41 protein-coding genes, 1 tRNA gene and 2 pseudogenes (1 of these 44 only partly in view) are annotated in these 45,879 nt (G+C 63.2%); 24 read left to right on the forward strand and 20 right to left on the reverse strand.

All coding sequences use genetic code 11. The features are described from left to right. Positions 1-814 carry the 5' portion of an Nramp family divalent metal transporter gene (locus tag ACFOHJ_RS18990; protein ID WP_378223419.1) on the reverse strand. Its footprint begins 557 nt before the window's first position, so the window shows 814 of its 1,371 coding nt (coding positions 1-814); its start codon is at positions 812-814; its stop codon lies beyond the left edge, outside the window. A gap of 227 nt (positions 815-1,041) precedes the next feature. Between ACFOHJ_RS18990 and mntR the strand changes: the two genes are divergently transcribed. From mntR to ACFOHJ_RS19015, 5 genes are all read left to right on the forward strand, one after another. After that, positions 1,042-1,497 carry a manganese-binding transcriptional regulator MntR gene (gene mntR / locus ACFOHJ_RS18995; protein ID WP_378223422.1) on the forward strand — a complete coding sequence of 152 codons (456 nt, stop codon included), beginning with the start codon at positions 1,042-1,044 and terminating at the stop codon, positions 1,495-1,497. Between the two features lie 88 nt (positions 1,498-1,585). After that, positions 1,586-1,777 (forward strand): hypothetical protein, encoded by a 192-nt coding sequence (locus ACFOHJ_RS19000; RefSeq protein ID WP_378223425.1) that lies wholly within the window; start codon positions 1,586-1,588, stop codon positions 1,775-1,777. A 253-nt stretch (positions 1,778-2,030) separates the two neighbouring features. Further along, a complete protein-coding gene (gene ypfJ, locus ACFOHJ_RS19005) occupies positions 2,031-2,963 on the forward strand; it encodes a KPN_02809 family neutral zinc metallopeptidase (protein ID WP_378223427.1) in 933 nt (310 codons plus the stop codon). Positions 2,964-3,068: 105 nt separating this feature from the next. Beyond that, positions 3,069-4,334, forward strand: coding sequence for a TCR/Tet family MFS transporter (locus tag ACFOHJ_RS19010; RefSeq protein WP_378223430.1), 1,266 nt, complete (start codon positions 3,069-3,071; stop codon positions 4,332-4,334). Between the two features lie 147 nt (positions 4,335-4,481). Next, positions 4,482-4,847 (forward strand): hypothetical protein, encoded by a 366-nt coding sequence (locus ACFOHJ_RS19015; protein ID WP_378223432.1) that lies wholly within the window; start codon positions 4,482-4,484, stop codon positions 4,845-4,847. Between the two features lie 52 nt (positions 4,848-4,899). On the opposite strand, the gene carA is transcribed toward ACFOHJ_RS19015, so the two are convergent. Then, on the reverse strand, positions 4,900-6,102 hold the full coding sequence (carA, locus tag ACFOHJ_RS19020) for a glutamine-hydrolyzing carbamoyl-phosphate synthase small subunit (RefSeq protein WP_378223434.1): 1,203 nt from the start codon (positions 6,100-6,102) through the stop codon (positions 4,900-4,902). Positions 6,103-6,311: 209 nt separating this feature from the next. Here carA and ACFOHJ_RS19025 point away from each other — a divergent pair, with 209 nt between their 5' ends. From ACFOHJ_RS19025 to ACFOHJ_RS19035, 3 genes are all read left to right on the forward strand, one after another. Continuing rightward, positions 6,312-6,761, forward strand: coding sequence for a GatB/YqeY domain-containing protein (locus ACFOHJ_RS19025; protein ID WP_378223437.1), 450 nt, complete (start codon positions 6,312-6,314; stop codon positions 6,759-6,761). 16 nt (positions 6,762-6,777) lie between these two features. After that, positions 6,778-7,173 (forward strand): DUF1801 domain-containing protein, encoded by a 396-nt coding sequence (locus tag ACFOHJ_RS19030; RefSeq protein WP_378223439.1) that lies wholly within the window; start codon positions 6,778-6,780, stop codon positions 7,171-7,173. A gap of 132 nt (positions 7,174-7,305) precedes the next feature. Beyond that, the gene (locus ACFOHJ_RS19035) at positions 7,306-8,070 is read left to right on the forward strand and encodes a sulfite exporter TauE/SafE family protein (protein WP_378223442.1); all 765 of its coding nucleotides are present in this window, start codon (positions 7,306-7,308) and stop codon (positions 8,068-8,070) included. A 36-nt stretch (positions 8,071-8,106) separates the two neighbouring features. Here ACFOHJ_RS19035 and ACFOHJ_RS19040 read toward each other — a convergent pair whose 3' ends face one another. After that, positions 8,107-9,771 carry a Na/Pi cotransporter family protein gene (locus ACFOHJ_RS19040; RefSeq protein ID WP_378223445.1) on the reverse strand — a complete coding sequence of 555 codons (1,665 nt, stop codon included), beginning with the start codon at positions 9,769-9,771 and terminating at the stop codon, positions 8,107-8,109. A gap of 509 nt (positions 9,772-10,280) precedes the next feature. Here ACFOHJ_RS19040 and ACFOHJ_RS19045 point away from each other — a divergent pair. The 5 genes from ACFOHJ_RS19045 (at position 10,281) to ACFOHJ_RS19065 (ending at position 15,987) form a co-directional block, all read left to right on the forward strand. After that, on the forward strand, positions 10,281-10,658 hold the full coding sequence (locus ACFOHJ_RS19045) for an RcnB family protein (protein WP_378223448.1): 378 nt from the start codon (positions 10,281-10,283) through the stop codon (positions 10,656-10,658). Positions 10,659-10,787: 129 nt separating this feature from the next. Then, complete coding sequence (gene dnaG, locus ACFOHJ_RS19050) at positions 10,788-12,734, forward strand: DNA primase (RefSeq protein ID WP_378223450.1); 1,947 nt, start codon at positions 10,788-10,790, stop codon at positions 12,732-12,734. A gap of 320 nt (positions 12,735-13,054) precedes the next feature. Then, positions 13,055-15,076 carry an RNA polymerase sigma factor RpoD gene (rpoD, locus tag ACFOHJ_RS19055; RefSeq protein WP_378223453.1) on the forward strand — a complete coding sequence of 674 codons (2,022 nt, stop codon included), beginning with the start codon at positions 13,055-13,057 and terminating at the stop codon, positions 15,074-15,076. Positions 15,077-15,271: 195 nt separating this feature from the next. Beyond that, positions 15,272-15,565 carry a GYD domain-containing protein gene (locus tag ACFOHJ_RS19060; protein ID WP_378223456.1) on the forward strand — a complete coding sequence of 98 codons (294 nt, stop codon included), beginning with the start codon at positions 15,272-15,274 and terminating at the stop codon, positions 15,563-15,565. A gap of 125 nt (positions 15,566-15,690) precedes the next feature. Further along, a complete protein-coding gene (locus ACFOHJ_RS19065) occupies positions 15,691-15,987 on the forward strand; it encodes an HlyU family transcriptional regulator (RefSeq protein ID WP_378223458.1) in 297 nt (98 codons plus the stop codon). Position 15,988: 1 nt separating this feature from the next. Here the strand turns inward: ACFOHJ_RS19065 and ACFOHJ_RS19070 are convergent, their stop codons facing one another. Further along, the gene (locus tag ACFOHJ_RS19070) at positions 15,989-16,591 is read right to left on the reverse strand and encodes a TetR/AcrR family transcriptional regulator (protein WP_378223461.1); all 603 of its coding nucleotides are present in this window, start codon (positions 16,589-16,591) and stop codon (positions 15,989-15,991) included. 69 nt (positions 16,592-16,660) lie between these two features. On the opposite strand from ACFOHJ_RS19070, the gene ACFOHJ_RS19075 reads away from it, so the two are divergent. After that, positions 16,661-17,089 (forward strand): VOC family protein, encoded by a 429-nt coding sequence (locus ACFOHJ_RS19075; RefSeq protein ID WP_378223464.1) that lies wholly within the window; start codon positions 16,661-16,663, stop codon positions 17,087-17,089. Between the two features lie 78 nt (positions 17,090-17,167). Further along, positions 17,168-18,034 carry an SDR family oxidoreductase gene (locus ACFOHJ_RS19080; RefSeq protein ID WP_378223466.1) on the forward strand — a complete coding sequence of 289 codons (867 nt, stop codon included), beginning with the start codon at positions 17,168-17,170 and terminating at the stop codon, positions 18,032-18,034. A 12-nt stretch (positions 18,035-18,046) separates the two neighbouring features. Here ACFOHJ_RS19080 and ACFOHJ_RS19085 read toward each other — a convergent pair whose 3' ends face one another. From ACFOHJ_RS19085 to ACFOHJ_RS19095, 3 genes are all read right to left on the reverse strand, one after another. Beyond that, positions 18,047-18,397: a type II toxin-antitoxin system PemK/MazF family toxin gene (locus ACFOHJ_RS19085; protein ID WP_378223469.1), complete on the reverse strand. Its 351-nt coding sequence runs from the start codon at positions 18,395-18,397 to the stop codon at positions 18,047-18,049. Further along, on the reverse strand, positions 18,384-18,641 hold the full coding sequence (locus ACFOHJ_RS19090; protein ID WP_378223471.1) for an AbrB/MazE/SpoVT family DNA-binding domain-containing protein: 258 nt from the start codon (positions 18,639-18,641) through the stop codon (positions 18,384-18,386). Before ACFOHJ_RS19090 ends, ACFOHJ_RS19085 begins: the two co-directional genes overlap by 14 nt. A 166-nt stretch (positions 18,642-18,807) precedes the next feature. After that, a complete protein-coding gene (locus ACFOHJ_RS19095) occupies positions 18,808-21,027 on the reverse strand; it encodes an OmpA family protein (protein ID WP_378223474.1) in 2,220 nt (739 codons plus the stop codon). A 299-nt stretch (positions 21,028-21,326) separates the two neighbouring features. On the opposite strand from ACFOHJ_RS19095, the gene ACFOHJ_RS19100 reads away from it, so the two are divergent. Further along, positions 21,327-21,773: a YcgN family cysteine cluster protein gene (locus ACFOHJ_RS19100; RefSeq protein ID WP_378223827.1), complete on the forward strand. Its 447-nt coding sequence runs from the start codon at positions 21,327-21,329 to the stop codon at positions 21,771-21,773. A 139-nt stretch (positions 21,774-21,912) separates the two neighbouring features. After that, the gene (locus tag ACFOHJ_RS19105; protein WP_378223477.1) at positions 21,913-22,305 is read left to right on the forward strand and encodes a hypothetical protein; all 393 of its coding nucleotides are present in this window, start codon (positions 21,913-21,915) and stop codon (positions 22,303-22,305) included. Between the two features lie 123 nt (positions 22,306-22,428). On the opposite strand, the gene ACFOHJ_RS19110 is transcribed toward ACFOHJ_RS19105, so the two are convergent. Beyond that, on the reverse strand, positions 22,429-23,136 hold the full coding sequence (locus ACFOHJ_RS19110) for an SIMPL domain-containing protein (protein WP_378223480.1): 708 nt from the start codon (positions 23,134-23,136) through the stop codon (positions 22,429-22,431). A 132-nt stretch (positions 23,137-23,268) separates the two neighbouring features. Between ACFOHJ_RS19110 and ACFOHJ_RS19115 the strand changes: the two genes are divergently transcribed. From ACFOHJ_RS19115 to ACFOHJ_RS19125, 3 genes are all read left to right on the forward strand, one after another. Further along, positions 23,269-23,344: transfer RNA gene (locus tag ACFOHJ_RS19115), tRNA-Ile, on the forward strand. A gap of 103 nt (positions 23,345-23,447) precedes the next feature. Further along, the gene (locus ACFOHJ_RS19120; RefSeq protein ID WP_378223483.1) at positions 23,448-25,136 is read left to right on the forward strand and encodes a DUF6538 domain-containing protein; all 1,689 of its coding nucleotides are present in this window, start codon (positions 23,448-23,450) and stop codon (positions 25,134-25,136) included. 545 nt (positions 25,137-25,681) lie between these two features. Further along, on the forward strand, positions 25,682-26,050 hold the full coding sequence (locus ACFOHJ_RS19125) for a hypothetical protein (protein WP_378223485.1): 369 nt from the start codon (positions 25,682-25,684) through the stop codon (positions 26,048-26,050). A gap of 680 nt (positions 26,051-26,730) precedes the next feature. Here the strand turns inward: ACFOHJ_RS19125 and ACFOHJ_RS19130 are convergent. The 4 genes from ACFOHJ_RS19130 to ACFOHJ_RS19145 form a co-directional block, all read right to left on the reverse strand. After that, entirely contained in the window at positions 26,731-29,031 is a 2,301-nt protein-coding gene (locus ACFOHJ_RS19130; RefSeq protein WP_378223488.1) for a DGQHR domain-containing protein, read from the reverse strand. Positions 29,032-29,108: 77 nt separating this feature from the next. Next, positions 29,109-29,900, reverse strand: coding sequence for a DNA adenine methylase (locus ACFOHJ_RS19135; protein ID WP_378223491.1), 792 nt, complete (start codon positions 29,898-29,900; stop codon positions 29,109-29,111). Between the two features lie 214 nt (positions 29,901-30,114). After that, positions 30,115-30,861, reverse strand: coding sequence for a hypothetical protein (locus ACFOHJ_RS19140; RefSeq protein ID WP_378223494.1), 747 nt, complete (start codon positions 30,859-30,861; stop codon positions 30,115-30,117). Next, the gene (locus tag ACFOHJ_RS19145; RefSeq protein ID WP_378223497.1) at positions 30,861-31,712 is read right to left on the reverse strand and encodes an HAD family hydrolase; all 852 of its coding nucleotides are present in this window, start codon (positions 31,710-31,712) and stop codon (positions 30,861-30,863) included. The genes ACFOHJ_RS19140 and ACFOHJ_RS19145 overlap by 1 nt, the downstream gene beginning before the upstream one ends. Positions 31,713-32,442: 730 nt before the next feature. On the opposite strand from ACFOHJ_RS19145, the gene ACFOHJ_RS19150 reads away from it, so the two are divergent. Together ACFOHJ_RS19150 and ACFOHJ_RS19155 are read left to right on the forward strand one after the other, a co-directional pair. After that, positions 32,443-33,015 (forward strand): recombinase family protein, encoded by a 573-nt coding sequence (locus tag ACFOHJ_RS19150; protein ID WP_378223500.1) that lies wholly within the window; start codon positions 32,443-32,445, stop codon positions 33,013-33,015. 61 nt (positions 33,016-33,076) lie between these two features. After that, a complete protein-coding gene (locus ACFOHJ_RS19155) occupies positions 33,077-33,628 on the forward strand; it encodes a hypothetical protein (protein ID WP_378223503.1) in 552 nt (183 codons plus the stop codon). 64 nt (positions 33,629-33,692) lie between these two features. Here ACFOHJ_RS19155 and ACFOHJ_RS19160 read toward each other — a convergent pair whose 3' ends face one another. Continuing rightward, positions 33,693-35,231: a hypothetical protein gene (locus tag ACFOHJ_RS19160; protein WP_378223505.1), complete on the reverse strand. Its 1,539-nt coding sequence runs from the start codon at positions 35,229-35,231 to the stop codon at positions 33,693-33,695. Between the two features lie 227 nt (positions 35,232-35,458). Here ACFOHJ_RS19160 and ACFOHJ_RS19165 point away from each other — a divergent pair, with 227 nt between their 5' ends. Further along, a complete protein-coding gene (locus ACFOHJ_RS19165) occupies positions 35,459-35,692 on the forward strand; it encodes a hypothetical protein (protein WP_378223508.1) in 234 nt (77 codons plus the stop codon). A gap of 252 nt (positions 35,693-35,944) precedes the next feature. Here ACFOHJ_RS19165 and ACFOHJ_RS19170 read toward each other — a convergent pair whose 3' ends face one another. The 3 genes from ACFOHJ_RS19170 to ACFOHJ_RS19180 all read right to left on the reverse strand — a co-directional run bounded on the left by ACFOHJ_RS19170 (position 35,945) and on the right by ACFOHJ_RS19180 (position 40,540). Next, complete coding sequence (locus tag ACFOHJ_RS19170) at positions 35,945-36,148, reverse strand: hypothetical protein (protein WP_378223510.1); 204 nt, start codon at positions 36,146-36,148, stop codon at positions 35,945-35,947. Positions 36,149-36,424: 276 nt separating this feature from the next. Beyond that, entirely contained in the window at positions 36,425-36,688 is a 264-nt protein-coding gene (locus ACFOHJ_RS19175) for a hypothetical protein (protein WP_378223513.1), read from the reverse strand. A 579-nt stretch (positions 36,689-37,267) separates the two neighbouring features. After that, the gene (locus ACFOHJ_RS19180) at positions 37,268-40,540 is read right to left on the reverse strand and encodes an autotransporter outer membrane beta-barrel domain-containing protein (protein ID WP_378223515.1); all 3,273 of its coding nucleotides are present in this window, start codon (positions 40,538-40,540) and stop codon (positions 37,268-37,270) included. 291 nt (positions 40,541-40,831) lie between these two features. Here ACFOHJ_RS19180 and ACFOHJ_RS19185 point away from each other — a divergent pair, with 291 nt between their 5' ends. Then, positions 40,832-42,061, forward strand: a complete 1,230-nt coding sequence (locus ACFOHJ_RS19185) for an aromatic ring-hydroxylating oxygenase subunit alpha (protein WP_378223518.1) — start codon at positions 40,832-40,834, stop codon at positions 42,059-42,061. Positions 42,062-42,069: 8 nt separating this feature from the next. Here ACFOHJ_RS19185 and ACFOHJ_RS19190 read toward each other — a convergent pair whose 3' ends face one another. The 4 genes and pseudogenes from ACFOHJ_RS19190 to ACFOHJ_RS19205 form a co-directional block, all read right to left on the reverse strand. Next, on the reverse strand, positions 42,070-42,960 hold the full coding sequence (locus tag ACFOHJ_RS19190) for an amidohydrolase family protein (RefSeq protein WP_378223521.1): 891 nt from the start codon (positions 42,958-42,960) through the stop codon (positions 42,070-42,072). Next, positions 42,957-44,093 carry a vWA domain-containing protein gene (locus tag ACFOHJ_RS19195; RefSeq protein WP_378223524.1) on the reverse strand — a complete coding sequence of 379 codons (1,137 nt, stop codon included), beginning with the start codon at positions 44,091-44,093 and terminating at the stop codon, positions 42,957-42,959. Before ACFOHJ_RS19195 ends, ACFOHJ_RS19190 begins: the two co-directional genes overlap by 4 nt. 583 nt (positions 44,094-44,676) lie before the next feature. Continuing rightward, positions 44,677-45,177: pseudogene (locus tag ACFOHJ_RS19200) on the reverse strand (AAA family ATPase); the annotation flags it as partial. A gap of 175 nt (positions 45,178-45,352) precedes the next feature. After that, positions 45,353-45,724: pseudogene (locus ACFOHJ_RS19205) on the reverse strand (IS1 family transposase); the annotation flags it as partial. Positions 45,725-45,879 lie beyond the last annotated feature (155 nt).

Here is a 45,879-nt window from a genome sequence, read left to right on the forward strand (position 1 = left end):
CCGTCGCCCATTTGATGGCGTCGCGCTTGCCGTGGTCGGTGCGCTCGTAGGCACGGGTCTGCACGATGGAGGAGTGCAGGTAGAGGTTATGTGGCATGACGGTGGCGCCGATGATGCCGATGGCGATGTAGAGCATCGCCGGATTGGTGGCGATTTCAGCGGACGGCACGAACATCGAGTGCAGGATGGTGCCGGCCGGCGGGGCGGCGACGAAAATCTGCACGGCAAAACAGCCGAAGATGATGATGAGCAGCGCCACCACGAAGGCTTCGAGGTAGCGGAAGCCCTTGTTCATCAGGAGGAGCACGAGGAAGGCGTCGAGCGCGGTGAGCAACGCGCCGCCGATCAGCGGGATGCCGAACAGCAGTTGCAGGGCGATTGCCGTGCCGATGACCTCGGCGAGGTCGCAGGCGATGATCGCCAGTTCGCAGATGACCCACAGCGCGTAGGCGACCGGCTTCGGGTAATAGGCGCGGCAGGCCTGGGCGAGGTCGCGGCCGGTGGCGATGCCGAGCCGGGCGGCCAGCGCCTGCAACAGGATCGCCATCAGGTTCGACAGCATGATGACGAACAGAAGCGTGTAGCCGAACTGCGCACCGCCGGCGAGGTCGGTCGCCCAGTTGCCGGGGTCCATGTAGCCGACCGAGACCATGTAGCCGGGGCCCATGAAGGCGAACAGCCGCTGCATCCAGCCGGCTCCTTGCGGCACGGCGATGGAGGCGTTGGCTTCGGGCAGGCTCGGCCGCTCGCCCGCTTGCGGCTGGAAGAAGCGCCGGTGGGAAGTGGACGTTGCGGCGATTTCGGCTTCAGGCATCCCGAATTCCGTGCTGTGCGTAGCTTCGATGCAGGCAATTTATGCATAGGCTCAACATTATGCAATAGGCTATATTTCATTGTTTCGGCTTTATCGACGTGCCGGCAACGTGGAGAGGCGGGGAGGGGAGAAAATGTCCCGAAGAATGAAAGCCCGTGCTATAAAGTTTAAAGGCGGGTTCAATTGCGGGCGTGAAGCGTCGCCGCCGCCATGAAAGGAGAGGCGCGTTGGCGCAGAAGAACCGGTCCGTTTCGCGCGATGAGCCGCTGCCTGACGCCGAAGTCCATTCGGAAGGCTTTCGCCAGACGCGCGAGGCGCAGCGCGGCGCGCTGGTCGAGGACTATGTCGAGCTGATCGCCGACCTGATCGAGGACGGCAACGAGGCGCGGCAGGTGGACATCGCGGCGCGCCTCGGCGTGTCGCAGCCGACGGTCGCCAAGATGCTGACCCGGCTTTGCGCCGAGGGGCTGGTGTCGCGAAAACCCTATCGGGGCGTGTTCCTGACCGAAGCCGGGCACAAGATGGCCGGCGAAAGCCGCGAGCGCCACCAGACGGTAGAGGCGTTCCTGCGCTCGCTCGGCGTCAGCGCCGAAACCGCGCGCATCGATGCCGAGGGCATCGAGCATCATGTCAGCGCCGAGACGCTGGAAGCCTTCCGCAGGGCGATGCAGAGGCGGCCCTGAGAAGTCGGGGCGACGGCCGCGGAACCCGCGGGCCGGCCACGCGTTGAATGGCGCGCCGGCAATTTCGCGGGCGAAGGGAGAAAAGCGCATGGGCGTCCAGCAGGCACCGACGGCGAAAGGCAAGGCTTCGGCCAAGGGACTTCAACAGGCGGCGGCAAAGAATGAACGCAAGACGGAAGCCGAAACCGGCAAGCCGTTGGCAAAAGGCGCAAAGCGCTTCGAGGAGCGCTCCAGGAGCTCGGACGGCAAGAGCGCCGGGACGAAGCAGAAGGCCAAATAGCCGGTCGAAGCAGACCCCTCATCCGGCCGCTTCGCGGCCACCTTCTCCCCGGCGGGGAGAAGGGCCATCCCCCATCGCAGCTTGCTCCTCCACAGGGGCAAGGTTGCCCTGCAGGGCAGAGTTGCAGGCACGGGGCCATGTTTCGCGTCCTTGCCCCGGCGAAAAAGGATCATGACTCGCCGGATCGGTTCGGATAATCGTTGAAGGGTTCGGCCGGGGGCATTCGGCTGAGATAGCATCGTGAGGGTTTGCCATGCTCTGGAAGGGTCGTCGGCAGAGTGACAATATCGAGGACCGCCGCAGCGATGGCGGCGGCGGGTTGCCGGGCGGTTTCGGCGGCGGGCCGGGCCAGTTCCGCATCCCGATCGGCGGCCGCGCCGGTGGTGGCGGCTTGTCCACCATCATCATCCTGGTCGTGCTGTTCTTCGCCCTGAAGGCGTGCGGCATCGACCCGATGCAGATACTCGAGCAAGGCGGCGTGCTTTCCGACAATGGCGGCGGCATCACCACGCAGGACAGCGCCGGCGGCAGCGGCTCGGCCGCCAACAACGACGAGATGAAGCAGTTCGTGGCGACGGTGCTGGCCGAAACCGAGGACGTGTGGACCGGCATCTTCCAGGCCAACGGCATGACCTACGAAGACCCGAAGCTGGTGATGTTTTCGGGCCAGATCCGCTCCGCCTGCGGCTTCGCCACCTCGGCGGCCGGGCCGTTCTATTGCCCCAGCGACCACAAGGTCTACCTCGACACGGCCTTCTTCCAGCAGTTGGCGCGCCAGTTCGGCGCTTCGGGCGATTTCGCCCAGGCCTATGTCGTGGCGCACGAGGTCGGCCATCATGTCCAGAACCTGACCGGCATCCTGCCCAAGTTCAACCAGATGCGCCAGCAGATGAGCGAGGTCGACGCCAACCAGATGTCGATGCGGGTGGAACTCCAGGCCGACTGCTTTGCCGGCGTGTGGGGCCACTTCACCGCGCAGAAGGGCATCCTGGAACAGGGCGACCTGGAGGAGGCGCTGAACGCTGCCCAGCAGATCGGCGACGATACGCTGCAAAAGAAGATGCAGGGTTACGTCGTGCCGGAAAGCTTCAACCACGGCACCTCGGCGCAGCGCCAGCGCTGGTTTGCGGCGGGCTTCAAGAGCGGCAAGCTTTCGGACTGCGACACGTTCAACAACCCGATCTGAGCGCAAGGGGCCGCCCCGGTTTTCGTCGATTGTAGGGCCGGCGCTCCTTGCCTATAAGGAGCGTCCGCCCGACTCAGCGGCGCCAACAGGAACAGGACGGTCCCCATGATAGACCCTGCCCGGGCGCGGCGCGGGCTCGCGCTGGTCTTCACGACGCTTTTGCTCGATGTCATCGGCTTCGGCATCATCATGCCGGTGCTGCCGGCCTATCTGCAGGAGCTTTCCGGCGTCTCCGTCAGCGAGGCGGCGATCGAGGGCGGCTGGCTGTTCTTCGTCTATGCGGCGATGCAGTTCTTCTTCGCCCCGCTGATCGGCAACCTTTCGGATCGATTCGGCCGCCGGCCGGTGCTGCTCGCCTCAGTATTCACCTTCGCCATCGACAACCTGATCTGCGCCGTCGCGTGGTCCTATTCGATGCTGTTCATCGGCCGGGTGCTGGCCGGCATCAGCGGCGCCAGCTATTCGACCGCCTCGGCGCTGATCGCCGACGTCAGCACGGACGAGAACCGGTCGAAGAATTTCGGCTTGCTGGGCATCGCCTTCGGCGTCGGCTTCATCATCGGCCCGGTGCTGGGCGGGCTGCTCGGCCAGTTCGGTCCGCGCGTGCCGTTCTATTTCGCCGCGGCGCTCGCCTTCGCCAATTTCGTCATCGGCTGGTTCCTGCTGCCGGAGACGCTGGACGAAAAGCACAGGCGGCGCTTCGAATGGCGGCGTGCCAACCCGCTCGGCGCCTTGCAGCAGATGCGCCACTATCCCGGCATCGGCTGGATCGGACTGGTGTTCTTCCTGATGACGCTCGGCCACATGGTGTATCCGGCCGTGTGGGCGTTCGTCGGCACCTATCGCTATGGCTGGAGCGAGCAGCAGATCGGCCTGTCGCTCGGCGCCTACGGGCTGTGCGGGGCCATCGTGATGGGGCTGGTGCTGCCGCGCGCGGTCCGCCGCTTCGGCGAATGGCGCACCGCCATGATCGGGCTTGCGTTCACCGCCTTCAGCGCCTTCGGCTATGCGTTCGCCGCGCAGGGCTGGGTAGTCTATGCGGTGATCGTCGCCGGCTGCCTCGAAGCGCTGGCCGACCCGCCGCTCAGGAGTCTCGCCGCCGCCAAGGTGCCGCCTTCGGCGCAGGGCGAATTGCAGGGAGCGATGACCTCGATCTTCTCGATCACCTCGATCATCACGCCGATCCTCTATACGGCGATCTTCTCCTGGTTCACCGGCCCGACCGCGCCGGTGGCGTTTTCCGGCGCATCCTATGTTCTCGCCGGCGTCTTCCTGGTGCTGTCGCTTCTGGTGTTCGCGGCCAAGGTCGCCAAGCCGTCGCCGCGCGAGGTCGAGCGCATGCATTCGGCCGAGGCAGCCGGCGGGCCGTGAGCCGGCCGGCGCCGGTGCCGCTGCCGGCCTGACGCCGGCACATTGCCGACGCCGATTGGTCACGAAATGACCCGGAGCACGGCAGTTTCTGGCCTCATTGTCCCTATGAGGTGCGCAGGCGCGGGGGCCAATCTGAAAGGGACACCCATGCGCAGAGCTTTACTCATCCCGGCGAGCATCGCCTTCATCGGCATCGCCGCGGCCAACGCACAGGAAACGACGACCCCGCAGGCACCGGCGCAGCCGCCCGCCGCCTCGCCGAACGCCACGCCGAAGGTCCAGCGCATCAACGTGGTCGATGTCAGCGAACTGCCCCAGGACACGCAGAAGCAGGTCGAGCAGGTGGTGGCGAAAGCCAGCGACGAGAATATGAAGCAGTTGCGGACCAGCATCGAGGCGACGCCCGAGGCGAAGGCGGCGCTGGACGCCAAGGGCGCGACCGCCGCGCAAGTGGTGGCGACCGCCATGGGGACGGACGGCACGCTCACGCTGATAACGAAGAAAAGCAGCTAGATTTGGCGCGGGGCCGCCGCCCGTGGTGATGGCCCCCTGCGCCCGACAACCGTCAGGCGCGCTCGGCCAGCGCCGGTTCCTTCCGGCGCTCGCGGATCAGGTTGACGAAGCGGCGGAACAGGTAGTGCGAATCCTGCGGCCCGGGCGAGGCTTCCGGGTGATGCTGGACGGAAAATACCGGCCGGCCGCTGAGCGCGATGCCGCAGTTCGAGCCGTCGAACAGCGAAACGTGAGTCACTTCAACGCCCTGCGGCAGCGACTTGGAGTCGACCGCGAAGCCGTGGTTCATGGACACGATCTCGACCTTGCCGGTGGTGTGATCCTTGACCGGATGGTTGGCGCCATGGTGGCCCTGGTGCATCTTCACGGTCTTGCCGCCGACGGCGATGGCCAGCATCTGGTGGCCGAGGCAGATACCGAAGATCGGAATGTCGGTCTTGAGCAGGTCCTTGATCACCGGCACGGCGTATTCGCCGGTGGCGGCCGGGTCGCCGGGGCCGTTGGACAGGAAGATGCCATCCGGCTTCATGGCAAGGATCTCGTCGGCGCCGGTCTTGGCCGGCACCACGGTGACCTTGGCGCCGAGCCCGGTCAGAAGGCGCAGGATGTTGCGCTTGATGCCGTAGTCGACGGCGACGATGTGCATGGTGGGCGCGTTCTGCTCGCCATAGCCCTTGTTCCAGACCCAGGGCGTTTCCTTCCACACCGACGACTGGCCGGAGGTGACTTCCTTGGCGAGGTCGAGGCCGACCAGGCCGGACCATCCGGCGGCCTGCCGCTTCAGGTCCTCGATGTCGAACTTGCCGTCCGGCGCGTGGGCGATGACGGCGTTGGCCAGGCCCTTCTCGCGGATCAGCGCGGTCAGCGCGCGCGTGTCGGTGCCGGAAAGGGCGACGATGCCGCGCTTCTTCAGCCACTGGTCGAGATGGTCCTTGGCGCGGTAGTTGGAGGGATCGGTGACGTCCGCCTTGAACACCGCCCCGACCGCGCCCGCGCGCGTCACCGGGTTCAGGTCCTCGACGTCCTCGTCATTGGTGCCGATGTTGCCGATATGCGGGAAGGTGAAGGTGACGATCTGGCCGGCATAGGACGGGTCGGTGAGGATTTCCTCGTAGCCGGTCATGGCGGTGTTGAAGCACACTTCCGCGACCGCCGAACCAACTGCGCCGAGGCCGCGCCCCTCGATCACCGTGCCGTCGGCAAGAACGAGCAGGGCGGTCGGAACTTCCGTGCTCCAGGGGGCGGTCGTGGCCATGGCGGCTCTCCATCAACGGCTGTAGGCTTTTACGCGCAGCAAAAAGCGTGGCGCGGCGATTTCCGCAGCCTCCACGCGTAACCAGTCTGGTTGCAAGGCCTTTCCATAGGGGACGCGGCGAAAGCGGTCAATGCACATGCATGCGGTGACTGGCGATTGCACGCGGTTTTCGGTGGTTATAGGGTGCGCCGCAATCGAAGGAGAAGAGAATGCGCGAAAAAATCGCCGAGGAAGTCAAGAACGCGATGAAGGCGAGGGACGCCGAAAGGCTGCCGACGCTCAGGCTGATCCAGGCGGCAATCAAGGATCGCGACATCGCCAACCGCGGCGCCGGCAAGGATGCGGCGAGCGACGACGACATCCTGCAAATCCTCGCCAAGATGGTGAAGCAGCGCGAGGAATCGGCCAAGGCGTTCGAGGATGGCGGGCGGCCCGAGCTTGCGGTGAAGGAGCGCGCCGAAATCGCCGTGCTGCGCGAATTCCAGCCGGCGCAGATGGACGACGCCGGCGTCGAGGCCGTGGCGCGCGCCGCGATCGCGGAGACGGGCGCTGCTTCCGCCAAGGACATGGGCAAGGTGATGGCCGTGCTGAAGGCGAAGTACACCGGCCAGATGGATTTTTCCAAGGCGAGCGCCGTGGTGAAGGGGCTGCTCGGCTGATCGAGGGGTAACGGCCATGACCGGCAAGACGACTGCCGCCGCCGACACGCCCTCGCGCCTGATCGACGCGCGGATTGCGGAACTCGGCGACTGGCGCGGCCGCATGCTCGCCCATGTCCGCGCGCTGATCCGGCAGGCGGACCCCGACGTGGTCGAGGAGTGGAAGTGGCGCGGCGTGCCCGTCTGGTCCGATAGCGGCATCATCTGCACCGGCGAGACCTACAAGAGCGTCGTCAAGCTGACCTTTGCCAAGGGGGCCTCGCTGGACGATCCGGCCGGCCTGTTCAATTCCAGCCTCGACGGCAAGGTGAGGCGGGCGATCGACCTGCGGGAAGGCGACGAGCCGGACGAGGACGCCTTCAAGGCGCTGGTGCGGGCGGCGGTAGCGCTGAACCGGTCGAAGGTCCGGTGATCCAGACGAGGTCGGTTATGCGCGGCTGCCCGGCCTCTGTCCGGCAATCCGAGCGTGCTGGCATATTTGCCCGCGCGCCATAGTGCGTAACCTGTTCTTTATCGATTCTCCTGCCGGAGCAGACCCTTCTCGATGACTGGCCTTTTTTCGGCGGACGTTTCGCCGGCGCAACTTCTGTTCCTGCTGGCCTCGTCGCTCGCGGCCGGGCTGGCGCGCGGCTTTTCGGGCTTCGGCTCGGCACTGGTTTTCGTTCCGCTGGCAAGTGCCGCGATCGGGCCCCAGGTCGCCGTGCCGCTGCTGGTGGTCGTCGACGGCTTCATGACGGCCGGCCTGATTCCGGCCGCCTTCCGGTTGGCGGACCGGCGCGGCGTCCTGATCATGACCCTCGGCGCCCTGATCGGCGTGCCGGTCGGCATCTACCTGCTCACCAATGTCGATCCGCTGGCCATCCGGTGGGCGATCGTCGTCCTCGTCGTCCTGTTGCTGGCGCTGCTGGTGTCCGGCTGGCGCCATCACGGACGGCCGAAACCGCCGATGACGGTTCTCGTCGGATCGATTTCGGGGTTGTTCGCGGGCGTGGCGCAGGTCGGCGGCCCGCCGGTGGTCGCCTATTGGGTGGGCGGCACGACGCCGGCCATTGTGGCGCGGGCGAACATGATCGTCTATTTCGCCTTCTCGACGGTGCTGACGGCGACCGGCTATCTCTGGAGCGGGCTGATCACCGCGCAGGTGCTGTCGCTGGCGGTGATGGTCGCGCCGACCTACGGTATCGGCGTCTGGTTCGGAAGCCGGATGTTCGGCGTTGCCGACGAGCGGACTTTCCGGCGCATCTGCTACCTGATGATCGCCTTTTCGGCTGCCGTGAGCATGCCGATCCTGGATGGGCTTCTTCCCTGAACAGGTGAAAACAGCGTCGCTTCGCGACCGACCGGCTCAGCTTGCCTTCAGCCGCGAACCGGAGAGCAGGCCCTGTTCCTCCAGCACCGGATAGGCGATCGATGCCAGCAGCGAATTGATCTGCTTGAGGTCGCGGATGGTGTCGAGGTGGATCGAGCTCGTCTCGATCGACTTCGGCGTGCCGTCGCGCAGGCGCAGGAAGTGCTTCTGGCTGGTTTCCTTCTCGAAGTCGCGCAGCCGATCCTTTTCCAGCACCAACTGGCGGGCGGTTTCGGCGTCGCGCGACACCAGAACGTTGAAGGCCAGCCGCGCGTTGGCAAGCACCGAGGCGTGGAAGGCCGACAGTTCGCGCCAGCCCTCTGGCGTGAACTCGAGGCCCTGGTCGAGCTTCTTCTGCACATGCACCAGCATGTTGCGCACGATGATGTCGCCGACCTGCTCGAGCTTGACGCATGCGCCGATCAGTTCCTGGCAGCGCAGCGCTTCATCCTCGGTCATCACGTTGCGGGTGACCTTGGCGAGGTAGATCTTGATGGCGGCATGCTTCCTGTCGACGCGGTCGTCGAGGGCGGCGAGCGCCTTGATCTTGCCCTCGTCGGCGCTTTCGTAGAGCTCGATGATGCGCTTCAGCATGATCTCGACCGTCTCGCACACCCGCACCACTTCGCGCGTGGCGTTGGCCAGCGCCTGGCTCGGCGTGTCGAGGGCCTGCTCGTTGAGCGCCGAAAGTTCGGTGACGGCGAACGGGTCGACCGGCTCCGGCTTGGTGCCCAGCTTCACGATCCATTCCGAGCCACGGTAGACGAGGCCGGCGAGCGGCAGCCCCGCCATCAGGATGATGACGTTGAACAGGATGTGGGCATTGACGATCTGGTCGGAGGCGGTGGCGCCGAGCAAGCCGAGCGGCGGGTTCACGATCATGAACAGGATCAGCATCACCACCGAGCCGACCCCGCGCATCAAAAGGTTGCCGACCGGCACCACGCGCACCGCCGCATCGGCGCCGCGCGTCAGCATCGGGGCGATGATCGAGGAGCCGAGGTTGACGCCGAGGACCAGCACGACGCCCAGTTCCGGCGGAATGAAGCCGCGCCCGGCCAGTGCCGCCATCAAAAGGATCGCCGCGATGCTCGACTGGAACAGCCAGGTGACGAAGGCGGCGAGCAGATAGGCGGTGATCGGGTCGCCGGCGAAGTAGGTGATGATGATCGGCAGCATCTCGCTGTCGCGCAGCGGCTCCGACGCCTGGCCGATCATCTCCAGCGACAGCACCAGCAGGCCGATGCCGACGAGGATGCGGCCGAGCTGGCGCCAGTCGCGGCGCTCGGTGGCCATGAACATCACCGTGCCGGTGACGAGACAGACCGGGACCAGCAGCGTCAGGTCGAAGGTGAGCAGCTTGGTCACCAGCGCCGAGCCGATTTCGGCGCCGCGCACGGCAAGCTGCCCGGCGGCGCCCGAAACGATGCCTGAGCCGGCGAAGGAGCCGACCAGGAGGGTGACGGCGGTGGAGCTTTGAAGCGCGATCGCCAGCCCGGTGCCGGCCAGCACCGCCATGAACGGATTGCGCATGGTGTTGCGCAGGCGGTGGCGCAGCACGTCGCCATAGGCGCGCTCGACGCCCGTCTTGACCATGCGGGTGGCAAACAGCATCAGCGCGACCGCGCCGGCGAGGTGGACGAGGACGACCGAACCGCTCATGGCGCCGCTCCGACCGGGGTTTCGGCCCTCCACGCGACACGGCAGGACGCCGGCGAAAACGCCGCGTCGCGTGAAGCATGGAGATGGATGGCGGGCACGGTGGTTCCTCGAATCGGCTACACTTTAGCCGGGTAATGTTTTTCGCGCTGAAAAATCCAGCGTAATCGTTGCAGATAGCGGTTTTCGCGGGGCGCCGCAAGTGCGCCCGTTCGAGCATAAACCAAGGTAATGATTACATAAATTTCCGCCCTTGCAATTTTTTCCGGCTTGGCGGCCAGGCGCTTGCGCGAAACAGGGCGGGCGATATCCGTTTGGTGAAAAACGGCCCTTTTGCGCGGGTGCCGGCGATGGCCGGCAAGTCTCCGGCGCGTCCGCTCCAATATCGGAAATTAGTAAAGTAACATCTATAAACCTATGATGTTATTACGAAAACGTAATGTTGGCGTTCAGTTTCGGTTCATCCGCCGGCCTGTACTTCTCGGGACATCGACAACCAAGGAGTATCCGTCATGAAACGTCTTGTTCTCAGCGCCGTCGCGTTTTCCTTCCTTGCCGCTCCCGTGATGCAGGCACAGGCGGCGCCGATGGTTGCGCCGGCCGCGCCGAGCGCCAACGTCGTCCAGGTCGACTGGAAGAAGCCCGTCCGCCATGACGATCGCCGGCATGTCGAGCGCCGGGTGGTGAAGAAGAAGGTCGTCGTGCACAAGCGCCACTGGAAGCGCGGCGAGCGCTATTCGAACTGGCGCCGCCACCAGGCGGTGCGCGACTACCATCGCCATGGCCTGAGGCGCCCCGGCCCCGGCCAGGAGTGGATCCGCGTCGGCAACGACTATCTGCTGGTCGGTATCGCTTCCGGCATCATCGGCGCGATGATCGCCGCCCGCTAAGCCGGTCGGCTTTCGGACGGAGGGGCGGCCGTGCACGGCCACCCCTTCGTTGTTTTTCGGCCTGTGGATACCGTGCATGGAAGGGATGGGGAGTCGTCTTCGGCGCGAGCGGCGTCTATATGATGCATCATGCGCTTTGCTCCCGCCTTTCTTGACGAGATTCGCGACCGGGTGCCGATCTCTTCCCTGATCGGTACGCGTGTTTCCTGGGATCGCAAGAAGACGAACGCCTCGCGCGGCGATTACTGGGCCTGCTGCCCGTTCCATGGCGAGAAGTCGCCGTCCTTCCACTGCGAGGACAAGAAGGGCCGCTACCACTGCTTCGGCTGTGGGGTTTCGGGCGATCACTTCAGGTTCCTGACCGAACTGGACGGCCTGAACTTTCCAGAGGCGGTCGAGCGCGTAGCCGAGATGGCCGGCGTGGCGATGCCGGCGCGCGACGAGCAGGCGGAAGAGCGCGAGAAGCAGCGTGCCAGCCTCACCGACGTGATGGAGATGGCCACGAGCTTCTTCGAGGAGCGGCTGCATTCGGCCGACGGGGCACGGGCGCGCGCTTACCTGCGCGAGAGGGGGCTTTCGCCGGCGACGCAGGCCGCGTTCCGGCTCGGCTATTCGCCCGACAGCCGCAATGCCCTCAAGGAGCATCTTGCCGCCAAGGGTGTCGGCAAGGCGGAGATCGAGGCCTGCGGGCTGGTGGTGTTCGGCGAGGATGTTCCCGTTTCCTACGATCGCTTCCGCGACCGCGTCATGTTCCCGATCCCGGATTCGCGGGGGCGCATCATCGCCTTCGGCGGACGGGCGCTGTCATCCGACGCGCCGGCGAAGTACCTCAACTCGCCGGAGACGGAACTCTTCCACAAGGGCAACGTGCTCTATAATTTCGTGCGGGCGCGTAAGGCGCTGGCCAAGGCCGGCCCCAATGGCGGCGGGGCGGTGATCGCTGTCGAGGGCTACATGGACGTGATCGCGCTGGCTCAGGCCGGCTTCGACAACGTCGTGGCGCCGCTCGGCACCGCGCTCACCGAAAACCAGATGGAACTTCTGTGGCGCATGTCGGGCGAACCGGTGCTGTGCTTCGACGGCGACCAGGCCGGGCTGAAGGCAGCATGGCGCGCCGCCGACCTGATGCTGCCGGCGATCCAGCCCGGGCGCAGCGCCCGCTTTGCGCTCCTACCCGACGGCAAGGACCCGGACGATCTGGTGAAGGGCGACGGGCCGGATGGATTCCGCGCCGTGCTCGACGAGGCGCGGCCGCTGGCGGATCTGTTGTGGATGCGCGAGACGGCGGGTGGGGTGTTCGATACGCCGGAGCGGCGGGCGGAACTGGAAAAGCGGCTGCGCGAGCTTGCCGGCCGTATCCAGGACGAGAGCGTACGCTTCCACTACAACCAGGACATGCGCGAGCGCGTCCACAGCTTCTTCGGCGCGACGCGCGGGGGCGGGCGCGACCGGGGTGCTCGGGGCGGCAAGGACGCCGGGCAGCGCGGACGGTTTTCGCGTGCCGGCCAGGCCGGCGGGCGCACGCCGATCACCGAGAGCCTCGGCCGCTCGGCGCTGGTCAAGCGGTCGGGCGAGGTGATGTCGGTGCGCGAGGCGACCATCATCGTGGCGCTGGTCAACCATCCCGCGCTGATCGACGAGAATTTCGCCCATGTGGAATTCCTCGATCTCGCCAACGCGGATTTGCGCAAGCTGCACGCGGTGCTGCTGGACGCCATGGCGCACGACATGGCCAACGACCGCAGCGCGGTCATCGCCACCGTCGAGCGGGCCGGTTGCAGCGACATCTGGGAACGCGCCGTCGGGCTCATCCGCAAGACACGCCAGTGGCCGGCGCTGGAGCAGGCCAGCCTCGACGACGCCCGCGAGGCGTTCGGCCAGGCGCTTCACTTGCACCGCAGCGCGCGCACCTTACATAAGGAGCTGAAACAGGCCGAGAGCGCGCTGGCCACCGACCCGACCGACGAAAATTACCGGCATCTCATCGAGATACAGGCGCAGTTTCGCGACGTTCAGGCAACCGAGGCTCTGGTCGAAGGCTTTGGCGTCACCTCGGGGCAAGCCGGGCGCGCTTGATGCCGTCGGGAAAAGGCGGCAATTGATTCGCTTTTTTAAGGCGAATCATGCGACAGCCGCTTGACCTTCCGATGGAATGACGGAATCAGAGCGATTCGAAACGTTAACCCGACCTAGCGTCGACGAAAATACGCAGATGCGAGGGTACGGAGCGCTGGACGGGTAACGAACCGGCGATAGATAGCAGGGTTAATCTGGACTTAAGAGAGATGCGGCAACTGGGACAGTAGGCGCGTTTTTTGCGGGCATCAGGCTCGCGGCACCCGGTTCGACGATAGCTTTGCCGGCTTTCCAGGAAAGCCGCTTGGAGAAAAAGAAGAATGGCGACAAAGGAAAAGGAAGAGGTCGAAACCGAGCGCGAGGGTACGACCGACGGTCCCTTGCTCGACCTTTCCGACGATGCTGTCAAGAAGATGATCAAGCTCGCGAAGAAGCGCGGCTATGTGACCATGGACGAGCTCAACGCGGTGCTGCCCTCGGAGGAGGTGACCTCCGAGCAGATCGAAGACACGATGGCGATGCTCTCCGACATGGGCATCAACGTCGTCGAGGATGACGAGCAGAACGACGACGGCGAAGCCTCGGATGGCGATTCCGACGAGGATGCCAACGAACTTGCCGAGCGCACCGGCACGGCCGTGGTCGCCACGACGACCAAGAAGGAGCCGACCGACCGTACCGACGATCCCGTGCGCATGTATCTGCGCGAGATGGGCTCGGTGGAGCTTCTGTCGCGCGAAGGCGAAATCGCCATCGCCAAGCGCATCGAGGCCGGCCGCGAAACGATGATCGCAGGCCTGTGCGAGAGCCCGCTGACCTTCCAGGCCATCATCATCTGGCGCGACGAACTCAACGAATCGAAGATCCTGCTGCGCGAGATCATCGACCTTGAAGCCACCTATGCGGGACCTGAGGCCAAGCAGGCGCCGGTGGTCGAGCGCGTCGAAGAGGACGCCAAGGCCAAGCCCGAGGAAAAGGCGCGCCGTTCGCGCGACGACGACGACATCACGAATGTCGGCGGCGACACCCGTGGCATCGGCGAAGATGACGAGGAAGACGAGGACGAGGCGAGCCTGTCGCTGGCGGCGATGGAAGCCGAGTTGCGGCCGCAGGTGATGGAGACGCTCGACGTCATCGCCGACACCTACAAGAAGCTGCGCAAGCTGCAGGACCAGCAGGTCGAGAACCGCCTGGCCGCCGCTGGCACGCTGTCGCCGAGCCAGGACCGCCGCCTGAAGGAGTTGAAGGACCAGCTCATCACGGCGGTGAAGTCGCTGTCGCTCAACAACGCCCGCATCGAGGCGCTGGTCGAGCAGCTTTACGACATCAACAAGCGGCTGGTGCAGAACGAGGGCAAGCTGCTTCGGCTGGCCGAAAGCTACGGCGTGCGCCGCGAGGAGTTCCTCAAGGAATACCAGGGCTCGGAACTCGATCCGAACTGGACCAAGAGTATCGCCAACCTGACGTCGCGCGGCTGGAAGGAATTCACCAAGAACGAGAAGGATACGATCCGTGACCTGCGCGCCGAAATCCAGAACCTCGCCACGGAGACGGCGATCTCGATCCTGGAATTCCGCAAGATCGTCAACCAAGTGCAGAAGGGCGAGCGCGAAGCGGCCATTGCCAAGAAGGAAATGGTGGAGGCGAACCTGCGCCTCGTCATCTCCATCGCCAAGAAATACACGAACCGCGGCCTGCAGTTCCTGGACCTCATCCAGGAAGGCAATATCGGCCTGATGAAGGCGGTCGACAAGTTCGAGTACCGGCGCGGCTACAAATTCTCCACCTATGCGACCTGGTGGATCCGGCAGGCGATCACCCGCTCGATCGCCGACCAGGCGCGCACCATCCGCATCCCGGTGCACATGATCGAGACGATCAACAAGATCGTCAGGACCTCGCGCCAGATGCTGCACGAGATCGGCCGCGAGCCGACGCCGGAGGAACTGGCCGAAAAGCTCGCTATGCCGCTGGAAAAGGTGCGCAAGGTGCTGAAGATCGCCAAGGAGCCGATCTCACTCGAAACGCCGGTCGGCGACGAGGAGGATTCGCATCTCGGCGACTTCATCGAGGACAAGATGGCGATCCTGCCGATCGACGCGGCGATCCAGGCCAATCTGCGCGAGACGACGACGCGCGTGCTGGCCTCGCTCACCCCGCGCGAGGAGCGCGTGCTGCGCATGCGCTTCGGCATCGGCATGAACACCGACCACACGCTGGAGGAAGTCGGCCAGCAGTTCTCGGTGACGCGAGAGCGCATCCGCCAGATCGAGGCCAAGGCGTTGCGCAAGCTCAAGCACCCGAGCAGGAGCCGCAAGCTCAGAAGCTTCCTCGACAGTTGATCGGCGCAGATGAAACGAATGAAAGCCCGGCGAAAGCCGGGCTTTTTTGCTTCCACCAAAGGGATGCTACGCCAACTGCCGCGGGTTCTGGCGCTCGGACCCACCAAGGTTCATAATGAAAACGGGGGGTGAGATAGCCCCGGGGCCGGACGTGCGCTGCCCGCACGGTGTCGCGGCGCCGGACGGAGGTGAAGCGTGACCACTTACATCCTGCTTCTCAACTGGACTGACCAAGGCATCAAGACGGTGCATGACTCGCCCAAGCGGCTTGATGCGGCCAGAAAGGCTCTCGCCGCCATGGGCGGCTCCTTCAAGGAATTCTACATGACCATGGGCGAGTACGACATGGTGGCGGTGTGCGAGGCGCCTGACGACGCCGTGGCGGCACACTTCGTGCTGCAGATCGGTTCCACCGGGAATATACGCTCGCGGACACTGAAGGCCTTCCCCGAAAATGCCTATCGCGAGGTCGTCAGTTCGCTCGGCTAAGGCAACGGGCGGCGCAACGGAGAGTCGCTGCGCCACCCTTCTTGCCAGATAATTGCGCCAGGAGAGGGCACTCGACCAATCGTGCAGAAACATTTAGGGTCCTCGCCAGCGAGCGGAGATTCCTTATGTCTTTCTTGAAACGTCTGTTTGGCGGCGGTCGGTCGGATGAGGCGGCGGCTTCGTCGCCTGCCGCGCCGGTCAAGCAGGTCGAGCACAAGGGGTTCAAGGTCAGCGCCACGCCGTTCAAGGCAGATGGCCAGTACCAGACCTCGGGAATCGTCTCGAAGGAGATCGACGGCGAACTGAAGGAGCATCGCTTCATCCGCGCCGACCGCTTTGCCGGCATCGATGATGCCGTCGACGTCTCGATCCGCAAGGGCATCCATCTGATCGACGAGCAGGGCGAGCACCTGTTCGGCTGATTCAGCCGCTCCGGTCGATAAAAAGCCCCTCGATAACGACCGCCAGCGCGGCCTCGATTTCCTGCCGGGTCGCGCCTGCCTCGATGGCCAGCGCCGCCCGGTCGAAGGCCGCCGATAGCAGGGCGGCCAGCGCATCGGGCGGGGCCTTCTTCATCGTCCCTTCCTCCATGGCCATGGAAAGGCCTTCCCTCAGCGTGCGGGCGCTGTGCTCGCCGTCGATCCTGTCCATGGCGGTGCGGCCGAGCACGGCCGGCCCGTCCAGCAGGAGCAGGCGGGTGCGGCCCGGCGCGGCCATGGCATCAAGGAAAGCTTCGCCGCCCTTCAGCAAGGCACCCTTCGCGGCCAGCGTGGCGGGCGTCGCCCGCTCGATCTCCTCGGCGACATGGGCCGCCTCCTGCTCGACCACGGCACGGAAAAGCGCCTGCTTGTCGTCGAAGTGGTGGTAGAGCGCGCCGCGCGTGACGCCGGCAGCCGTCGCGATGTCGGGCGTCGCGGTATCGGCGTAGGATTTCTCGACGAACAGCCGGCGAGCGGCTTCGATCAGCGCCTTGCGGGTGGCCTCGGCGCGCTCTGGGTTCGAGCGGCGTGCTTCTCTCTCTTGCATACATACAGCCTGTATGTTAATTCACATAAACATGCAGACTGTATGTTAATTGTCAGGAAGAGGAAAGCCATGAAAACCACGAGCTATTACCCGGTGATCATGACGCATGACGTGGCCGCCACGGTGGCGTTCTACAGAAACCATTTGCGCTTTGCCCCGCTGTTCGAGAGCGACTGGTACGTCCACCTGCAATCGTCGGAAGACGAAGCCGTCAATCTCGGCATTGTGCAGGCCGATCACGAGACGATCCCGGAAGCCGCGCGCGGCAAGGCTTCGCAAGGGTTGCTGATCAATTTCGAGGTCGAGGAGCCGGATGCCGTCTACGAGCGCATCGTCGGCGCCGGCCTGCCGATCCTGCGCAGCCTGAGGGACGAGGCCTTCGGCCAACGGCATTTCATCTTCGCCGATCCCAACGGCGTGCTGGTCGACGTCGTCAAGCCGATCCAGCCGAGCGCGGAATTTCTGGCGCATTATGCGCCCGAGACAGCCGGCCGCTGATTTCTGCGTCTGCCGTCGCGGCATCTTGCGTCGGTGCCGGCCGGCGGGCAACAATCGCGCAACACCAAGGAGGCCGTGATGTCGCTCAAGGGAAAGACGCTGTTCATCTCCGGCGGGTCGCGTGGCATCGGGCTGGCGATCGCGCTTCGGGCCGCGCGCGACGGCGCCAATGTGACGATCGCGGCCAAGACAGCCGAGCCGAACCCAAGGCTGCCCGGCACCCTCTATTCGGCGGCCAAGGAAATCGAGGAAGCTGGCGGCAAGGCGCTGCCGGTCGTTTGCGACATTCGCGACGAGGGGCAGGTGGCCGAGGCGGTCGCCAGGACCGCGCAGGCCTTTGGCGGCATCGATATCTGCGTCAACAACGCCAGCGCCATCCAGCTTGCGGGGACGCTGGAAACCGAGATGAAGCGCTTCGACCTGATGCACCAGATCAATACGCGCGGCACGTTCCTGGTGTCCAAAATGTGCATTCCGCACCTGAAGTTGGCGCAGAACCCTCACATTTTGAATCTGGCGCCGCCGCTCGATATGGAGGCGAAGTGGTTCGGGCCCCATGTCGCCTATACGATGGCCAAGTTCGGCATGTCGATGTGCACGCTGGGCATGAGCGCGGAGTTCGCCGGCGACGGCATTGCCGTGAACTCGCTGTGGCCGCTCACCGCCATCGACACGGCGGCGGTGCGCAATCTGCTGGGCGGCGCGTCGGTGGCGGCGCAAAGCCGTTCTCCCGCCATCGTCGCCGATGCCGCCTACGCCATCTTCAACCGGCCCTCACGCGAGGCGACCGGCAATTTCTATATCGATGAGGAAGTGTTGCGCGCCGACGGCGTAACCGATTTCTCGAAATACGCATCCGGCTCCGACGGGCCGCTGGTGGCCGATTTCTTCGTCCCCGACGACGTATTCGCGCGTTCGGCCACAAGGGTGAAAAAGATTTTCTAAAGGCCGACAGGCTCAGAGGCCGGTGAAGGTTTTCAGTGCATGAGCCAGGGCTTCCGCGTCGGACTCGGGGAGATGGCCTGCGACATGGACGATGCGGCTAACGTCGATGGTCGCGATCTTGGCTGGCCGGATGACCGAGGGGCTGGTCAACCCCGCAGCGGCAAGATCGGAGATGCCGATATCGGAGGCCCGTCCGGCATTGGCCGCGCTGGTTATCATCGCGACCCATACAATGCCATGTTCCTTTGCCATCTGCGGCAATGAAACCACGGCTGCGGGTCGCCGTTTTTCCGCAAGCCCATCCGCGTAAGGAAACGGCAACACGACGACATCCCATTGATGCGGGATTTCAGAGGTCGGCATACGCTTTTTCGTCGGCCTCCGTCGCCCATTCGACGAAGGTGGCGAACGGATCGTCCTGGATCACATGTGCTTTCTCGATCAGGATGCCCTGGTCCGTCTCGACATAACGCAGCTGGTCGCCCGGGCCAACCCCGAGTTTCTCCTGAACGCTGGGAGGGATGACCGTCCGGCTGTCCGACGTCAGTTTCGAGAAGACGGGTTTTTTCATGACGAATAGAATAACCTGCTTTTCCGCAGGGCTCAATTGAATGCCGTGTGACGCCTTTTCGGGGGCGGCTCATACTTGGCGAAACCCCGCCGGTGAGGGGGCCGGCGGGGTTTCTGTCCCGCTGGAGACGGGACGGGGCAGGGAAGCCCATCTATGAATCTGGGGCGGGGGGCTTGCAGTTCAAGCCCCCCGCCAATGGTCGTTACTTGGCGCTCGCAACAGGGGCGACGAGCGGCGTGATGCGGCGTACCGCTACGCGCCTGTTCTCGCGGCTGGCGCCCTCTGTGTTCACCTTCAGGTAGCGTTCGCCATAGCCCTGGGTGGTGAGGTTTTCCGCAGGGATGTCGAAGACGCTCGTCAGCGCCTCGGCCACCGACTGCGCGCGCTCGTCGGAGAGAACCAGGTTCGACTCGTCCGAGCCGACCGCATCGGTGTGGCCTTCGATCAGGAAGGTTTCGGCCGGGTTCTGCTTCAGGATGCGGTTGATCGCATCGCCGAGCGCCTCGAGGTGGTTCACCTGGTCCTCGCCGATCTCCGCCGAGCCGGTATCGAAGGTGATCGTGTCGAGGTCGATACGGCGCACCTTGTCGCGGATACGGGCGGAATGGACCACCTCGTCGACCGAGTAGATGCGTTCCACCGGCTCGACCGGCGGCGCGTCGAGATAGGTGTAGTAGTCGTCCGGCTCCGCATACTGGGCGTCGAGGATGTACTCGTCGGCCGGTATGTCGAGCCGCAGCGGCGGCAGGTCGGCGCCCGCGTCGTAATAGCCGCGCCGGATGTGGCTGTAGTCGGATTCCGGCACGTAGTAGAGGATGACCTCGCGGTTGTCCGGCAGGATGCGCGAACGCCGCACGATGTCGCCATACGAATTGCGGACGGTGACGATCCGCACGCCGTCGTCCTTGACGATGGTGTAGCGGGTGAAGTTGTCCGGCAGTTCCTCGACATAGGAATCGCGGGCGTTGCGTTCCAGCCGCACGTTGGAACCGCGGTTGTCGACATAGATGTTGTCGCCGTATTTGACGATGTAGCGGTTGTTGATCTCGTTGACCACCTGGCCGCCGTTGCTGTCGTTGTTTCCTTCACGCCACTTGCGCTGGTCCCTTATCCACTGTTCGCGGTCGAGCCGCTTGCCCTGGACCGCCTCTACCGACTCGATCTTGCCGATCTTGCCGATGTCGGTCTGGGCGGCGGAATCCGACTGCGGCACGGCTTCGGCCTTGCCTCCAGCCTGTGGCTGTTCGGCCTGCTGCTGTTCCGTCTGCGGCTGTTCCGTCTGCTGCTGGCCTGCCTGGTTCGCTTCCCCGGCGGGCTGGCCGTTCTTGGCGCTATCGGGCAGGGGAGCTTCGTTTTCTGGCCGCTTGCCCTTCCTGGCGCGGGGCTTCGGCATGGCTTGTTCCCTGGTGTCGGCCGGAAGCTGCGGCTCCGCGCCCTGGCCCGCTCCACCTTCGGCCTGCGTGCCGTTGCTCGGGGCTTCGCCTGCCTGCCCTGCCGGCTGCCCGTTCTTGGGTTGCTCGGCCTGCTGCCCGGTCGGCTGGCCTTCCTCTGCGGGCTTCTGCGCCTTGCCGGCCCCTTCCGTTTCGGCCGGTGCTGCCTCGCCGCCTTCCTTCTTCTTCAGATAGTCGCGCAGCTTTTCCTTCTTCGACTTGGGCTCGCCGGCCTGGTCGGACGGCTGCTCGTTCTGAGAAGGCGGCTGCGTTGCCTCGGCCGGCTTCTGCTCGGGTCTGGGCGCTTCCTCCCCGCTCGGCGCGGCTTGTTGTCCCTCGGCCGGAGCTTCCTTGCCCTGCTTCTTCTTCAGGTAGTTGCGCAGCTTTTCCTGCTTCGAACCCGACTCCGCCTTGCCGGCGGAAGGTTGTTCGGACTCAGCACCTGGGCTCGCCTGCTCGGCCGGAGCCGGCTCGGTCGCTTCCTTCTGCTTCTTGCGGCGCGGCTTCTGTTCCTGCTGGTCGGCAGGTGCCGCATTCTGCTCGGGCTGCGCCTCGGGCGAAGTCTGCTGTTCCGGAGCCGGCTCGGCGGCTTCCTTCTTCTTCTTGCGGCGCGGCTTCTGCTCCTCGGCCGGAGCCGCGTTCTGCTCAGGCTGCGCCTCGGGCGCCATCTGCTGTTCGGGCGCGGGCTCTGCCTGGCGCTGCTTCTTGCGGCGCGGTTTCTGCTCCTCCGCGGGGGCGGCGTTCTGCTCGGGCTGTGCCTCCGGCGCCATCTGCTGCTCGGGGGCGGGTTCCGCCTGGCGCTGCTTCTTGCGGCGCGGCCTCTGCTCTTCGGCGGGTGCGGCTTCCTCAGCCGGGGCTGCGTTCTGCTCCTGCTCGGCCGGAGCCGCCCTTTCGCGACGCTTTTTCTGCTTGGGGGTGCAATCCTCGCCGGCGTCAGGCTGGCAATCCGCCTGCGCCAGGATCAGCGGCAGCGTCGGCGTGCCTTTCGCCATGCCATAGTCCGCGCCGCCTTGTAGTGGAAAAGCGCCGAGCGGCGCGGATGCCATCAACAGCCCAAGGGCGGTACCTGCCAGAATCAATGGTTGGCGTTTCATACTGGATTCTCCATTTCCGGGTCCCACCGTCCCCGCAACCGGCGGAGACGCGATTGGTTCCAATCTTCGGGCAAGTAGTGCGCCGTCGCGGCGATTGGCCGGCAAATACAAGGCGGAATCATGGTTGCGGCATCAAGCTATGTATCAGGGCAGTGGATTTCCTTGACCTTGCCTCGTTGTGGGCGCACATCGCGGCGATGCAGGAACCTTTCTGGAAAACCAAGACATTGGAGGCGATGAGCCCGGCCGAGTGGGAATCGCTGTGCGACGGCTGCGGTAAGTGCTGCCTTTCCAAGCTCGAGGACGAAGACAGCGGCGAGATTTACTGGACCAGCGTCGGCTGCCGGCTGTTCGACGGCCAGAGCTGCCGCTGTTCCGACTACGCCAACCGGCTTTCGCGGGTCGCCGATTGTGTCGGGCTGACACCGGCCAATGTGCGGACCATTTCCTGGCTGCCGTCCACCTGCGCCTACCGGCTGGTGGCGGAGGGGCGCGACCTCTACTGGTGGCACCACCTTGTTTCCGGAAGTACGGAGACCGTGCACGAGGCCGGCATATCGATACGCGGCCGCGTGACCGCCAACGAGGCGGACCTTGCGGAGCCCGAGGATTTCTTCGGGCACATTTTGGACGAAGAGCCCTGATTCACTGCGCGGAAAGCCAGTCCGCCGATGAATGACGGATGAACGTCCGGTTGGCGGCCGGTTCAGGTGCGCGCGGATATGGTTCGGACATAGCGTCGGCAACCGGCCGGCGACCCGAGCAGGAAGCAGGAGACAGGAAATGCTGAATACGATCAGGACATTGGCGTTGTCGGCGCTGGTTGGTTTCGGCGCGCTGGCGGCAGTGCCGGCGGCGGCGCAGGCCGATGGCCTCTACCTCAATTTCGGTGGCCAGAACGACACGCGCTTCGGCGTCTATGCCGGCGACCGCTACCAGGGCGAGCGTTACGTGCACCGCGATCGCGACTGGAACCGGGATCGGAACTGGCGGCACCAGCGGCGCGACTTCTGCTCGCCCGGACGCGCGCTGGACAAGGCCGAGCGCATGGGCCTTCGCCGCGCCCGCATCGTGCGGGCCGACCGCCGCGCCGTCCGCGTCGCCGGCTTCAAGTACGGCACCCGGGTGGCCGTGACCTTCGCCAACGACCGCGGCTGCCCGATCCTCTATCGGTAAAGGCGAAGCCGCGGGGGCGCTCAGCCCCGCAATGGCTCAACGAAGAACCCCGGAGAGACGCCTCTCCGGGGTTCTTTATTGTCGGGTTGCCTGGTGCGACCGGCTACGCGGAGCGCGGGTGGCTCATTTGAGCTCGAACGTGACGTTGACCTGCACGTTGTAGGTGTTTTCCCCGTTCTCGATCGGCACGGCGCGGGCGGCGTCGAACGCCTTGGCGCTGACCGGCATGGGGCGAGGGGAGAACGTCTGGTCGGTGATTTCCAGGACGCGGCCGACGGAGGCGCCCGCGGCTTCGGCAAGGGTCTTGGCCTTGGCGATGGCATCGGCGACGGCCTTCTTGCGGGCTTCCGTCAGCGCGGCGGACGGGTTCTCGTTGGTGAAGGAGATGCCTCCACCCTGGTTGACGCCGAGCGTCACCGCCTTGTCGAGGATGTCGCCCGTCTTGTCGACGTCGCGCACCCGCACGGAAAGCGTGTTGGTGACCTGGTAGGCGACGAGTTCCGCTTCCTGGCTGCCGTCCGGCTTGTTGGTGTAGTTGTAGCGCGGGTTGATCTGGACGCCGGCGGTCTGGAGGTCGCGCTCGGCGATGCCGGCCGCCTTCATGGCGGCGATCACGGCGGCCATGGCGTCGTTGTTGGCGTCGAGCGCCGCGCGCGCCGTCTTGGCCTCTCGCATGACGGAGAGCGACAGGAGCGCGATATCGGGCTTGAGCGCCGATTCGCCTTCGCCCGACACGACGATGCGCGGCGTCTTTGCCGGGTCGGCCGCCGAAGCCATGGCCGGGAAAGCCAGCGACGCAGCGAGCGCCAGCGGCAGGGAGTAATTGTTCATGCAAATCTCTCCAGTTCAGCAGTCGTCCCGAGTCGCGGTTAGGTTTCGAATGTGGAGCGATTTGGGCGGCTGGGGAAGCTTTTGTCTTAAAGCCTTGTGCGGTGAAGGGAAAAACACTATCCAGCCGCCGTGGGGCCTGTAGCTCAATGGTTAGAGCCGGCGGCTCATAACCGCTTGGTTGGGGGTTCGAGTCCCTCCGGGCCCACCAGTCTCTTCCTAAGGGATTGATAAGTCTAAAAGATAAGTAAATTCAACTGCGTAAAAGATTGACTTGCTACACAGCGGCGCTACACAATAGCGGGGTGAAGCAGGTGGAAAAAGTTACGGGTTTGATCCGGCGCGGGAGCACGTACAGCCTTCGGCGGCGCGTGCCCGCTGATTTGGTCGAGTCGCTGGGCAGGCGTGAAGTATGGGTATCGCTTGGCACGGCAAATTATAAAGTGGCGGCGAAGGCGGCCCGATTCGCGTCCGTCCGTCTCGATCTTGAATGGGAACGCGTACGGGAGGCTCTGAAAGAGGGGAAGCCCGTACCAGTAAATGGCACAGTCACCGAGCCGGATATTCGCCGCGCTGTCGTCGGCAAATTCTGGACCGAAGTGCAAACTGCGCAACCCGTTGCACTGGATAGGGACGGCGCGCTTCGCGACGGTATAGCGGCAGAAATCGGTGATTACGGCAGTCGGGAGGACCCCTCCGCAGAAGCCTCTCTTCTCTCGCAGGCGCGGACGATAATCGAAGAGCGCAAGCTTCCTATCCCGCTTCCAGCCAAAACCGAAATCGGGAAACAAGCGATGCCTTTCTCTGCATCGCCAGTACTTTTGCGTCTGCTAGAATTGCTGCGTCGCGCCGACATTGAGCATTTGAAACGGGCGCTCGATCGGATGGACGGGCAGCATGGCGACATGGCCCATGATCCGCTTTTCTCAGGCGTCAATTCGGTATCGCCCCGCCCGGCCACGTCCGAAGGCATCACACTCGGGGATGCTATCACGCATATGGAAACGGACCCGACGCGGGCGCACCTTGGCGATACGGCGGACGCAAAATATGTGATGACATTCCGGGCCATGAAGGAAGTCCTCGGCCCCGATAGGGCGCTGGCATCGATCACCCGTGCTGATTGTGCGTCCGTGCAGGAATTGCTTGCTAGTATCCCTGCGAACGTTTCGAAGCTCAAAGCCTATGCGAAGTGTAAAACGCTGCGCGACATTGCGGCGTTGGCGGCCACGCGCAGCGACAGAAAAATGGCTGTCGGCACCGTGCGGGTCTACACGCATACGCTGTCCAGCTTTTTCAATTGGGCCATTAACAAGGGCCTGTTGGCAGTCAACCCTGCCGTGCGGATGGCCCCGGCGAAAGGTGCGGCCGAAGTGTCGCGGCGGCCCTTCACGGTCAAGGAAATGAACACGGTCGTGGCTGGGTTGGGCGAGTGGTCCGACAGCGGGGCGCTATCCGGCCGGTGGTGGGTGCCGCTCATAGCGATCTTCTCCGGCATGCGGTTGGGCGAAATTGTCAGCCTCACCGTTGATGATGTTGGGGTACGCGATGGCGTTGAATGCTTCATTCTTCGGAAGACAGGCGATAAGAGCCTAAAAACACAAGGCAGCGAGCGCTTTGTCCCTATCCACCCCGAACTTGTTCGGCTGGGGATTTTGCAACGGGTTGCAATGGTGCGGGAGAGAAGCGGGTCACGTCTCTTCCCCGACCTACCGGGCGACAATCAGGCGGAGCTATCCGACCTATTCCAGAAGCGGTTTGCCTATTGGCAAAAGAAAGTGCTGGGCATCGATCAGCCGGGCGTGTCGTTTCATAGCTTTCGGCACGGTTTCCGCGATGCTCTGCGCGAGGCCGGCGTGCCCATTGATGCCACTCGGGCTCTAGGTGGCTGGGCAAGGTCTGGCGGTGTTGAAGAGCGCTACGGACAGGGGACGCGGCCGGCAACGCTGGCACGATGGATGGCCGAAGTGAAATATGACGGGCTGGTGTTGCCGGAACAGTGAAACCGGTTGCACCGTTATTTCCATCCGCTTCTCGAACTCCTGATCAGATGCTTCGTGGCGTCATTAGGAGCGCCGACAGGTAAGGTTGGACGGAAGATGACAGGCTTGTCCGGCATTGGGCAAGTTCTAACAGTTCTAAATTTTATCCTTAATGTTTTTGGTCGTGGATAATTGCGCGGGCTGCAGAAAATGCTCACGGGCGCGCACTCGACCCGAGCGCCGGCCGAAATCGAAGCCGACAGCTTAACCGAGAGTATAATCGTTGACATCGACGTTGAGGTTGGCCAAACCTCGTCTTGATGTCGTACGCGCGGCATTGGGGCGTGGAAACCCCGAATGGTTCGGCCGGTATCGCCGCAAGATACCAACTCCTTGACCCTATGGTCGGGGAGCCTGCGGCGTATACAACAGGTTCTCCGAACTAAAGGTCGTAGGGACCGTAACCATTCGGTTTTCCAACTCCCCGATCACCAGAGAGCAAGGGCTATTTCGCGGGGGCGCACCGCGATAAATGCCCGGCAGCATCGTTATTTCTGGATTTCGAGATGGGTCGACGCCTCTTTTCCGTTCTTTCTGGTGCCTTGCTTCTGAGTGGATGCCAGTCAACGGCTCCGATTACATCCACGCTGTCACAGCACCCGGTCACGCCGGCCGAGGTCGATGCTGTGGTCTACGGCATCCAGACCAACTTCAGGGACCCCAATTCGGCACAGATTATGAAGACCTCACGTACCGGCCTGATTGAAGCCTATGGCCAACAGTACAAGGTGGTCTGCATCCTCGCCAACGCCAAGAACTCCATGGGCGGATATACCGGCCTTCACGTCACCGCCATCTACATGACCATGGACAGCAAGTTCCGTTCCATGGGCACCACGGAATACTCGACCACCGTTTGTCCGCTGCTGTTCTGAGACAGTTCCAACGAACCGCTTCAGTCTCTGACTCGGTTATTGGAGTTGCCGGAATGAGACGCAAAGAGAGTCGTCCAGCTAGAAGGTTGCTCCTCAATACCCGAATCAGTGCTTAACCCCCATCCGGGCGCGCAGTGTCGCCATGATATAATCTTCGCGCGGCTCAACGAAATCGATAGCGTCACTATTTTTCGAGTGAAGGCCGATTGTCATCCAATTCTCCCCGCCTACTAGGACGCGGGTGATCCAGCCTTCAGCCGCAGGCGATCGGCCTCCGGCAACGCAGTCACGTGCGTCCATGGTGATCATCGATGCCGACGTGGCTGCGCCCAGTCGCACCCCAGGCCGGCAATACCACGCCAAGGCGCAACGAAGTGTCCTGTCCGCATTCATCCCGGCACTTCCCTACGGCAGTCGCGCCATCGCCGGCATCAGCCGAAATCCGAAATCCCCATAGCCATCGCTCGTGGCCCGCGGATTCCTTCCTCGGGGACTTTCGTACGCCTGCCGGCGACTCTTCACGGTGCGGACTGGCTGCTTCTGGCCGTAAATGGACCAAAGCAGACTGTCGCCCGTCGTTACTGCCCACGGTCGACTGGCTCGGTTTCGCGGTTTATCATCTCGCCAGGTGCTTGCGGAGCCGACGACTCTCGCCGGTAACCAATGTGCCGACGCTTGCGCTACAAACCGAGCATGCTGTGAACTTTCGAAAGGAAATCGACATCACTCTTGTTGAGGCCCTTTTCCTTCGTCCCCTCATGAGCCCAGTTATTGCGCAGCGTATTGAAGAGCGAAATCCACTTTATCTTGTCGGTCTTGCTGCCGAACCCGTGGCCGACATCAATTGAAAAATGCTGCTCGAACGACTGGGCGTTCGATTTTCCTTCAGGCTTTTTCGCCCAGTACTTTTCGATGATCGCTTTGTAATCCTTGATGAAGAACTGGTCGGTCCAGGGTATTTCGTGCCGCCCCAGCCCCTCCTTATAGTTCTTTTCCATTTGCTCCTTCGCACGCGTTTCGCAGTCGCGCTGGATCGATCCGATCTCGATATCCCAGTTTTCACCGAACAGGGCCTTCAACTGATCGATGATGAAATGCTTCATGTGGCGCTCGATCTGCGTGCCCAGTTCCCGACCCTCGGTCTGCAGTGCCTTGTCCTGCCGCTCCCTCCAATCCTGCAGTTCGGGTGGATTGTAGTCGGCGAATTTGGCGTGGATATAGCCCTGAAAAATCCGCAGCCACGTGGTTTCCGCGCCGCTGCCGAGCTTGCCCGTCAACGCTTCGGCATCCTCCGGCGAGATCGTCTGCAACGCCTTGAACAGGACGAGCAGATATTTATCGAGCGCCGCAATACGCTCTTCGGTGGTCGATTTGATGGAGACAACACCATGGGTTGTCTCAAACGCATGCAGATCACCGATTAAAGAAACGAATGCGAAGCTGCCGCGGTTTGAGAGGATGTAGGTTTGGAATGCGTCCTGATCCGACTTCAAGACCTCCTCGCTCAGTTCGTAGCAGGCGTTGATGAGACCGACCGCGCGATCGCGCGCCTTCATCATCTCCGCATTATGGTCGACGTTGGCCGTTTCGTAGAGCGACGTTGCCGTGGTCCCGTCGACGAATTTATTGCCTCTCCCTTCCGGGAGCAATTTACACCGGAGCAGCGCGTCGGCGAACGGCTTGGCCTGGAGCGCAGCCTTGTCCTCGCCAAGCGATATCTTGTTGTAGAGCGGACCGGACGCATCGCCGCCCAATGCACGGATCACTGACGAGCGCAGCGCCTTCAATCGCGAGTCCAGACGACTGGCGTTCCAGTAGAGGTCCTCTTCAAGTGTGATCCGCAACGTCGGGCTCACCGCTTTCTGATTCTCGTTGATCTGCATGAAGAGTTCGAGCTGATCGCCCGGATCGAGGTTCTTGAAAGCGACAACCGGGATGGTGTTACTCGCCTTGAACTTCGAATTTGCGTAGCCGTAGATGCGGTGCTGGCCGTCGATGATATAGGCGATGGCAAACGCGTTCGGGATCTTCAGCACGCCCGTGCGCGACGCCGAATCCTTCGATCGCGCCTGCCCCTGAAACTCGAGCTTTGCTTCGCGTTCGTTGAAATTCAGGATCGCCGAATTGGGGAAATATCCGCCACCATCGATGAATTTGGTGATGCCCTTCAGTCGCGACGGTAAAAGCAACCGCTGATAGGTCGGCATCTCCGCTTCGTTCGCCCGGGTACGGTGCAGCACAAATCCGATCTTGAGCAGCGTCTGCGGCTCGAGCGAGAACATATAGTAGGTCTTGTCCCCCATCGTGCCTTCGATGGCGGGAACCTCAATCTTGTCTTTGTTGATCGACAACCCCTTCATGAGCAGCCCCATGAATTGATAATGGGCAGCGTCGCGGTACGCCTTCAGCAGGCTGTCGACGTATTCGAATGTGTTATCGTTGTAATAGAACCCTCCGGCCTCGTTCAGCCTGATCACATCGGCGGAATCGCGCGCCAGGCGCAGGTTGCGGGTCGCGAAGACATATTTGATCCGGCGGCCGGGGCCGAATGTCTGATCGATCGATTTGCGAAAGCCGTCCAGCCGCAGGCGCAGCGCGTCAAACTCCGTCTTGTAGGACGGCGCCTTCGCCGCCGCTTCGCTGGACTTGCATTCGACCAACAACACCGTGTCATTATCGATCGCGACGATGTCGATCTGCTTCTTCTCCGCCGCGCTCGGACCGAACGGCAAGCAGAACGTTTCGTCGACATTGAGCTGTCGGTAGCCAAGGCGGTAGAGCTGACACCAGATATCGTCCTCGAACTGCACGTTGTGGCTTTTCGCCTTGCGCAGCCGGGTCTTGGTCTTGAGCGGCGTGCCGAACTCTTCCCAGCCTTCCTCCAGCAGCCCTTCGACCAGACTATGGTCGACGTTGCGGGTGTGAAACTTGGCGGATTTCGCAGCAAAGATTTTGCCCAGCTGCGACTTGTCCGAGCTCATTTTGCTGCGAAGCGAAACAGCTTCAGCGGGATCAATAAACGGCACAGTCCCCCCAGATTTCTGTACGGCATCTGAAACTAGAAAACGAACAGCGCCTCGGTGGTGCCGCGCCGCGAATTGGCCGAGCCCGCGATGACCGACGGACGTGAGACGACCTGCGGCGAGCCGAGGTCAACGTAGAGCGCATGGATGCTGGCGTGGTCGGCATTGGTCAGCACGACCTTGGCTCCGCGCCGCTTTGCCCCCCTGACCGCATTCATTAGACGCTTCTGATCATCCCAAGTGAAGATCTTCTGGTTGTATTTGACGAAGCCATTGCAATTGTGCGCAGTGGTGTAGGGCGGATCGAGGAACAGCAGATCGCCTTCCCGGGCCTCGTCCACGATGGGCTCGAAGTCACTCGTGCGCAGGTCGGCGCGCGCCAGCAATTCGCTCGCCTTCTCAAAATCATCGTCGACCAGCGTCACCTGCGTCTTCGTACCCAGCGGCACATTGAACTGCCCCTTGAGGTTCTCGCGGTAGAGACCGTTGAAGCAGGTGCGGTTGAGGTAGAGAAACTGAGCCGCTTGACGATGGGGCTCGGCATACTGGCGCGCCCGCTCGTCGTAGTAGAAGTCTTTCGAGTGCTTCTGATCATATTCCGCCAGAAGCGCTTGTACTGGCTGCCATTCATCCCGGATCGAGCGGTAGGTGGCGATCAGGCGCTCGTTGACGTCAGAGAGGATCGCCTGCGCCGGTCCAAGGTGAAAGAACACTGCCCCGCCACCCAGAAATGGCTCGATGTAGCGCCCGGCGAAGCTAGGCAAACCGAAGCTCGGGTCGTTGAGCAGCCAGCGTTTGCCCCCGGCCCATTTTATGAAAGGCTTCAAATCGACCTACCCTCCGATCCGACCGCAAGCCACCTGATTAGCGGGACGACTGCGATCGCTGCAACTAGCTAAATGGAAAACAATGATCAAATAGGCGATTGCTTTCGTTATTAAGGTGCGCAGCCATTTGTAAAAAAGGCGTCTACGAAGCCGAAACGCCCGCCAAAACTGCCGAATCCGCCCACGACCCCTGATCATGGCGGCGCCGTCGATTTCACTTGCTAGCCTGAGAATTTCCGACGATCGGTTCGGCCGCGTCGGACGGCCCGGCCGCACCGGTCGGCTGGGGTGCTGGCAATGCGGGCGCCGACGTATTGGTGGGGAGCGCGGGTGATGCAGCGTCGGCCGGCAGAATAGCTGCCGGTGGCGCGACGATGGGCGGTAGCGTCTTGTCCACGACCGCCTGCGGCTGGATCCCGAACCCGAGAAAGCCAGCGACCAGCAACAGCGAGCCTGCCAAGATCGCGTAAAACAGGTCCATCTTGGTCGCTGACCGGATCATCTTCTTCTTAGTGAGCCACAGTTTGAACGGGCTGTGCTCCTTGATCTCGGAGCCGAGGTCGACCTTGTAGCCGAGATCCTTGAGTGCCGTTTCCGCCTCTATGCCAGCATAGACCGAGCCATCGAGCAGTCGGTGATACCAGAGCCGGTCCATGAAGTAGAAGGCGGCGAGCGGGAAGATCGCCGACACCACCACCAGCCCGGCGATCGACACCTCCAGCCCGAAGAGTTTGACGACGCCGCCATCCTTTATCGCGTAGCCGCCAAGGCCGAGGAACGCGCCTGTGACGATCAGCGCGAAATTGCGGACGCGCAGTTCAAGGTCGTTGAAGTGCTGCTGCACGTCGACGATCTTCTTCCAAATTTCGATCTGTCCCGCCCCGAGTGGCGGCGCTGAGGGCGGCGTCGGCAGCACCGCTAGCGCGGGCGGAGATGTCGGCGCGGAATCGGGGTCAGCCATCAGGACATCTCGAACAGCGGTAGGATCTGGGCGAAATTCTCGGTCAGCACATGGCTCGGTATGACGCTGCCGGGCTTGAGCGCGGTGCGCTCTCGCTCCACCATCTCGGGCGTCCAGTGCGTGACTTTACGCAACAGTTCATATTCGGGCTTGTGCTGGCTAGACCCGTAAGCGGCGTGGACGTCGGTGATGCCGGCCTGCTGCGCCATGAAGACGTCCTTCAGCGGATTGTCGCCGACATAGACCACCTCGTCGATCGAGGCGCCGAGATCCTTGACGATATCGAGCAGGATATCGGGATTCGGCTTCACCTCGCCCTCTGGCGTGTAGTGATGGACGGTGTGCTTGAAAGCGTAGCTGTCGGCATCATAGTGCCGCGTCGCCACCGTCTCCTCCGGAACGCTGTGATCCTCGGGCGAATACAGGACGTCAACCAGGCCATCGAGCCCGAGTTTGCGGAACCGATAGTTGGTGTAGAACGCCTTGGACTCGGTGAAGGCGGCGATCCGAACGCCCTTCTCCTTCAACGCGGCGAGCGTGTCGGCGACGGTCGGATAGAGTGCGAGCACGCGTCGGCGCGTCTCGCGAAAGGCATCAATCGCCGGCGTCATCACGGTCAGAATATCATCGCCGTAGCGCGCGCGGAGCGACGGCAGTTCTTCGAGCAGGTGCGAATATTCACTGGTGCCGTATTTCTGATGGATCACGCTGGCTTCGGCATAGAGCGTCTCGGGATCGACGCCGGAAATATCAAGCACTGTGTCCATCATCGCCGAAAAGGTCTGATACCAAATATCCTGCCAATCGAACAGGGTGTTGTCGACATCGGTAATAAGAACGCGCTTTTGCACCAACTTCGGTCTTTCCTGACTGGCAGGAAAGACGGGTCATCCGTGCTTGTGCTGCCGTCTCGGTCTTACGCGAGAGCGCCGGGTACGACAAACAGAATGTAGGTTGCGACGCCGATATGCTGCCCACCATCTCTCGCCTTCAACCGGGAACGCCGGATATCTCTGCCATCGCGTGTCGCGCAGCGACCATCAGCCGCTGGATCCGCAGCCGATAGGGATTCGAGGCGACCCGCCAGCGTCGTCGCGGCTGTATAGGGGCGCAATGCTGCCAGGTGCTCAAGACTGGACTCCGCTATTGGCGCCCCTGTGCCTTTGACCTGATGGCAAAAACCTTCAGCTGCGTTTCGCGCTTTTACTGAATGGCATGCGGATTAGCTGTCAAAGCCCCAGTGTAAGTCCAGCGTCCGGTAACGACGATCGCTAACTCATGTCCTGCGGCAAACGGCGGCTTTCAGGTAAGCTCGACAACCAGCTGAACGACCGACAACGGGGCGCACAACGGACTTTCGCAATGGAGAGAGTGAAAGACATCGACGGCCCATGTCGAATTTCATCCATCAACTCGCGATCACCATCAGCATAAGTCGAGCTTATCGGCTTTCCCATACGGCCTTGCTCCAATGGGGCAGAAATCGATTGGCTTATGCTGTCCCACACAAATAACTTTTGATTTTTGGAGCGCAGTGTCCCAATATGTCTTAGACATTGAGAGACATAAGGGGCGTCTTCTATGAGCATCACCGGCCAGCTTGTCGGCTACGGTCGTGTTTCGACAACAGACCAGAAGGCGGGGCTTGAGGCACAGTTACGCGACCTTAAGGCGGCGGGTTGCGTCAAGGTGTTCTACGAAGAATTGTCGGCTGTCGCGACGAAGCGGCCGGAACTCCACAGGGTGCTAGACTATGTGCGGGATGGCGACACGCTCATTGTCACCAAGCCGGACCGATTGGCCCGGTCCACTGCGGACCTTCTCGACATCGCGAAGCGCCTTGAAGCCAAGGGCGTGACGCTGCGCATTTTATCGATGAACGTGGACACGGGAACGCCCACCGGCAAGCTGCTGCTGACCATGCTGGGGGCTATCGCCACCTTCGAACGCGAGCTGATGCTGGAAAGGCAACGTGAGGGGATTTCTCGGGCCAAGGCCGAGGGGCGGTATCGTGGCCGAGCACCGACAGCTCAGGCGAAGAGCGAGCAGGTGTTTGATCTGCATCGCGCTGGCGTGGGGCCAGTCGAGATCGCCCGCCGGCTTCAGATTGGCCGTTCGTCGGTTTATCGTGTCCTCAAAGCTGTGAATGAATGACGAAACAGTGCAACCCGTTGCAATATGTTGCACCGACGGAATGACATTCTGGGCACAGTATATGCGTTCACTTACGGACAACTTCGACCGACTCTTTGACAGCCTCCCGAGGATCGTCCCCGCGTACGATACCAACGCATCTATGCCCAGAGCCTTCATCCCGATGCTGCAGTGGCCGTTGTCCCGCCCCTATCTCGGATTTACCCCAGTGGATCGGCGACGTGAGCACCAGATTCAGACGTGGCTGATGCGCGGCGGCTTGATGCCTCGCCCGGCCACATGCTCCATGTGCGGAACATCCAGTGATGTCGCCTATCACGCCGAAGACTACTGCGATGCTTGGCGGATGCTGCAGGTCTGCAAGGGTTGCCACCGCATCCTGCACTCCCGTCACAAGATGCAGTTTGCGTGGCTGGACCTGATCAACCGGCATTCCCGGACCGGCGAAGAGTGGTTCTGCTTCACCCCGCTTGATCCGTTGGCCGATTTCGCCGGCTATTTGAGGCGACGGTTCGGGCCGGATTACACGCTGATGCGACGGTCCATCGAATGCTTGCCGACATGGGTGATTCACCAACTCCCCAAGACGGGTTTGATGCCGCTTGAATTCTAAGTCTCTTGCGATGTGAGATCCTTGATCTGCTGCCTGTGTGTCTCTGGTAGTTCTGCTTCCGGGGTCATTGCCAGTCCTTCGCTGCGCGGTCAGCCGCGCCGACAAGATCGATTTCTTCGTTGGGATCAATCGGGCCAAGCGCCTCCATTACCTCGGCGTAACGCTGCTTCTTGGCGACTTCGGATTCGGGATGGACATAGCCCTTGGCCCGCTCGATGCGCTTGGCCTGTTCCCGAACCGCCTGTGCTTGGTGCAGTTCGGCAGCAGCGGCGGCCAGCGCCTTGGCGTTTTCCTCCCGCATTTCCTCCTTGGCCGCCTCGGTAGCCAGACGATGTGCAAGGGCCTCTTCCGGCACACCCTCGCGGAGAAGCTTGGCGCGAAGCCGGTCCATGGGTTCGGTGAGCCGGGCAGACCAGCTTTCGAACTCACGCCGCTGGAAGGCTGGCACGATCTTCACCCGATGGCGAACGATGAACGAAATCTCGGGGAACTCCGGGGCAGGGGGCCGCTGCATCCAGCCGAAGAGGGTTGACCGGATCATCGGCCATTCGTTCACCAGCCACTCAAAGAACGCATGGCATCCCTCGGCATCGCCGGCCGGCCAACGCTTGAGGATCGCCGAATTGACCATGGCGCGTTCCTTGTCGGTCCAGTCGAACCAACGGGCACCGGGCGTGTTGGCATAGCTGGCCTCGAAGGCATGTCGCATTGTGGTTTCGATTGCACCGGGGTGCACCGTAGTGCGGGGATCGACGCCGCCGCGCCCGCGTCCCTTCGCCGGAGCACGCTGCCGAATGTGATCGGAGAACAGGTCGGATTCGGTGACCGTGGCCGGCTTTCCGACCTCGGTAAGGGGGGGCGGCGCAACCGGGGGAATGGGCTCTTTTACCGGGCGCGTGGGGCGCTGACGCATCCGGATGGGAGCTGGAGAGGAAATCGTTTCGGGAAGCGTGTCGTCGCCAGCGCAAAGCGGTTGGCGACAACCTGCTTGTTCTCGTTTTTGATTTGCTTGTTCTCGTATACCTGCTTGTTCTCGTATGGGTGACATTGACGACACCCACGGGGTGACATGTATATCACCACTTCGAGGGCGTGGAATGATATGTATGTCACCACTTTGAGGGCCATCCTGACCGTTTTCAACCGGAGCAACCCAAAGCGTCGAGATGGGCACGGCCTTCGGCGTCGTCTTGTTCCGCCTCTTCGGCAGGGTTTGCGTGTTCACTCCCGGCCGCCAATCTAGATTTGGTGTGATCTCTACTCCCCTGGAATTGGGCCGCGTGGTGATAAATCCGCGATCTTCGAGGCCGGCGATAAGCCGTTTGATGTGCCGTTGGTCAAAATTCATGCCGGGTGTGAACTGGTCGCCTTCTGCCAGTCTCCGATATGAAAATCCCCAAGATTCGTGTTGGCTGCCTACGGTCTGATCAAGAATAAGCAGCACCAGCGAAACCTCTGTGTGTGAGAGGTATGGTCGCCAATCTCGTGACAATTTGGTGATGTAGATGAGTTGTACCAGCGGGTTGCGTAGGTCGCCCATATCAAGGCCGGAGGAACGACGCTTTGCGGCAATAGACGCGTGACGCTTTATTTCATGAGACATGAGTCAAATCCTTGACCTACTCGGGAGCGGCACAGCTCCGGTCAAGGAAAAAGCGGTGCCGCTCCCAAATCGTCGCCCTTTGCGAAGGGGCAACGTTCGCAATATCCTATTGCATTATCTAGTGGAGTATTCAAGATTGGTAGTAAGGAAATTCTCAGCAATATCAAGAAAACATCATTTCCTTTGTCAACAATATGCTTTCTTATGTTGAAAAGTTGGAGATTAGAATGCTGCGTATCTATGCGATCGCACTCATCTGGATTTGTGGCGGATTTATCTACGTCGGAAACATGGCCCGCTGGGCGCGCGAACGACCCGAAGTGCTGGACGCTGAATTGCGTGACTGTTTTGCCGGAATAGGGCGAGGCGATCCGGCCGCGATGGTCGCCGTGCTGCTTTTCGTGACGATCTGGCCGGCTATTTTTCTGGCGACGACGCTGAAAGCGCGCTGCCATCTGTGATCACGGGCATCACCCGTGACGGCTAGGGGGCGCGTGTCCCCTTTTTCGCATCTGGTTTCACCAAGTAGTCAGCAGAAGCCTTGACAATTCCTCACGGCTGCTACACAAATGCCCCACATTGCAAGTCAAAAAGCATTGTTTTTGCTTGTCTTTTTTGACTTTTCGGGGTTTCCCTCCGGGCCCACCATTTTCCGACAAGTCATGCCTTACGCTCGCAGACCGGCATGCAAGGACTGCGACCACCCCTTGCCTTTACTGGTTCGAGCCGACTACCGCGCCGACGGCTGCGCCGCCGAGGCCGCCGACGAGGGCGCCGCCGGTGCCGGCGATCGCGGCGCCGGCCAGGGCGCCCGAGCCCGCACCGATGGCCGCGCCGGTGGCGGTGCGCATGCTGCGCGTCGAGCCGCAGCCGGCCAGTGAAACTGCCACGAATGACACGATGAGAACGCGATACATGTCTGTCACTCCGAGTGTGTTCCGCTCGGAAAATGGGACTGCAAGGTTAACTTTTCCTTGACGCGGCGGATTCAATTTTGTGGATCGCGACCATCATGAAGACGCGGCATGAAGACGCGGCGAAGGGCACATTGGAATGCCTCGGGAGAAGGGGCGGGAACGCTGCCTTGGTATGGCAAGGGCGCGCGGATGCGTTCAGCGCATAGCGGTGAGGCAGGGGGCGTGGCCGGTCGGGCGAGGCGCGGCCATAACCAAGATACAGTCCGTCTCCTGCTGTTATGGGTTCTTTATCGGCTGGCCATTCGGATTTGGCGCCGGCGCTTCCCTTGTGTCCCTCGGTGAAGGGTCGATGTGATCCGGCTCCGGAGAATCTTCCTCGGGATGGCGCTTGTCATGCGCGCCTTGCTCGTCCCTCAGTCCGCCGCCCTTGCCAGGCGGTTTGTTCATCGCCGCGTCCGGGGAAAAGTCATCGTTGGGATCGGGGCCGGTGCGGACCGGATATTTGCGGGCGCCGGTTTCATAGTCGGATTTCTCGGGCATTGTCGCTGCTCCGCTGCGGTCGGTCTATAGCAATAACCGGAAGGATGCTTTGGTTCCCGAAGACGCCGACCGAGGATAGCGACCGGGCGGCAATGACCCATGCCTGACCAGGGCCGGCAGGGGAAATACTGTTTCGTCCGGTGGCATGGGCCGAAGGGCGGACCTACTCCGGGCGGCGGTAAACCGCCGTCACGATCAGGTACCCGACCAGCATCAGCGCAAGCAAAACATCAAGAGCCATCAATGAAAACGCGCGGGGGCGAAAAAGGTTTCATCCCGATCCGCCATCAGCCCCTGGGCCGTGCAGCGTCCGGGCTGCCATGCCGGTTGGTTTCGTGCCTAGTAGCCACGGCCGAAACGTCCGGCTATGGTCCGCACTGTTGTCTCTCGAACCGGAGGATGGTGTGAAGAAGACTTACGAAAAGCCCGTGCTGAACAAGCGCGAGAAACTCGGTGCCGTAACGGCAGCCCCTGCGGGGTCGGGGACGTCCCAACAGCAGCCTCCCGGTTAGTTTCCGCCGAGGTTCTAGCGTTCCTCAGCACGCCCGCTCCGGCCTGGCCGGGGCGGGTTTTTTCGTTTCAGAAGCGGATGCTGAAATCGGCCCTGGCGCTGTTGTCACGGGCGCCGGCGCCGAACTGCCCGCTGTAGGAGACGCCCAGCGTTGCGTTGTCGCTGACGGCGAAGTCGAGGCCGGCTTCGAGGACGGCGACGTTCCTGGCGATCGGTACGCCGGCGATGGTGAAGAGGCCGGAGCCGGCGAAGGCGTGGGTAGCGCTCGGCGCGATGTCGCCGAATGCGTGGCGCCAGCCGACCATGCCGCGCGCCGTCGCCCTTGTTGCGCCGAGGCTGAAGGCCGTCGAGGCCCGCACGCCGAGCGTGGTGAAGGTCGTGTCGGTGGTCTGCGACGGGCTGGCCAGTGCTGCCGCGCCGCCCTTTTCGGTGAAGGCGCCGGTGTGCAGGCTGACATGGGCGAGATTGGCGAACGGCTCGAACGAGGCCGTTGCCGTGTCGATGCGATAGCCGGCCTCGCCGAAGGCCTGGAAGGTGCCGGTGTCGTAATCGGCCTCCAGCCTTTCGCTGAAGCCGGGGAAGACGGCTGAGCGGCTGGTCGACAGCTTGTGCCATGTATAGGCAATTCCGCCGCGCAGGCCGAGCGCGCCCCGCTGCGTGCCGCCATAGAGGCCGAGATGGTAGTTGTCGCTCGATCCCGACGAGGCGCGCGCATCGACGTCGAAGCTATCATGGCTGTAGCCGGTGAGGATGCCGAGCCGCACGGCCTCGGTGACCATGCCGTCGATACCGGTAAGGAAGCCGCCAGTGGAGCGGGTGAGGCTGGCGGCATTGCCGTCGCCGTCCGTCTTGCCCCACGAGCCGAAGACCGAGCCCCAGGCGGAGAGGCGGCCGGAGGCGGCTGCGGCGCCCATCCGGCCGAACGCGGCCTCAACCCCGGCGTTATGGCCGCTTTCGCCATAGGCGAGCACCGGCACGGCCGCCGTGCCGACCCCGCCGAAGACGGCACGCAGGCGCTCGTTGACCGCATCGCGGACGAAGCGGCTGTCCTCGATCAGCGCGGTCTTGGCGGAGGCGTGAATCTCGCCCGACAGCCCGTCGAAGGCGGCCGCCGCCGCTGCCGGATCGGTCAGGTTGATGATGGCGGTGAACATCGGGCTCGGCGCGGAATCCTGCACGCCCTCGGCGGTGGCGCACTGGTTGGCCGTGAGGCCGCCGAGGCAGAACGACATGTCGGCGAGTTGGCTGGTCAGGTAGACATTGTGACTGTCGTAGCTGTCGACGAAATCGAGGAACAGGTAATCGTCGACGAGCGTGCCGAACCGGCCTTCGACGCCGGTCTCGGCGCCGCTGATCGACTGGAGGACGGTATAGGTGAGGCCGGGCACGTAGGACACGCCGGTGTCCGTGCCGTTCTCCGGCCTGACATGCAGCACGGCGCCGTTGTCGATGGTCACGACATCGCTGGCGATGGTCAGGTCGTTGTGGACGCCGGCGGTGTTGCCGCCGTTCTTGAGTTCGACTTCGTAGATACTGTCGGCCTCGAAGGCGAGGGAACCGGCATGGATCGTGCCGATCGAATTGCCCGAGGCCAGGATGCCGCCCGCCTTGACGGTCGTCGCGCCGACCGTGCCCGAACCGCCGAGCCTGCCGCCGGCCAGCACCTTCACCGTTCCGCCGATCGAACCGTCGACAGACAACGCCCCGCCGTAAATCGTCGTGACGCCGGAAAAGCCGGAACTGTCGCCCGTCAGATTCGTATTGCCGGCATAGTGGTTGACGAAGCCTGCGCCGCCCGAACTCGCCAGCTCGGCTGCGAAGGCGTAGGCGCTGTCGGTATGGTTGAAATTTAGACTGGTATTGGCCGCATAGAACTGGATTTCGGGGGCGACGAGCGTGCCCGCCGCAATGGCATCCGCCGCATTGGTCGAGGCCGCGCCGATATTGAGCTCGGCCGAGCCGGACGCGTTCGAGGCCCCCATCGAGAGCGGCGTTCCCACTTCCAGCACGCCGCCGTTCGACAGCGTGACTGTGCCCGAGGAGCCGTCGCCCCATGGGGCAATGAGAAGCTGGTCGCCGATCGTCACGCTGGATCCGGCCCCATCGACCAGAAGATGGCCGGTACCCTGCCGGTTGAAGTTACCGCCGCCGACATTCATGAACGTGACGGTGGAAAAACTTCCGCCATCGAGGACGGACAGGCTTCCTTCGCCGTCGAAACCGATCGTCATGTCTCCGACGCTCAGGCTCGACTCGTCGCCCGTAACGACGACCTTGCCCCGCGAGCCTTTCGAGTCGCCGATATGGACCTTGTTGGCGCTGGAGACGGTGCCGCCATTGGCGATGACAAGGGTGGCATCGTCGCCCTCCTTCTCGCCAATGAAGTTCTGGACGTATTCCTCATTCACTTGCGCGAGCGACCCGTCATTGACCAGAAGCGTGCCGTTGTGGACGTTGAACAATCCGACCACACTGTCGCCCGTCAGCGCCAGCGTATCCGCCCCTTCCTTGATCAACGGCCCGTCGCCCGAGATGGAGCCGCTTAACTCGAGGTATTTATCCGTTTTGAAGATTCCGCCGCCGGCACCCAACGTAACGGCGCGAGCCGAGGTGAAGTTCCCCGTGTTTTGCAGCGTGCCGCCATCGAAAAACAGCTTGCTGGAACCGTTGCCGAGATTGGCGTCGGACGCGACCGATATCACGCCGCCCAGAAGACGCGTGTCGCCTCGGTAGGTGTTTGATGCGGACAACACCATGGTTCCGCTGCCGGCCTGGGAAATCCCTCCATCTCCCCCCACCACGCCCGTGAAGTACGCTTCGCCGGCCGTTTGAACGGTTAGCCGGTAATCGGTTTCAACGGTACTGCCGAAGGTAATCGTCCTGCCGCCGGCGCTGGCAAACATCGCATCCGCGCCGAGTATGACGGCATCGCCGAAGGTCTGCGCTCCGGTCGTTGTCACATTGCCATGAATGTGGGTCGCACCGCCCGCGTTCGTCGTTACGGAAGTCAGCGCCGTGGTGCTGCCGACGTTTGCGCCGAACGCCGTCACTCCACCGGTGTTGACGGTGAGGGCATGCGCTCCATCGACCGTATTGTTGAAACTGATTCCGCCATTGTCGGTGCTGGTGAGCGTTGCGTCGCTATCCAGCGTCACCGCCTCATCGTAGACTTGGGATCCAGGCCCGGTCACGTCGCCGGTCAGGGTTTGCGCGCCGGCGCCGGAAGCGAAACTCAGGGTCAGCGCGCTGGTGGTGAGCAAAAATCGGGCGAACCGAAGGAAAATCCTGCCGGACGCCGTGTCGTCGCCCGGACGCATGGCTGCGTCCCTCGAAACTTCCATGCCCGTCCCCCCACTTTCAGATTCCGTTGTTTATATTGCTTGCGCATCCGGTGATGTCTACCCGGAGGCGGTGCTTGTTTTCCCCGATCGCGCCGGTCCAGCGATCTAAAACGGGATCTTGCAGGGCAATGCCGGCCCGGATGCGCTGCTACGCGGTGACGCAGTCGTCTGCCGCTGCTGGCTCTTTCCAACGGGCTCGTTCGCGTCTTTAGTGATGAAAGGGTGCCGGTGCCGGCGGGTCGCCGTCATGGACGTCACAATCGAAACGCGATGCCAGACAAGGGAAATGCCATGAGCGTGGTTCCTCTCCAGCAGGGTACAAGCCAACCGGACGAAATCGACCGCCTCGTGGCCGAGCGCAGGCCGGGTTACGGCCTGGTGCGCGCCTTCTATCACGATCCGGCGATCTACCAGCGCGACATGGAGCGGGTATTCTTCCGCCATTGGCATTGCATCGCCCACGAAAGCATCATCCCCAATCCGGGCGACTTCGAACTGTTCAACCTCGGCGACGAGGCGGTGATTTTGACGCGCGCGGCGGATGGTGCCGTACACGCCATGCTTAACGTGTGCCGCCATCGCGGCGCCGAGGTCTGCACCAAGCAGAAGGGCAACGCGAAGATGTTCGTGTGCCCCTATCACGCCTGGACCTATTCAAACGACGGCTCGTTGCGGGCCGCGCGCCTCATGCCGAAGGATTTCGACCGCGCCGAGCACGGTCTGAAGAAGCTCAACGTGCGCGTCGCCTCCGGCCTGGTGTTCGTCTCGTTCGCCGAAAAGCCGCTCGATTTCGACCCGATCGAGCAGGCGCTGCGCGCCAGCGCCGGCCAGTATGGCTGGGGCGAGGCCAAGGTGGCGCACCGCAAGATGTATTCCTTCGAGGCCAACTGGAAGCTGGCGGTCGAGAACTATGTCGAGTGCTACCACTGCGGCCCGGCGCATCCGGAATATTCGCAGACGCATGCGCTGGAAAAGCCGAAGGAGATGATCGCCGAACTCAACGCGGCCATGGAGGAGCGCACCTGCGCGCTCGGCGTCAGCATCGTTTCCGGCAACCGCTGGCAGAATTCCGCGCAGGGGCAGGAGGCGATCGACACCTTCCGCTACGCGCTCTACGAGGGTGTCGCCAGCGGCAGCAAGGACGGCAAGCTGGTCGCGCCGCCGATGGGCCGCTTCACCGAATCCGATGGCGGCGTCACCTCCATCCACCTCGGCGGCACGACGTTCCTCGTCTGCTATCCCGACCACGGCATGATCTACCGCTTCGTGCCACGCGGCCCGAATGCCTGCGACATGGAACTGATCTGGCTGGTCCGGGGCGATGCGGTCGAGGGGCAGGACTACGACCTCGAAAAGCTCACCTGGCTGTGGACGGTGACCACCGAGGAAGACAAGAAGATCATCGAGCACACCGCGCGCGGCGTGCGCTCGCACTTCTTCGTGCCCGGGCCGATCGCACCGATGGAGTACAACGAGCTGCGCTACATCGACTGGTACCTGGAAGAGATTTCCCGAGCCTGAGGGCCTAATCAGGCGGGGCGGTAAACCCGCTCCGCCGTGTTCCAGAAGATGTTTTCCTGGTCCGCCTTGCCGTGGCGGCCTGCCGCCGCGCGGTGGGCCGCGATCAGGTCGGCATGGCTGGTCCACAGTTTCTCGACCGGGAAATTCGAGCCGAACATCAGCCGGTCGCTGCCGAGGATCGTGATGGCGTTGTCGATGATGGTGGCGATCAGCGCCGGATCGTTGCGGTGGACGAAGGTGCCGAGGCCGGAGAGCTTGGCGTAGAGGTTGGGGGCCGCCGACAGCGTGCGCAGGCCCGCTTTCCATGCTTCGGCGGTGTCCGGGTCGCTGCCGGTCAGCATGCCGCAATGGGTGAGGATAAAATCGATTTCCGGATTCTCGCCAACCAGTTGCAGCCCGTCCTTCATCTGGCTCGGGAAAAGCTGGAGGTCGAAGGACAGGCCGTAATCCTTCAGCCGCGAGACGTTCTTCCTCACCTTCGGGTCGATGACCTGGTCTGCCGACGGGGCGAAGCGAAATTCCGGCACTTCGTGCCAGTGAAGCTGCATGCGCACGCCGCGCAGGAGCTTGTATTTCATCAGCCGGTCGATCTGCGGGCGCACGTCGTCGACGCTGATATCGGCGTAGCCGACGATGGCATGCGGCCAGCCGGTCTCGTCGGCGGTCTGCTGCAGCCAGGCGACCTCCTTCTCGAAATCCTCCTTGGCCCAGTTGGTCTGCACGTAGACGGCCTTTTCGACGCCCGAGCCCTTCTGGTCCTCGAGGAATTCGCCGATCGGATAGTCGCGGCGGATCGGCTCGTAGGGGCCGAAGATGCGCGGCACCATCGGCCCGCGCAGCCAGGGCTGGTCCTGCTGACGCCAGATGTGGAAATGTGAATCGATGGCTTTCTGTGTCATGAGGCCCTCCGCCAGATGGTTTCGGCCGCCGGGGCAGGGCGGCCGAGCGACAGGATGAAATCGGTGAGCGCGGCGATCGACGAGCCGTCCTTGAGGTCGTCGAGCAGCGGCAGGATGGCTTGCAGCGCCGCCGTTCGCGGCTGGAAGCGCTCATCGCCGGCCAGCGGCGTGCACAGGCTGAGGCGAAAGGCGCGCTGGCCGAGGCGGCGCACCGCCGTCTCCATCTCGGCATGGTCGCCGCGTTCCAGCGCATCCGACAGGATGACGACCGCGGCTCCGCGCGCGAACGCGGAAAAGCGCGGCACCGACAGGAAGGCAAGCAGCGTCGGCCCGATGCGGGTACCGCCGTCCCAGTCGTCCACCTGGCTTGCCGCGCGCGCCAGCGCCGCCTCGCGCTCGCGGATGCGCAGCGCCGGCGTGATGCGGGTCAGGCGCGTGCCGAAGGTGAGAACCTCGGCTTGGGAGGCGCCCTGGACCACCGCATGCGCCAGCTTCAGGTAGTCGGCGGTGTGAATCTTCATCGAGCCGGAAACGTCGATCAAAAGCAGCAGCCGGCGCGGCACAGATTGACGGCGGCGCAGGCGCGGGCAGGGCAGGTCGCCATCGGCGCGCACGATCTCGCGCAGCGACCGGCGCAGGTCGAAGGCGCCGCGCGATTTGGCGCGCGTGGTGCGAAACGAGCGGCGGACGGGAAGCGCGGCCGGCAGCGCGCGGCCGAAGGCGACGAGCGTGTCGCCGTCACGGCGGAATTCGCGCAGGCTCAACCGCTCGATCGCGGAGGATAGCTCGCCGCCTTCCTCCTCGCGCAACTCCTCGCCCTGCTGCTCGCGCGCGCCGCCGTCGTCCCGGACTTGCGTTTCCTCCTCGCTTTCGCCGTCGATGGTGACGGCTTCCTCGCCATGGAACCAGGCACGGAACAGCGCTTCGAACTCGCCCCGGCGGTCCGGCTGCGGCGCCAGCGTGGCCAGCGCCGCTTCGTGGATGTCGACCATGGAGCGCGGCCCCAGAAGGGTTACCGCCTGCATGAAGGCCGCGACCTGTTCCGGTGCCACCGCAAAGCCGAAACGGCGCAGCAGCCGGCCGAAGCCGAGAAAGGGGGAGGCCGCGCGGGGCAGGGGTCGCGATGCGCTCATGGCACGACTCGATTTGGACGGGGCGCGGCGTCGACGCCTCCCTCCCCCTTGTGGGGAGGGATAGAGGGTGGGGGTCCGACCTTGCCGCGTTCGCTCGACGACCTTGCAAACTCGGTGGCGCGACGGCGAGTTGCGGGGGCGTTACCCCCACCCCTGACCCCTCCCCACAAGGGGAAGGGGAATGCAGGCGTCGTGCTTCGGCTCGAATTCATCCCAGCGCCGCCTCGACGATGGCGTCGAATTCGGGGCGCAGGTAGGTCAGGTCTTCCTCATCCTTGATCAGCACGCCGATGGCGCGGCGAAAGGCTTCCGGCCACGGACTGCCGCCTTTTTCGAGCACGGTGGCGGCGTTCGCCCATTCCACCGTTTCGGCGATGCCTGGCGGCTTGGCGAGCGGACGGGCGCGGATTTCCTGCACCGCCCTGGCAACGGCGCGGGCGGTGGCCTCGGCGATGTCGCCTGCGCGCAGCATCACGATTTCGGCCTCGTGCGCAGCATCGGGATAGCCGATCCAGTGATAGACGCAGCGCCGGCGCAGCGCTTCCGCCAGTTCGCGCGTGCGGTTCGAGGTCAGGATGACGATCGGCTGCGTTTTGGCGCAAAGAGTGCCGCGTTCGGGAATGCTGATCTGGAAATCCGACAGGAATTCCAATAGCAGCGCCTCGAATTCGTGGTCGGAACGGTCGATCTCGTCGACCAGGAGCACGCTCCGTTCCGGCGCGCGCAAGGTCTGGAGCAGCGGCCGGGCGATCAGGAAGCGGTCGTCATAGATGTCGACCTCCTGTTCGCCGGCATGGCGGATGGCGAGCAGCTGGCGCTGGTAGTTCCATTCGTAGAGCGCGTGCGCGGCGTCGATGCCCTCGTAGCACTGCAGGCGGATCAGCGAACGTCCCAGCATGCCGGCGATGGCCTTGGCCGCTTCCGTCTTGCCGACACCGGGCGCGCCTTCCAGCAGCAGCGGCTTGCCGAGCCGGACGGCGAGGAAGATGGCAGTGGCGAGGCTGTCGTCGGCAAGGTAGCGGCTTTTTGCCAGCTTGGCGGCGATGGCTTCGGGCGAGGGGGCCAGGGTGTCGACGGAGGTCATGGCCGCGCCTCCTGATTGCCTGAGCAGGAGCGGATGTAGCGCGCGGTGTTACCCCTACCCCTAACCCTTCCCCACAAGGGGGAGGGGGACCCTGTGGCTGCTTCCGATACAATCCGTTGGTGAAGTGGCTTGCCGGGGTCGTGCCAAGATTCCCCTCCCCCTTGTGGGGCAGTGTTTACATTGGACTCGTGATGAGGTGTCTGTTGAAGAACAGTGCGAGGGTTATGTCGAGCATCTGATGGGTCTTTGAGAAGCGTTTGGAGCGGCGATTGAACCGGGCGAGGTTGTCCCGGATCGAGGAATTGGACGCTTCGATCAGGTGTGTCTGGGCCTTGGTCTGGGTATGTGGCTCGCTGATGGCCATGCGCTCGAAGGCCAGGGCGTAGCAGGAGTTGGCGTCGGTGTAGATCTGCGCGATGCGCCCCACCGCTTGCTTGGCCAGCCGGTAGATCGCCATGGCGCTGGTCACGCCCTTGTCGCCGATATGGTAGGCGACCCGGTTCCTGCGGCGGCTGAAGGCGGTCCAGATCACCGCGCGCTGCTGTTTTTTTGAACGAAAGTATAGATTTCATCCATCTCGATGATGTCCGGCTCGTCGTCCATCCGGGCGTCCTGCCGGGCAAGGCCAGGCGCGACGCTTTGATGGGCCTTGCGTATCCAGCGCAGAACCCCGGCCGGCGAGGCGCCGACAAAGCGGGCGAT

This window comes from Aquamicrobium soli (assembly GCF_042646345.1).
In the GTDB taxonomy this organism is placed as follows: domain Bacteria; phylum Pseudomonadota; class Alphaproteobacteria; order Rhizobiales; family Rhizobiaceae; genus Mesorhizobium; species Mesorhizobium soli_A.

Coding starts and splice junctions, on each gene's coding strand:
- ACFOHJ_RS19000 (WP_378223425.1), top strand. CDS start 1,586: ATGGGCGTCCAGCAGGCACCGACGGCGAAAGGCAAGGCTTCGGCCAAG.
- ypfJ (WP_378223427.1), top strand. CDS start 2,031: ATGCTCTGGAAGGGTCGTCGGCAGAGTGACAATATCGAGGACCGCCGC.
- ACFOHJ_RS19010 (WP_378223430.1), top strand. CDS start 3,069: ATGATAGACCCTGCCCGGGCGCGGCGCGGGCTCGCGCTGGTCTTCACG.
- ACFOHJ_RS19015 (WP_378223432.1), top strand. CDS start 4,482: ATGCGCAGAGCTTTACTCATCCCGGCGAGCATCGCCTTCATCGGCATC.
- carA (WP_378223434.1), bottom strand. CDS start 6,102: ATGGCCACGACCGCCCCCTGGAGCACGGAAGTTCCGACCGCCCTGCTC.
- ACFOHJ_RS19025 (WP_378223437.1), top strand. CDS start 6,312: ATGCGCGAAAAAATCGCCGAGGAAGTCAAGAACGCGATGAAGGCGAGG.
- ACFOHJ_RS19030 (WP_378223439.1), top strand. CDS start 6,778: ATGACCGGCAAGACGACTGCCGCCGCCGACACGCCCTCGCGCCTGATC.
- ACFOHJ_RS19035 (WP_378223442.1), top strand. CDS start 7,306: ATGACTGGCCTTTTTTCGGCGGACGTTTCGCCGGCGCAACTTCTGTTC.
- ACFOHJ_RS19040 (WP_378223445.1), bottom strand. CDS start 9,771: ATGAGCGGTTCGGTCGTCCTCGTCCACCTCGCCGGCGCGGTCGCGCTG.
- ACFOHJ_RS19045 (WP_378223448.1), top strand. CDS start 10,281: ATGAAACGTCTTGTTCTCAGCGCCGTCGCGTTTTCCTTCCTTGCCGCT.
- dnaG (WP_378223450.1), top strand. CDS start 10,788: ATGCGCTTTGCTCCCGCCTTTCTTGACGAGATTCGCGACCGGGTGCCG.
- rpoD (WP_378223453.1), top strand. CDS start 13,055: ATGGCGACAAAGGAAAAGGAAGAGGTCGAAACCGAGCGCGAGGGTACG.
- ACFOHJ_RS19065 (WP_378223458.1), top strand. CDS start 15,691: ATGTCTTTCTTGAAACGTCTGTTTGGCGGCGGTCGGTCGGATGAGGCG.
- ACFOHJ_RS19070 (WP_378223461.1), bottom strand. CDS start 16,591: ATGCAAGAGAGAGAAGCACGCCGCTCGAACCCAGAGCGCGCCGAGGCC.
- ACFOHJ_RS19075 (WP_378223464.1), top strand. CDS start 16,661: ATGAAAACCACGAGCTATTACCCGGTGATCATGACGCATGACGTGGCC.
- ACFOHJ_RS19080 (WP_378223466.1), top strand. CDS start 17,168: ATGTCGCTCAAGGGAAAGACGCTGTTCATCTCCGGCGGGTCGCGTGGC.
- ACFOHJ_RS19085 (WP_378223469.1), bottom strand. CDS start 18,397: ATGCCGACCTCTGAAATCCCGCATCAATGGGATGTCGTCGTGTTGCCG.
- ACFOHJ_RS19095 (WP_378223474.1), bottom strand. CDS start 21,027: ATGGCGAAAGGCACGCCGACGCTGCCGCTGATCCTGGCGCAGGCGGAT.
- ACFOHJ_RS19100 (WP_378223827.1), top strand. CDS start 21,327: ATGCAGGAACCTTTCTGGAAAACCAAGACATTGGAGGCGATGAGCCCG.
- ACFOHJ_RS19105 (WP_378223477.1), top strand. CDS start 21,913: ATGCTGAATACGATCAGGACATTGGCGTTGTCGGCGCTGGTTGGTTTC.
- ACFOHJ_RS19110 (WP_378223480.1), bottom strand. CDS start 23,136: ATGAACAATTACTCCCTGCCGCTGGCGCTCGCTGCGTCGCTGGCTTTC.
- ACFOHJ_RS19125 (WP_378223485.1), top strand. CDS start 25,682: ATGGGTCGACGCCTCTTTTCCGTTCTTTCTGGTGCCTTGCTTCTGAGT.
- ACFOHJ_RS19130 (WP_378223488.1), bottom strand. CDS start 29,031: ATGAGCTCGGACAAGTCGCAGCTGGGCAAAATCTTTGCTGCGAAATCC.
- ACFOHJ_RS19140 (WP_378223494.1), bottom strand. CDS start 30,861: ATGGCTGACCCCGATTCCGCGCCGACATCTCCGCCCGCGCTAGCGGTG.
- ACFOHJ_RS19150 (WP_378223500.1), top strand. CDS start 32,443: ATGAGCATCACCGGCCAGCTTGTCGGCTACGGTCGTGTTTCGACAACA.
- ACFOHJ_RS19155 (WP_378223503.1), top strand. CDS start 33,077: ATGCGTTCACTTACGGACAACTTCGACCGACTCTTTGACAGCCTCCCG.
- ACFOHJ_RS19160 (WP_378223505.1), bottom strand. CDS start 35,231: ATGTCTCATGAAATAAAGCGTCACGCGTCTATTGCCGCAAAGCGTCGT.
- ACFOHJ_RS19165 (WP_378223508.1), top strand. CDS start 35,459: ATGCTGCGTATCTATGCGATCGCACTCATCTGGATTTGTGGCGGATTT.
- ACFOHJ_RS19170 (WP_378223510.1), bottom strand. CDS start 36,148: ATGTATCGCGTTCTCATCGTGTCATTCGTGGCAGTTTCACTGGCCGGC.
- ACFOHJ_RS19175 (WP_378223513.1), bottom strand. CDS start 36,688: ATGCCCGAGAAATCCGACTATGAAACCGGCGCCCGCAAATATCCGGTC.
- ACFOHJ_RS19180 (WP_378223515.1), bottom strand. CDS start 40,540: ATGGAAGTTTCGAGGGACGCAGCCATGCGTCCGGGCGACGACACGGCG.
- ACFOHJ_RS19185 (WP_378223518.1), top strand. CDS start 40,832: ATGAGCGTGGTTCCTCTCCAGCAGGGTACAAGCCAACCGGACGAAATC.
- ACFOHJ_RS19190 (WP_378223521.1), bottom strand. CDS start 42,960: ATGACACAGAAAGCCATCGATTCACATTTCCACATCTGGCGTCAGCAG.
- ACFOHJ_RS19195 (WP_378223524.1), bottom strand. CDS start 44,093: ATGAGCGCATCGCGACCCCTGCCCCGCGCGGCCTCCCCCTTTCTCGGC.